The sequence below is a fragment of the Pusillimonas sp. MFBS29 genome, from assembly GCF_020687695.1.
Taxonomy (GTDB): domain Bacteria; phylum Pseudomonadota; class Gammaproteobacteria; order Burkholderiales; family Burkholderiaceae_B; genus Pusillimonas_C.
In genome coordinates, this window is the sequence record NZ_JAJEWL010000005.1 from 173015 (window position 1) to 229807 (window position 56793).

A 56793-nucleotide genomic window follows, 5' to 3' on the forward strand; every position below is an offset into this window, starting at 1 on the left:
ATGCCGGCAATGCCGACTCAAAGACAACCGGCCCGGGACGGCTTACCCAGGTTGGGACCCAGCATAAGCAAAATCCATATAATTCAAAAAAACAACATAAATTTATATATAACTATACGAAATTAGCAGGATTCAGCCAGCGCAGCGCCAGTTGCACCCAGTAGCTGGCGCCTATGGGAATGAGCTCGTCATTGAAATCGTAGCTGGCGTTATGCAAGGTACAAGGCCCTTCGCCATGTCCTGGCAGGCGGTGATCGCCCTGCCCGTTACCTATCCACAGATAGCAGCCGGGCCGCTCTTTCAGCATCAGCGCAAAATCCTCGCCCGTCATGGCAGGCTGGACCGCATCATTAACATTATCGGGGCCGACCAGATCCTTAAGGACTTGTACGCTGAAGGCAGTTTCTTTCGGGTGATTGACAGTGGGCGGATACTTTCGGTCAAAGACAAACTCCGCAGTACAGCCATAGCCTGTACTGACGCTATGCACCAGTTCGCGTATCCGTTGTTCGATGAGGTCCAGTGTTTCTTCGGTAAAGGTACGCACTGTACCGCGCAACTCGGCCGTATCTGGAATGACGTTATCGGCGGATCCTGCATGAATCTGCGTGATGCTCAGCACAGCCGGATCGTAGGGGTTGCGATTGCGGGTGACGATGCTTTGCAGTGCTTGCGTCAGGTTGGCGGCCGCCATAATGGGGTCAACCCCAAGGTGCGGCATGGCGGCATGAGCGCCTTTGCCGGTTATGCGTACCGTGAAATAGTTACTGGACGCCATGATGGGCCCGACGCAAACACCGAACTTGCCTGCAGGCAGGCCAGGCCAGTTATGCATGCCGAACACGGCATCCATGGGGAAGCGCGTAAACAAGCCATCTTCAATCATGCGGCGAGCGCCCACCTGCCCCTCTTCGGCCGGCTGAAAAATCATATAGGCCACACCATCAAAATCACGGTGATGAGCCAGATAGCGCGCCGCGGCCAGCAACATCGCCGTATGGCCGTCATGGCCGCAAGCATGCATCTTTCCGGGGTAAGTGCTGGTGTGCTCAAAGGTATTGAGCTCTTGCATCGGCAATGCATCCATATCGGCGCGCAAGCCTATCGACCGGCCATTGTCGGACTTGCCGCGTATGACCCCCACCACACCGGTTACGCCCAGCCCCCGGTGGACCTCAACCCCCCATGACTCAAGCTGCTGCGCCACGATATCCGATGTTCTGTTCTCTTGATAGGCCAGCTCGGGATGCGCGTGCAAATCACGCCTGATGGCGGCCATTTCATCCTGCCAGCCCAAAATCGGTTCAACCAGCTTCATATTTGCACCCCGCCATATTAAGACCAGCCCAGTGTACTGCGTGCGACAGGGTGCAGGTTGCGTGCTATTCGTCAACCAGGCCGCGATCCTGAAGCAGCTGCAGGCAATCGGGGCCTTCATCTTCGTCGCTGTCGAAAATATCAACGCCATCCAGCATATAGGCACGCAATAGCGCATCGATGGCGCGATCGTCATTCAAGCGCAGCAGCGTCTTGCCCAACATATAGTGAATGAACGGATTGCCTTGCCCATCGGGGCAATTCAGCGCCGTGTACAAGGCATCCTTGGCCATTTCGTAGCTGGCGGACTGGTAATAGGCATCGCCCAATGAGGCGTACAGCCAGGTCGCCGCTTCCCAGTCCAACTGAGGTTCGGGCAGCAAAACCAGGGCCTGGCGCCAATTTTCTATGGCGCCCTCGAAGTCCTCATCATCAATGCATTCATTGCCCGCTTCCGACAGATTTTCTATCTGCTCATAGATGTCGTCGGGAAGTTCTGTAGGTTCCATGTTTGTCCTATTTGTTCGGCTTTTGGTTTTTAACCCTGTCAAGGTAGAAGGCCAGGTATTTGGGTTCCTCGCCCTGAAAGGGGCGAGTCTTGTATGCCTTGAACAGTCGCTGAAACAACTCGAAAGCCTGGTCCAGCTCGCCGGCCTCGTAGTGAACGGTGGCCGCGATGAACTCAATATACGGATCAGGCTCGGGGCCGTAGGCCTGGCGAGCCAGCGGCAACCATTCGGCCGCCTTGCCGGGCTGGCCGATATCACGATAGAACTTGACCAGGTCGGCCGTCAGCGACTGCGCGTGATCATAAGACAGCTTGGGATCAGGTATGCAGTTCCAGCAAGCCAGCACATATTTTTCGGCCTGGTCAAAGTCGCCGGCTTCCTGGGCCTGCCGGCCCAGCGCCCCATACTCGTAAAGTTTTTCTTCAGCCCCGGAAGGCAACGGTAGAACGTCAGACATGCAATTTTCCTGGCCGCCTAGAAAAATGGCGGCAAATAGGTTTCCGTCAGTTTAGCGCCCGCCGAGCGGTTCAGGCTGAAGTGATCGAGTACGTAATTGTCTGACTTCAGCATCCAGTCCCTGACCGTGCGGGATTTGGGGCCGGTAAACCGCCCGGTACTGTTCCACCAGGACACGGCATCGGTTTTATGCGCCATATCGGCATCTTTCAAGGGATACCATTTATCGTTCGATGCCTTGAACTCAACATCGCCATTGGGCTTGTTCCGCAAAGTTTTGTCATCGCGCATACGCTGCTGGACTTCTTTTCCCGTGCGCGAGTTTTTCCCGGGCGTGCGGCCCATGTACTGATTACGCAGACTCTTGGGCTTGGCCGGCGCTGTCTTGGCTTGTTTTCCAGTTCTGGCGGCCTTGCCCGCATTGCCGGCGCCGCCAGAGCCGCCACGGCCTGAACCACCCGCACCGCCCTTGCCTTTCCCTGCGGCACCCCCGCCGCCACCCGCACCCAGCAAAAGCACCTTGATCTGGCTAGGCACCACGCGCATGCCCAAGGCATTACACCGGTTTTGTACTGCCAGGCTGGTCAGACGCGTGGCTGGAATGCACTTGAACAATACATTCGGCACACACGTAATGTGACGCGACGGCCCCATGACCGATGGAGAGATCAGCCCCAGCGCCAGGCCGGGGTTGTCGCCATTGGTCATCGGTATGGTGGTCAGCAGGTTGTGCGCCGGCATGCCCATCAACAGAATATTCCAGGCGTTCGGAATGCCCATGGGGCCCAGGGCAAGATTGGGATAGGGTATGGGCAACAATGCCGGCGGCGTCTTGCAGATATCCGGAAATGCCAGGTCCAGCCCCATCAACTGACAGTTTGCAAACATGCGTATGGATTCCTTTCAGTGTCCGGCGCGCGGTGCCGTCGGGCGCCCGGCGGACCACTGCTCCGCCTCGAATAAAAGCGGATCGTTCTCCAGCAGGCCTGTCCTGTCACCCCAGCGGGTATCCGCCGTCAGGGCACGATGGAACTGCGTGCGCATGAAGCGACTGCCCCGAAAATCAGCCCGCGAAACATCCGCATAGGAAAAATCAGTGTATTCAAGCTGCGCATTCATGAACGACGTCCCCGCACAGCGCGTGCGATGCATGATGGCCTGCGTCAGATCGGCGCCGCTCAGGTCTGCCCCGTCAAGGCAGGCATCGGCCCACAAGCTTTGCGTGAACTGGCCTGCCTGGCACTGGGCCTGCTGCAGGTCGGCATGCACGAACATGGCCCGCGACGCGCGCACATGGCTCAGCCTGGCGCCACGCATGAACGCGCCTTTGAAATTGGTTTGCTCCAGCAAGGCATCCTGGAAATCACAGCCCTCGAGCCGGCACTCGGTCAACTGGCAGCGCTGCAGCGTCTGGCCATGCAGATCCTGGCCAGACAAATCGATCTGCACGCACACCACGCCATCCCAGTACGCCTGGTCCAGCGCGATTTGGGTCATGTCACCGTACATATAAAGCGACTGCTCCTGCCGGGTCCCGCTCATGTCCGCCCTGCCCCACACGCAGTCTGTAAAGCTGGTCTGCTTCAACTGCGCACCGGCCAGGCAAATTCCCGACATGTCCGTGTTCACGAAATTGACCGACACCAGGCGCACCTGGCTCATGTCCACGTCTGTCGCCTGGCTTTCAGACCAGTTCATCTCTTGAACACTCGCCACCCGCATACTGGCGCCACTGGCATCGCAGCCGTGAAAGACGCATTGATCCAGTTGCGAGCCATCCCAGATCGTCCCCTGCAGCTGGCACCGTATAAATTGACTGTCCCGCAAATCCAGACCACCCAGGTTTACGCCGCGCAAATCACAGCGCATGAAAATCGCACCGGCGTAATCTCCTGGTGTCAGAACCAGCTGGCGCAAATCCAGGTCAGTCAGGGGTTCGCCACCCTTGATGCGCGCACGCAAAAGATCGGGTGTCATGCGCCACCCCCGGCTTGCTGCGCCTTGGGCAAGGTTTTGGCGAACTTGACGTAAGCACCTGCGGTCCGGGTACTGGATTCGATCAGCGACTGAGAAACATCGGCCCTGAACAGATTGGCGCCTCGTAAGTCGGCAAATCGAAAATCACTCTTTTGCATCAAGGCATCGATCAGGTCAGCTTCACGCAAGTCAGCCCCCGCCATATCGGTTTCCATGAATAATGTGCCGCGCGCGTCGGACCGCACAAAGCTTGCATCGCGCAGGCTGGCCTGGGAAAAATCACAGTTTTTGAGCCGCGCACCGTCAAAATCCGTCTTGTCCAGAACCAGACTGCGCAAGCTGCACTCATCCAGCAAGGCATCGCGGAACACCGCAGCCACCATGTCCATCTCGACTACGCAACAAGTTTTCAAACGGCTTTGCACATAACGCGGCGGGCTTGAAAAAACGCCCTGAACCCAGGCACACGCCGTCAGGCTCGCGCCGCTGTAATCCATTGCCTCCAGCCCGCACTCGACCCAGGCCACGCGGTTCAGCACCGCCCCGTCAAAGCTCAGGCGCTCAAACCGGGACTGCTGCCAGAAGGTCACGTTGTCAAAGTGTGCCTGTTCAAAAGCGCAGTCCTCCATCTCGATGGCGGACGGCACGCAATCCTTGAACACGGCCCGCGTAAAACGGGATTGAGAGACCTCGGTGCGGTCAAGTATGGTGGCGTTGAAGCTGGCATCGTCAAAGGCACTTGCATGAATCAGGGCTTCACCCAGATTGGCCTGATCCAGAACGGCACCGCAGCAGTCCGTTTCATGGAACTGCGCACGGGTCAGCACAGCACGCGTCAGATCAGCACCATTGAGCTTCACCCGGCTCAGATTCGCACGCTCCATCCAGGTGCCATGACATCTGGCCTGCGACAAGTCCAGGTCAGACAGATCGACTCCGGTCAGGTCCAGCCCCGACAGGTCGCGGCTGCCTTGCATCAGCGTCACGACCCTGCGTCGCATGCGCACACTGCGCCCACCCAGGGCAGGCTCGGCAGGCGATTGATGATGCGCCGCAGACAGATAAAGCTTGCCCAACTTCGCCTGCGCATTGTCCTGCATGGCTTGAAATTCCTCGATGCTCATGCCTGCAGTACCTTTTGCTTCCGCCTCGCGCGCCATATTGCGCAAGTTCATCATGCCTTCATCACGATTCAGGCGGGGCGGCCCTCCCGGTGTCGACGCAACGCCGCCACCCGCGGTATCCATGGCTTGCTTTGCCTGAGGCATACTCTGGAATGCCTCTTTGTGCCGCGCTTCGGACGCACGCTTTTTCCTGAGCATATCGACCTTCATGAGACGCGTCTTGCGCCGCATGCTGCGTGCATAGTCGGGCAGGTCGTCCAGGGACCCCAGCGGTTCGAACTGCTCATCATCCAGCTGATAATCAGCCGGATTCTGCCCTGCTTGCCGGACACGCTCCAGCATGTCTTGCTTGAGTGTCGCGGCGCGCTGGCGCTGGTTCACCATTTGAGGCCTGCCCATCACCCCGCTGCCGGCCTGCTGAAACTCACGGTTATCCAGCATCTGCTCCGGCAGCAGATCCTTGTCACGGAATGCGTGCAAGGCACCCGAATCGCGCGGCAGGCGCTGTTTCAGGACTTGCCGATAGTGTTCCTGGCTGCGGGCGTGCGCATCGAGCGACTCCAGCGCGGGCATGATGCTCGCAATTTCAGAGCCGTCTTCCGTCGTCAACGGCAGCGCACCATGAAAAATCAACAGCATCCGCTCGCGGTCGGGGAAGAACCAGGCCGTGGTATGGCGCATGCCGATTTCCTCGAGATCGTCTGCGCCGTGACGCTGAACAAAACACCGGGCGCGCACAGCCGGCAGCCGGCCTTGCAGGCAGGCATGCTCGGGATGCATATTCCAGATTTCATATTCGGCTGCGGCAGTCAGCTCGGTTTGTCTGGCAAACCACTGATCCTCAGAGGCCGCATTGAAAAAATGCGGATCCAGCGTATCGGGCAAACCCGGAAAGCCATCAGTCAGCCAACCCTCGTCGTAGCCTCCAGCCCGCTTGAAACGGCGAGGTCTGGCCGGAGAAACCGGCCCCAGCGACACAGGCACGCCAGCCTGCCCCTCGCGGCTCAGACGCTGACCGAGCGCCTCGACGTTGGGCACACGCCAGACGCCGTCGGCGTCGCGTGCCGCCCCCATGCCGCATTCATTCTCGGCAAACCCGGCGCCGCCATAGGTATGGCGCCAGTTAACCGGCACACCCTGCACAGCTGCGGCCTGGCTCATGCCGCCCTGGGCCCAATGCCTGTCGCCATGGACGATCAGGCTTTTCTCCAGATGATCGACCCGTGCGCTGACCGCCACACGCCCCGGTTCGCCCGTGTCATGCGACCAGGCCCTGCCCGACACCAGGAACTCTGCGCAAGGCTTGGGGATGCTCAGGTCCAGCACCTCGTCCTCGTCCAGTTCCTCGCCCGAAATCTTCCATAGATCGGCCTCTGCCACCAGGCCGGGCGCGGTATCGAGCGTGGTCATGGCCAATACCGCCACGCCCAGCTGATGTTGCCTGCGGTACTGATAGGGGCGGCTCAGGATGCCCAGTCTTAACGGCTTGATGATACGCATACTCTGCAATAGCTCCGTACATCCAGGTACGTCTAATTGACCTGGACCGGAGAACGGCTCCTGTCTATGGCCAGCGTGGCCGGGTCATCAGGGTCGTACAGCACGTGAACCGTCCTGCCGGTCGCAAAATTGGGCAGCACGGCATCCTCGACCCATACGACCAGCCGGGCAATACGCTCGCTGCCATCGGGTTCGCTGACCGCCAGGGTCAGATTCAGCCCGGTCCGGTGCATGGTTTGGCCTTCTTCCGTTCCCCGGCGATCCAGCGCAACCACTTTGGCCGTCGTCCGCACAGCAAGGCTGTCACGGCTGAGACGGTCGGCCAGCCTTTCTTCCTGGCGGGGAAGAAAACCCAGGGTCAACACCACAAACATCAGCACCGAAAACGCCAGAATTACCCAGAACCACGCCGGATGCGTTTGCTCCGTAATCAACACGCGCATCATGACCACGCAAAACACGACCGAGCATGCCGCCACACCCAGTACGATCATTAGACTGTTCGGCATGGTCGTTTCATTTTTCCTCATCGCAGTCCGTTCTTGTATCTGGCTTTTCATGCCCGCCTTACATAAAAATATTCATGACTTTGGTGTACAGATTCAAACCACCGGTGTTGATCCTGGCTGCAGCCGTGCCGGCTACCTTGACCAGTTTCTGGGTCAGTTCAATCTGGCCGTTGTCGTTCTTGAAGTCAAAGAAATCAAGCTTCACTACGGCGTATTGCAAGTTCAGAACGTAGGCCTGCCCCCTGAGGCCCCACAGGTCGGCCGCAGCACCTGTCACCGAGAACCTGGCCGGCGTACCCTTGGCGTAGCTGTTTTGCCAGAAGGCGGTAGGGCCGGTGTTGTTCAGTGTCCAGGAAGGTGTAGTCACCGTAACGCCTCCTTCGGCATTAACCGTAACGGGGCCCGTAATGGTTTTGCCCAAGGTGCCGTCCAGGGTGCTTGTCGTGTTGCCCGTTACCGTATGGGTAACGGCACCGGTTATGGTGTCGGTGACATCGCCGGTAATCGTGCGCGTTACCGTTCCGGTCGTGGTCTGTGTATGGTCGCCGGTAATGGTTTCATCCACCGTGCCGGTGGTGTTGTCCACAACCGGCCCTGTAATGGTGCGCGTGACATCGCCGGTGGTAGTCTGGGTAAGGTTGCCCGTAATGGTTTCATCGACATTGCCGGTGATCGTCTCGATCACATTTCCCGTCACGCTGCGGGTTTCGTCGCCGGTAATGGTTTCATTGACCGCCCCCGTCACCGTGCGGTCCGCCCCCGACAGGAAGGTCTCGGTTTCCTGCCCGTGTGTGGTGCTGGTGCGCGCACTCATGACCGTCAGGGTGTCGTTGCCCAGGATGACCGTATTGCGGTCACCGTCAACGGTATGCAGTTCATTGGCCTCGACTTCGGTCGTCAGGTCGCGCTCGGCATGCAGCCAGATGCGTTCGCCACCAGCCACATCCTCGAACATTAAGGCGTTGGCGGTGTTGCGGTCACCATCCTTGGAACGGCTCAGAAAACCGCTTTGGGTGGCGTTGCCGGGCAGATCCCAGGGCGGCATATTGCTGGCGTTATAGACACGGCCAATGATGATGGGGCGATCCGGATGTCCGCCAATGAAATCCACGATGACCTCATCATCGACACGCGGCAGTTGAATACCACCGAAGCCACCACCGGCCCACGGGCTGGATACCCGCACCCAGCACGAGCTGTTCTCGTTGGTTTGTCCGTAGCGGTCCCAGCGAAACTGCACCTTGACGCAGCCGTAGCGGTCGGTCCATATCTGTTCACCCGGCTTGCCCACCACTTTGGCCGTCTGTGGCCCATGTGTACGCGGCAGCGGTGTGACCCGGGGGGGGCGAAACGGCAGGCTGGAAGGGATGGCCGCGAAATCGACCTCGAACTGACTGGCCTCGGTTTCATTGCTGGCATAATCACCTTCCCGAATGTGATACACCACCTTCTGGATCAGATACTCACGATTTTCGGACAAACGTGGATGATTGACCAGACTCAGCAGACGTCCGGGTGCAAGCGCATGTGCGTTGCTATGCCCGGTCACTTGCGATTGCTGAGCCTGCAGGGCCTCAAGACGCACCTGCGAATAGTGCTCGCCCTGATCCGGCTCGGTATAGCCCCCCATCCACTCATAGACTTCCAGGTCTCCGTTGGCATAGCCGCCAGGGTTGCTGCGCAGCGCGTCCAGGCTGGCGGCGGGCTTCTTGAAATCGTAGTCCACCGTAGCAAATTTTCCGGGCGTGACCTGCTCGGCCGGCTCCCAGCGAGAAATATGCTCCTTGTCCGGCTGCACCACACGGTCTGGTCCGATATAAGGCAAGGACTCCAGCCCGGGAAATGCTTCATGCTGGGAAACGTCGTCAGTCAGCACCAGCACATGCTTGCCGTCTTCATGCCTGAACCAGTAGTAGATACCTTCATGCTCCATCAGACGGCTGATGAAGGCAAAATCCGTTTCCTGATACTGCACACAATATTCCCAGGTGCGATAGCTGCCGCTGAGCTTGAACTCGCAAGGAAATTCATAATCGGACAAGACCTCACGAATGACATCGGGCACCGATTTTTCCTGGAAGATCTTGCTGTCGGTAGTCTGCGTCAGGTACCACAACCACGGGCGTACCACTGCGCGATATATGTAGTAGCGCGATGTGGCGCTGGCACGGCCAATAAGCTTGCAGCGTATGACCTGCCCGTTCAAGTAGCGGGCACCGGACCAACCCAGGTCTATGCTCACCGTCAATGGCTGGCTCAGCAACTGCTTCAGATCCAGGGAATGAGACTCGGACAGCATCTCCACTTCAAATTCGAACAGTGTCGACAACTCCTCTTCGCCGTGGAGCGAGCGGAATATCAATGTATCGCCAGGTAACGATGTACTGACTTTAACGGTACGGTTCACGCAATGGCCTCCTGCATGCTTACTTTTTCTGCTCCTAGCCCATATGTATCTGGTCGGCGTCAACCTTGACCAGATCAGTGCCTGTAATCAGCGTATGCTGTGCATGCAAACGCACGGTATGCTCAGCTTGACAATCAATACGGCCGGCACGCACCTGTTCGGTATCCTGTGTAATCCGGAACACCTGTTGTGCCAGTTGGGAAATACGATCCATCACAACCTCACAGGCCTTGCCTATCAGGTTCACTGTGCTCACACTGACTCTGGCTCGAGCACCCAGATAATCAAGCTCGCCCACTGCGCACTCGGCCTGATTGGCCCGCAAGCCCAGCCTGACCGTGTCAAGCGACAGCGCCTCACCGCCCTGCAAGGCAACTGCTTGCCCTGCTTGCATGGAAATGCTTCCCTGTGGGCAGGCAATGACCATATCGCCCTGCGTTTCCAGACGGGCAGTATCCGGCCTGGCCTGACGTATGACAGCAATCAGGTAGGTCTGCTGCGGAACCGGGCCGCTGATCAAAACCTCATCACCCACTTCGGGAACGAGTAGGCAACTGGCGGCCCTTTGAACACGCCACTCCGCCGTCTCGCATTGCACCACGCAATATCCACCATCCTCCACCCGTATCACCGTACCCAATAGCTGTACCGGGTCGTACTGCAACACGGCACCTGGTTTGACAGCGGTTCTCATGGGTCTGGCTCTCCTGTAATTGTTCGCACGACAGTATGGAAAAACAAAAAATCAGTTTGATGACATGGATACTTCTTTACTCTTCTTACGTTTTGTCAGGCCGCCTGGTTCCGGCACATGCTCAGTCATTCGCCTCGAAGTCGTGCGCAATGCTTGCTGACTCGCCCGCCCGCACCGTCAGGGTCTGCTCATGCGGCGGCAACTCTCCGTTGATCACCCTGACCCGATATTCGCCTGGCTTGAGCGACAAGGAGCGCAGAGGAGGCGATACACCCTGGGATGCCCCATTGACGAACACTTCTCCCCACGGCCTGATGGACAAGCCTATCCTTACGTCTGCACCGGTTGCCCGCTCAGCCGGCGCTGGGGCGGTGGTTGACGTTGCCTGTTCCCTCTCGTCGGTGGCTGAATCAACATCAGCCGATTCGGCGTCGGCCGGCATTACTTCAGTTAACGCGGCGTCGTCCTGCACCGTTGTCTCTGGCGCAGGCTGTGGTTCCTGAGTTTCCGGGTCGGTCGCAGCCAATAACGCGCGAGCCTGCATATGTGCCTGCATGTCCAGCTCTTCTATCGGCATGGGCGCAAGCGGCGTTGCCGGCGCTGGTTCGGGTGCGGCAGCGGGTTCCGGTGCAGCAGCTGGTTCCGGTGCATCCACCGCTTGCGCCACCTGCGGCACGGCCACCTCCTGGCTGTCGGTGCCCTGTTCGCGCAACAGATAAGCCCCCGCTGCAATCAGCGCGATCACGACGAACGCCATCATCCAGATCGGGGCCTTGTTCCTGGTCTGCTCTTGCACTGGTTCCGGCATCGGCGCTGGTACAGCAGTTTGCGGCAGCGGCTCGGGAACCGGCGTCATGGCTACCTTCGGCTTGTCCTGCCCGCCTGCGACCGGCACCAGCGGCAGGCCCAGGGCCTGTGCAAACTCATCGACACTGGCAAACCGCTGTTGCCCCAGCAACGACATGCCCCGGTCTATTGCATCTAAAAACCGAGGTGCATAAGCCGGCAGATTCATGCCCTGCAGGGGCTCGCAGGTATCGGACACCATGCGTTGCACAGCATCGGGCGGTGACTGCTTAAGGATCAGGCTTCTGGCCAGGGCCGACACGCCGTAGATGTCCGTCCATGGGCCCAGTGGCCACGCCGGATCATCGACATACTGCTCGAACGCGGCAAATCCGGGATTGACCAGATCGTGCAAGCCTTCGGGCAAGGCGCGGCCATCCATCGAGACGGCAAGCCCGGCATCCAGATGCAGCCTGCCCTGTGGATCCAGCATCACATGGTCGGGCGACATGGCCCCGTATAGACGGCTGTTCGCATGCAAGGGCTGCAAGGCACGGCACAATTGACCCAGCCAGCTTTCAAGATCGGTTTGAGACAGGGTGTAGCCAGCCGACAACCAACCGCTGTCGCGCAAAGGAATTCCGCTGGTTTGAGCAATACCTGATGTCATCGATAACCTGCGTGAGAAACAAACAATTTGTTGAACAAGGTGGCGTTAAGCGAGCCGCCATGCACGTGGCTCTTGTAGGCGGCGCCCTCCACGGTATTGGTCCACCAATAACTCGTATGCGCACTTGGATTGAAGAATGCAGGCAGGTCGCGCCAGCCCAGGTCGTCGTTCACGCCAACGGCCACCGGTGTTCCATGACCGACATTGAGCACGCTCAGGATATCGGCGCCGGGATCTTCAGCCACCGGTGCTTGCGCCGCAACCATGGATTTGATCTCACTGCAAGCCAGGCGCAGCGACTGATCAAATTGCTCCGGGCTGCAGCCATGGCGCAAGGCGGCCAGCAGGCTGACTCCAAGCTGCCGGTAGAAGCCGTTAGCACCGGCCAGCACCGAGGGATTGAAATCACGCTCAGGAATGCTCAGCATAATGACCAGCGGGTAAGAGCGCCCCACCCGGTCACGGCTGGGGCCGATACAACCCAGCTGCACGACGCCCGAGCCGAAGCCGGCCGGCACCGCGAAGTTCCACAAAGGCGCCACCTGATACGCCGCTTCAACATTCTGCGCATCACGCTGATGCAGGCCGGCGACCCCCATCTGCAGCCACTTGTCCCACCACTGCACCAGCTCGCGGCTCAGGCGCCTGTGAAGAAAATCGCCATTGGCGGGCATTTTTCCATACCACCCCACAGCGCTCCAGCATGCCTCAATGTCACTATGCTTCATGTGTTATCCCTGCCCCGGGCAGCTGAACCCCTGCATTTCGCTCAAGCGAAACGGACTTTTCACGGTGTTGGCGCTGAATTCCAGCACGACCTGACGGCCACCGATGGAAAAAGTGGCAATGGTGATTTCCGGCGATGCCCCGCGCTTGAGACTGGCCTTGTCCAGCAAGCGGTTCAAGGCCCATGGCCCCGTAGCAGAGATTCCCGACACACCAGTCTGCGGCAGCAATTCAATGCTGACCTGATTACTGCCACGCGTGCCCGGCCAGTTCACCGCCGTGCCAACCTGGGGGCCATGTGCATAGCTCACTGTTTGCCCGTCCACATTCATGATGAACTGAGTGATATCAGCATCCATGTGCAGGGGCCGAATGGAAACCCGATAGGAGGGTTCGGTTCCCGTTGCCGTGAAATACACACTGCGTATGATGCCTGCACGCTGGAACGAGTCCAGATAACCCGCCTGCTCGCCCTGCCCGCCATCCATGCCGGGCTTGAAGCGCCAGCGCGGGCCCGACATATCGACATGGTTCACCAGCTTCTTCTGGAAGAAGTCATCCATCATGGCGCCGGGCGCGAACAGGCGCGCAAAGTCATTGGGAGCCACATCGCGCTTGGATTTGGGTGAAAAAGGATAGCGCCCGGCAATTGCCTGGCGGCAAAATACGCCCAGGTTGGCGGAAACGGAGCGCCCCAATTGCTGACGCTCGACATCGGACACTTCGTCCGAGGCATGCAGCGACAGCTGGGTCAACATGCCGCCCACCGGCTTGGGCAGCCTGCCCGCTTCGGCCTGCAACTGCGTTACCACACTGCTGGTTGGCAAGGGGCTGGAACTGCGCAAGGCTGCGTCCGAGGCGGTCAGGTAGACATACAGATCATTGATCAGCCCCGTCGTCGCGGTAATGGGTGCCTGTCCGCCCTGTGGTGCCGAGGCAAGGTTACGGTAAGCCACAAAATGCCTGTCCACCATCGCCTCCATACGCTCCGTACCGTTCGTCTCTCGGGCAGGATCACCCGGCGCCACCGAACCGAACATCCGTTCCAGCGAACTTTGCGTCGAGCTCACCCTGTCTTTGGCAAGATCCATCAGCGAACGGTCTCCCGCCTCACTGTCGCGCAACAAGGTCGTTTCCCTGGCCACGGATTGAATCAACTGAACCAATGGCGAGTTGCCGCTGGACAAGGTGCGGGCCATTTCTATGCTTTGCAGCAGGGTCTGGGCGGGCTTCAAGGACAGGTCCGCCAAATACATATCCCAGTTCCTGACATAGTCAGTCAAATACAGGCGCCTGATGTCGGCGACCAGTTGCTCATCGGGTATGGTGCGCTCACCTTTAGTGGCATCCACTTCCAGCACCCAAAGGTCGTCACGCTTCAGATTGGCCGCAATTTCGCCCACCTGCTTGTCAACCTTTTCCCAATAGCCCTCATAGCTGTAAAGCCCGGGAATACCTTCATTCAACGGCTTGCCGCTTTTGCGCGTAAACACAGACATGGCCGACGGCCCGCCCAGGTCCAGAAACGTCGTGTCCGTTATGTCATCGTTAAGCAACAAGCGCTGCATACGGCTATAGGCCCGCTCCGACAAAGCATGCTCATCAAGGGAGGAGCGAGTCTGTGCAATCAGCGCCTCATCCTTGGCAAATGGCGATGTGAGCACCCGGCTGTCAACCAGATTGCGCAAATGCCCGGACAACTGCTCGTACTGCCTTCTGGTATGTCCCTCGGCCAGCTGGGCGCGCATGTCGGACAAGAGCCAGGTGTGCATGAAATCCGGGTTATAGCGCTCGCTGTCATACAGCATCAGATAGGCGCGCAAAGCCTCGTAGGAGTACTCCAGGTCATTGGCGGGCGCCGACCGCAACGCCGCACCAACACGCTGAGCGACCTGAGGCACCAGCACCTGATCCTGGGCAACCCGATACGCTCCATCAGCGCCCGCCTGGATCTTGTGTCCTTGATAGAGTCCAAAGCCGTAACTGAACGGTGGATCATCCGTTGCAAAACCATCACCGGCCGGCAAAGCCTGCAAGGCATCCAGATAAGGAAGCACGCCCAGCACATCACCTGAGGCATCCAGCTTGATCTCGCGGCCCAAAGCCTCAAGCTCGGGAATGCGGGCTTGCACGGCTTGCAGGTAAAGACTGTTGTTCCGGTAGCTATTCGCCCAACCCGCCAGCAAAAGCAGCAGGCCGACACTGACGGCTGCATAGCCACCCCATTGCAAGCGGCGGTAGCGGCGCTCCCACTTCATGTTGCGCCCGGCCAGCCCCGACTCCGGGAAAATCACTTTCTGCAGCAGATTCTGCAAGAAGTAACTGCGTCCGTGCCCTCCCGGCACCTGGCCTTCCACCGTCATGCTGGAGCCGGGCGGGCCCTCGATCTTCAGATAACGCTTGAGCTGACCGGTGACATGATCGAAGGTGCGGCCGCCCTGTGTGCCGCTCGTGAAGTACACACCGCGCGGCAGCACAGACGACTCGAACCGGGAGGTGGCAAACACATTGCTGAGAAAGTGACCGAGTATCGACTGCAGTCCGGCAAACTGTTGGGGCAACAAGTAAGCCAGCGCTCGTCTGGACTCATCCGGTTCCGCACTCATAACGTCAGGCAAACCGGCATACAGCCGCTGCTTCAGCAGCTCGTACTCTGCATTGAATGAAGCGTGCAAGTCAAAACCGTCGGCCTGCAGCTCGGTATGGGGAAAAGTGAAACCCCACACCTGCTTGAGGGCTTCGCGGCTGTACGTGGAAAAATATTCGTTGAAGCCTGACATCAGGTCGGACTTGGTCACCAGGACATACACCGGGAACTGTATGCCCAGCTCCGCGCGCAGCTCCTGCAGGCGCCGGCGCAGAACCGCCGCATGCTGCGCGCGCTCGGCCTCGGACGACGACAACAGGTCTTCGATGCTGACGGTCAGCATTACGCCGTTGACTGGCTGACGGCCCCGGTAGCGTGTCAGAAGGTTCAGAAACCCCTTCCACTCTTCTTCGTCGCCGGTCGAATCGCTTTCCTGCGTGGTGTAGCGACCAGCGGTATCAAGCAAGACAGCATCGTCGGTAAACCACCAGTCGCAGTTACGTGTGCCTCCCACACCCCGCAACGCCACCTTGCCGAACCGTTCGGCCAGCGGAAAGTTCAAACCGGAGTTGACCAGAGCGGTGGTCTTGCCCGAACCCGGTGCGCCAATAAATACGTACCAGGGAAGCTGGTACAAATGCTGGCGTGAAAAGCGTGCCAGGGAAAAGCGACTGGACTTTCCATCGAAGCGCATTTTGCGCAGCAGTTCAATCGCCTCGTCAAAACGGTCCGACAGTTCCTTGATCTCGGGATTCGGATCAGGCTCCTCGGGCTTCTGTTTTTTTGCCGGCCGCCGCAGTTGCCCCAACAGCTGTGCATTGAGCCGCCCTTCGCGCCATTTGCGCCACAGCACACGCAGCAGCCATACCGCAAAAATGGCAACAATCACATAAACACGAACGCTTGCCGATTCCAGCGGCCTGACCGCACCCAGAGCCAGCAGCGGGCCCGCCACCCAGATCAACAGAGCCAGTGCAAGCAAACCGAAGAAGCTCCACAGCCCCCGACTGAGTAGAAAACTGAATAGGGTGCTCATGGCTGCGTACCTCCTTGCACCGGAGAAACCAGCAAGGTAATTTCAACGCGACGGTTCTTCGCCCTGCCGGCAGCGCTGTCGTTGGATGCAACGGGATCGGCCGCACCGCGCCCTTCCGCCCGCACGCGATCCGGTTGCGTCAGACGGCTCTGCAGCAAGTTCTTGACCGCATCGGCGCGCGCCTGCGAAAGCTCCCAGTTCGATGGAAACCGCACAGTACGTATTGGAACGTTATCGCTGTAGCCGCTTACCAGTATGCTGCCTTGTGCTTGATTCAAGGCATCGGCAACCCGTGAAAGCACGGGGATATATTCGGATCTGATTTCGTCCGCACCCGACGTGAACAGGCCATCGCCATGAAGAATAATGACACTGCGATCGGCCTCGTTGCGCACAGCCAGCAGGTTCTCGCGTATCTCGGGCGCCAGGAATCCCGTCAGGGCCTGGCCGAATGGAACCGGCGGTGTCTGCTGGGCCCGGGGAGCCGGCGTCGGCAGAACGGGCGGCTTGAGCCCGGAAACTGCCGCGTAGACAGTATCGGATTTGCTGCCCAGACTCCAGCTCATGCCGAAGTAGGCAAACAATCCGACCAGCGCCGCAAGCGATGCAAAAACCCATAACGGCACCGGCAGACGCCTGACTTGGGTCAGCAGGGGCGCATCCTTCCAATGCGGCGACAGCGCGCCGGCATACTCGCCCCGCACGTCACGCAGTATCAGAAGCAGGCGCTGCCGCACGGTATCGAGCTGACTGCGGCCATTGTCGGCCACCCTGTACCGGCCTTCGAACCCCAGCAGCAGGCAGTAGTACAGCAATTCCAGCAAGTCTATGTGCTGCCTGGGATTCTGCGACAACTTGGCCAGCAGCTGAAAGAACTTCTCGCCGCCCCAGGTTTCGTTATGGAAGGTGACCAGCAGGCTATGGGCAGACCAGACACCACCGCCACCCCAGGGCGTAAGCGCCGCCGCCTCGTCCAGCGCCGTGCACAGGCAATAGCGCGCCCCCAATATGGTTTCGTTCTGTATGCCTGCCTGCTGCGCCCGCATCTCGAACTGGCGCACCTCATCCAGCAAGTGCTCGCGCAGGAGCTGCGGCGACGGGTGCGTTTCGGTGACCCGGATCTGCGGTATCAGCACCAGCAACGAATTTGCGGCAGCAACCAGGGCGTTTGCCGAGCCCGAAAACGAAGATATGCCGTCCTGCATCATTCGCGTATGGCCCAGAATTCAAGTTGCAGGCCTGGAAAATCACCTGCCAGATGCAAGGCCAGCCCCCCCGTGCGCTCGAACTGCTTCCACATTTCGCCGCTCTTTTCCAGCTCGAAGTAGATATAGCCTGCGTGATAGGGCAAAGGCTTGGGCACATTGGCCAGGGGCCGCAGCGTAATGCCAGGCAACTGCAAATGCACCAGATCGCGGATGCGTTCTATGGGGCCAAGCTTGGCCTGGGCGGGCAGTCGCGCACGGGTCAGTTCGGAGGGCATCTGTGCATGTACGGCCAGCACCAGTCCGGCCGTACGCACCATTTCCGGGTCGCTCAAATGCGCCACTCGCACCCCCTGGCCTTTGTCCTCCAGCGGTATCTGTATGGCCTTGTCCTCCAGCATGGCCGACAAGAAACGGCGCAGCAGCTGCATCAAAGGCTCGAAGCTCAGGGCCAGGTCGTCGTGCCGGTAAACGGGAAATGACACCAGGCGTCGCCCCTCGTCGGAAAACGTCGACAGTTCGCCGGCCAGCATCAGCAAGTCATGAAACAGACGCTCGGGGTGCAGGGTTTCAAGCTGCTGTGCGTGCCACAGGGCACCTCGATAGCGGTTGATGGTTTTCAGCAGCAGAAATTCCGATACCTCGGACACACCACCGCGCCCTGGTTCGACCAGACGCTGCACCAGCAGCTCGCTGCGCGCCTCCAGCAAACCGTAGAGCTCATGAATATACGTGCGCAGCACCATATTCATCCCGCAGGCCAGCGTCGGCGGGATGTAGCTTGAATCGAGCAACAGCCGGTTATCGTTGAGCCGCTCCAGCACAACGGCGACACCCAGCGTCAGCCACTCGCCGTCCGCTTCATCTTCGAGCATCAGGCGCAAGCGCAGTTGCCCAAGCTGCAGTACAGCCGGCCCCAGCGCAACCGCAGTGGAATCGGCAACCTCATGCTCCACTGCCTGATAGCGCGCCAGCCGGTCGTCATCCCCGTCAAACGACACATCCTGCCCACCGCGTCGTTTACGGGGCATGGCCAGCACAATTTTCTTGCGATGCGCGCCGGCCGGAATATCCAGGGCTGGCGGCGCATCCTCTTGTGCCGAGAAATCAAAAGGCGTTCCATCGGGGAAAACACCCGTCGCCTGCTTTAATGCCAGTTTGCCCAGCGACAGGGCGTCATGGTCCAGCACCAGGCTTTTGTAGCCCCAATACAAGCCGGCGGCACATTCCGTGTGAATATGGCTGCGATGCTCCAGATGCCGTTCCAACTGCTGAAAATGATGAGGGCGCAAGAACATGCCCTCGGACCAAACCACCTTCTTTCTTTCCATTATCTGTCTTTAATCATCGATAGGATTTCGGCTTGCCAACGCCACAGGATCAGTCTTGTTCAATCAGCGTCATGCCGCGCTTGCCGACGTCTATCCGTATGCGTTTTTCACCTGGCGAGAACTGCCAGAACTTGTAGATATTGGTGCGCCTGGCTTCCGGCAGTTCGACCAACAGGCGCCACTGGCTTGAGTCCAGTTCCCTGTAGCCGGCCACAATACCCAGCGCCTTCGCATTGACATCGCCCGAGCGGGTAATCTCCTTGGACTCACCCGGCCTGAGCATGACGCGGCTCACACCCAGGAGTTCGTCACCCAGCGCCGCATGGGCATCGCCCTGCAGGTCGAAGTAGCCGGTAGACTGAAACTTGCTGATGGACTGGAGCTCGAATACCGTCAGTTGTATCGGTGCAGCTTCACCGTTGGCGCCAGGGTTCACATCGGGCATGGCGTGCAACTCAACCACGTAGGGCACGGCCAGGCGGCTTGCCGTCGCCGCGCACCCTGCCAGGATTGCACAGCCCATCATCAGAAATAAAAACGCTGTAATAGATCTTTGGCGGCCGGCCTGTCTGCTCATGCAATGGTTTCCTGTCTTGTACTTGCATTGATCAAGACCGCTATCAAACACAAGTCAGAAGACATTTAAATTAAACCTACAGAGTCTTACTTCATTTACATAGTGAAAACAGAAAATTCGGCAAATGCCAGGCACGTAAGAAAAGCGACACATTGGCCCATTAGCATGTCTCGAACTATGCAATCAAGAATACCGAATCCCATGAAACGCAACCTGCTTACACCCCTGTGCACACTGCTGGCCGCCATGATGCTGAGTGCCTGCGCGCACTCCCCCGACCCGACTGCAGCAACATCAGAGCAGCGACAAGCCCTGGCCGACCTGGAGCTGGACTACAGCGCCGGCAACTATGCGAAAGTGGCTCAAACCGTCGGCTTGTCAGTCGAGCTGCAAAGCGCACCGCCGACTGTGCGAATGCAAGCGTTGAAGCTGCAGGCATTCAGCTATTGTCTGCAGGAGAAAGCCGCTCAGTGCGAGCGCAGCTTTGAAAGGCTGCTCAAACAACATCCCGACTTTGAACTGACGGAATCCGAGCGCAATCACCCCATGTGGGGACCGGCATACACACGGGCCAGGGACCATGCAGCACAGAGCAACACTGTCGCGTCGTCACAATAAACACACTGGCTTGCCAAAGCGAAAGAAATACCATGAGAATAATTGCCACCCATATACCAACTGCCCGCACAAGCTCCTTCGAGTTCAAGGAACCGGGCGGCACAATAGGACGGTGCCCCGGCAACCACCTGCTGCTTGATGAAGATACGCGCGTTGGCCGTGTACAGGCGGTAATGCGTGCAAAAGGCAACGAGTGGAGCATCATGAATGTATCGAGCCGCTCCGACATGGCCCTGAATGGCCAGGCACTGCTCATGCTAAAGGAATTGCCGATCACCGCGGGCGATACCCTGACCGTTGGCGACTACCTGCTCAAAGCGGCCGATGCGATTGTGGCAGAGTCCTCTTTGCCAGTAGCCGCAACGCCAGATCCGGTCATGGAGCAAGAAGCGCCGGCTGCGGCTGAAGAAAACCGGGAGGTTGAAGAGGCCCAGGACATCTTCAAGGAACTGCTGGACGGGCCAGGGGTATTGCCCGTGGGTCAGCCCGTTGAAGCGGGTGACCTTCACCCCTTCGAGCTCGCGTCGCAGGCGCCGCGCAATCATCCTGACCCAATCCAGACACTGCACAAGGCCGATCACTATACGCCGGCCTATTCGGGCGAGACACTGAACACAGAACCCGAACAGCATGACAGTCATATTTTCAGCGACCCTGTGCCCAGCACACTGCGCGCCAACGACGCATTGGCATCACAGCGCAAGAACCTGATCGGCGACGCGCTGGCACATGGTCACGCCAGCGCACCCCGTCACGAGAAGCTGTAAACAAACTCGCCGTTCTCGGCAGACAGCACCACGGCAGTAATCGTTCCGTCTGCTGCTGCGGCTGTAAGCAGCTCGCGGCTGATGGTGGGCAGGATGGTGTTACTGAGTATGGTGTCTATCATGCGCCCACCCGATTCAACCTCGGTACAACGGGCCACAATCAGCTCATGGACTTCAGGCTGCACCGTCATATCTACTTGATGGTTCTCCATCAGGCGCAGCCGTATGCGCTCAAGCTGCAGTGAAACTATCCGCGCCAGCATACTGTCTGGTAACGGGTAGTACGGCACCACGATCAACCTGCCCAGCAAGGCAGCGGGAAACATCTGCAACAAGGGCTGGCGCAAAGCCTGTGCGACCTGCTCCGGTTCCGGTAACTGCCCGGGATCGCGACACATGGACGCTATTCGTTCCGATCCTGTATTGGAGGTAAGGATAATGACCGTATTCCTGAAATCAATGTAGCGGCCCTCGCCGTCTTCCATCCAGCCTTTGTCAAAGACCTGGAAAAAGATCTCGTGCACATCAGGGTGTGCCTTTTCAACTTCGTCCAGCAGGATCACGCTATACGGACGGCGGCGTACCGCCTCGGTCAGCACGCCGCCTTCGCCATATCCGACATAGCCGGGAGGCGCTCCCTTTAGTGTCGAAACCGTATGGGACTCCTGGAACTCGCTCATGTTGATGGAAATAACATTCTGCTCGCCGCCATACAGCGTATCAGCCAGCGCCAGGGCTGTTTCTGTTTTACCCACCCCGCTGGGCCCGCACAACAGGAAAACACCCACCGGCTTGTTCGGATCAGTCAGCCTGGCACGCGATGTTTCTATGCGGCGGGCGATTGTATCCAGCCCATGGCGCTGACCCACCACTCTTTGCTCCAGCGTATCGGCCAGCTGCAGCACAGATGTTGCCTCGTCACGCAGCATGCGGCCCACGGGTATGCCCGTCCATTCAGCCACCACGGCGGCCACGGCCGCCGCATCCACCGACGGAAAAATCATGGGCGTCTCGCCTTGATGCTCGGCCAGTTGCCGGCGCAGCGGATCCAGCTCGGCGCGCAGCCGCGCCTGCTCCTCGGGCTCGACTCCGGCCTCGTTCAAGGCCGTCTGCAAATCATGCAGCTGCGTCACCAACGCCTGTTCGGCCAGCCAGCGGCCATCCAGCTCCAGCAGCCTTTCCTGGCTGTCAGCCAGGCTGGCCTGCACCTGCTGATTGCGGGCCTGATGCTCAATGCCCAGCTGTTGCTCGCGTTCCAGCATGCCCAGCTCGATCTTGAGCGCTTGTATCTCGCGCCGGCAATCCTCCAGGTCGGCCGGCACGGCATGCTGGCTGACCGCCACGCGCGCGCAGGCGGTGTCCAGCAGTGCAACAGCCTTGTCCGGCAACTGACGTGCCGGGATATAGCGATAAGACAAACGCACGGCCGCGTCGATGGCCTCATCCAGCAACAAGACTTTGTGATGCTCACCCAGAACTTGCGCCAGGCCGCGCAACATCACAACCGCCTGCGCTTCCGAAGGTTCGGCAATCTGCACGGGCTGAAAGCGACGTGTCAGGGCAGGATCTTTTTCAATGTACTTCTTGTATTCCGACCAGGTCGTGGCGCCTATGGTCCTGAGCTGCCCGCGCGCCAGGACCGGCTTGAGCAGATTGGCCGCGTCTCCTGTGCCTGCCGCACCGCCCGCACCCACCAGTGTATGGATTTCATCAATGAACAGCACTATGGGTTTCTCGCTGGACTCGACGGCATCAATGACGGAGCGCAAGCGTGCCTCGAACTCACCCTTCATGCCCGCACCCGCCTGCAGCAGCCCCAGATCCAGCATGTACAAGGAGACATCGCGCAGGGAAGGAGGCACATCGCCTTGCGCCAGCCGCAGTGCAAGTCCTTCTGCTACTGCGGTCTTGCCCACACCGGCTTCACCTGTCAGCAAGGGGTTATTCTGGCGGCGCCGCATCAGAATATCGATAATCTGCCGGATCTCTTCGTTTCGACCCGATACCGGATCAATCTGGCCCGCCCTGGCACGAGCAGTCAGATCCACCGCATACTGTGCCAGAGCCAGGGCACCCAGCGTGGTGGGCCCTGCTTCGGGCTGCGCCGGCGTCGAGCTTCTCTTGTCCTGCTCCGCCGAACCGGCGGTGATCTCGTCGAACTTCATCAGCAGCAAGTCAGGCACAATCTTCTTGAATTCGGGCGACAGGCCAAACAGCACATGCCGCAAACTCGACGTTTTCAGCAGGCCGATCAACAGGTGTCCGCTGCGTATGCGCGTCGCGCCGCACTTGAGCGACGCATATAGCCACGCCCTTTCCACCGCCTCGTCGATATGACCCGACAGGTCCGAGACCGAACCGCCCCCCTGCGGCAACTGATCAAGCGCCCTCAGAATATCGCCGTCAAGGACTGACTCGTTCAGCTCGAAGTAACCCATAATCGCATGCAAATCAGTGTTCCTGGCGTGCGCCAGCTGATGCAGCCAATGCGCCAGCTCCACATGCGAATGACGCCGCAACTTGCAGAATATTGCAGCGCCATCCAGCGTTTGATACATGACGTCACCCAGCTTTCCGAATAGCTCTACACGACTGATATCTGACATGGTTTCCACTTTATCCATAAAAAAATTCAGGCTTGCACATCATTGCCTTGTGCCTATTGCAGCAGTCTTCATGCGCTGTTCAAGGTTCAATACGACATCACGCGCATCGCCCCGGGCCGGATCGCGAACCCCCAGCCAGCTGGACAAGCCCAGCGGCACAGACTGCCCCAGTACGACTCCATGCACATCACGCTGATCCAGCACCAGCTGCACATCCCATTCGTACTCCAGCCCCACATACTGACGCACCCAGTCCAGCAACTGGCGCGCATGTCCTCCGCCTGGCAGATACTGCCGGTACGACTGCATGCGCAAAGGCCCGAGCTCAATGCGAAACTTGTGCTGGGCGTCGCGCACGGCCGAACCCAGCAAGGTGTTGCGTCCCAGCGCCGCGCTTCCGCCCCCCAGTGCGAGTTGCTGGTCGGGCTCCAGATGTATCCACTGAGGAATGAATTCATGTATGCGCACGGGCACGGCGAAATAGCTGTGCAGGATCTGCTTCAGCCCTTCGGGATTGCGCGTCTGGCGCAGCAAGTGTCCTGCCATGTAGTACTTCGCATGATCAGGAATGGTGTCCCGGCCTTGCTGACCCGGCGTGCCCATATGCAGCAAACTGGCCAGATAACGGCTGAAGTGCTGGTGCTCATGATCCAGGCTTACGGTACTTTGGGCGTCAGCCCAGGCGCGATAAAAAAGCAGTATCAGCCGATGATGGAAGATATCGGCAAAGGCCGTCAACGTATCATCGCCGTGATGATGCAGCCGCTCGTGCGCGTACTCCGTAAGATGCAAGGGCATGGGCCCGTTCGGCCCGAACAGGCCGAAGCTGTATATCGACAGCTCGGCTATGCCGTCAGGGCGATCGCACGCCGCCCCCGACAAGGTAGAAGGGGCAAACGCCAAGCTGGGTGTCTGGCCCACGCGCAGCGGCTCATCGCGAGGGGTGCTCGCCCGCCCCAGGCGCTTGCGCGCTCCACCCCTGGCATCTATCCATCTGAGCACATGAAACAGGTCATGTTTGTATGGCTGCGCCATCAGGTGCTGCCAGAAATCGGCTGGCAAACCGCTGCGCTTGTCTGCCTTGCCCGCTACGCCTGTTACGGCCTCTTCGCCATTTGGCATCATGCGCATGAGACCGTCCTACACTGCCGGACGGCCGCCCATGCGGACCGGCCAGCGCGCAACCTCACCACGCTGCAGCGTGGACAAAACCGTTTCCGTCATCATATTGATAGCGACATGGCGGGCAAAGAACTGCTCAAGCACGGCGGCAAACATGAACGGACTGATCCCTGAAAAGGCGGCCTCGTCAAGACTGACATCAATTTTCACACCCCGCCCCATCAGCAAAGGACCGGGCACCGGCAAATGGCGGTACATGGACTCGATACGGACATGGCGCAGGCCGGAGATCTGGCGGCTGACAGCGGTATCGCTCATGTCGCCGTACAGACTGAGCAGTTCCCGCAAGGCATGCGCACCCTGCTGCTCATCGACATCCACCAGACTCAAATAATTCAGCCCCATATGGCTGATCAAACGCCAGGTTGACGCACTGTCGGTCAGCGCAGGCCTTGGCCTGGATGGGCCTTTCAGAATGCGCACGGATGAAACCGGAGCCGAGATCTTGAGCGTAAAGTCGCTGGCGCCGCCGCGTGGCAACAACAAGGGCAGATCACGATTGGTGCATAGCGTTTCCACACTCAGATGGCGCAGCTTGTCGGAATGAGGTGCCTCGTTGCGGTCTACCAGCGACAGGAATACCTCGCTGCCGGTGTAAGCCGTGCGGGTGCCCTCGCGCCGACCCGCATCGGACAGCAATCGCGCCTCGCGCCGGACTGAGAAGTAAGCGCCATAATCGCCCGCGTCTTTTTCCACCGAGCTGTAGAAAGGACGAAATTCATGCTGCTGGTCTGACGAGACATGCCCTATCACCCTGTTCACACTGTATACCTCGTAGTCCAGGGGGCAGGAACGCTCTACCACAACATGATGCTCGTCCGCACGTGCCGTAACAGCCAGCCGATCGGCCCGCTTGGGCACCAGGTTTATCGCCGGCGTGCAGTGCAAGGCCAGGTGATTGGCGGTGATCAGATTCTCCAGTTCAGGTACGCTGCTATCCAGCAATATCGTCAGGTCAAACGTCTTGCAGGCCAGGCTTGCGCCCATGCGCTTTAATGCCGGCTTCAGGCCATTGATGCTGAAGAAGCGATAACGGTCGGGAAAAGCAAAGTACTCCTGAAGCAGACGATAGCCCTGGAACAACCGTGGATCCGCAGGCAGCAGCGCCTGATCCGTGTCAAAGCCCTCGTGCCGGATTGCCGTGCGCGGCAGGCGCTCCATGCAGCTCACGGGCCGACTGGTGTCGTGGCACAGTACTGCCACCGTGTGGCCCACCACAAGCTCCAGCAGGCGGCTCATCTGAACATCCTGGCCGTTAAGATAGAACATCAACCGATCCAGATCCAGCTCATGCAGCAAGGCCCCACCGCACAGCGCAATCCTCAGGCGCAGCGCGGCGCGAACTGGTGATCCGCGTCCGGCCAGGCCCAGGCGACTCAAGGGCAGATCAGCGGGCGGGCCGGTCAACTGGGCGCTTTCAACCCGCATGGGCCACAAGGTGACCTCGTGCGCAGTAGAGAACTCGCAACGGGTTTGCTCTCCGGGCGCCAGGCCCGCGCGCAATATGGTGCCGCGCGGCATGCTGAAACCCTTGGCCAGGGTACCCTCGTTCATGCTGGGGGAAAACTGTACTACGGTAATGGAAGGCACGGGCGCCAGATAATTGGGATAGACAATATCCATCAGGCGCTGCGAGAAGCGGGGAAACTCCGCATCCATCTTCATTTGTATGCGCGCGGTCAGGAAACTGAAACCTTCCAGCAAACGCTCGACATAAGGGTCGTTCACCTCGGTGCCGTTCAGGGCCAGACGTCCGGCCACCTTGGGGTAGCGCTCGGCGAACTCGGCTCCCAGCTCGCGCAGGTACTCCAGCTCGCGGTTGTAATAGTCCAGCAAGCGTGGCTGCATCAGTGCCCACCCATGTCGCTCAGATCGATATGCCCGCTTTCCAGGTCAATGACCGTGCGGAACAGGAATTCCTGGTGATACGGCACGCACCACAACAGGCCTTTGATCTTGAAACTCAATATATTGTGATGCTCTAGCACATCGGTGTCCGTCACACAACGAACCGCTATCGTGTCGGGCAGTATGCGAGGCTCGAAGTGAACAATAGCCTCGGTAATGGCGCGTTCCAGGTCCACCCAGTCGACCTCCGACATGCGCTTGCCGGCCAGGGCGCGAACGCCAAAGTTCAGGGCGGATGTCCTGACATGGGCGCAGTTGCTCAAGTCGCTGGAAGACTCCAGGCTTACCGTATTGAGCAGCCAGTTCAGATCACGCAGCACGGCAAGGCGCAATTGTGCGTGCGTCAACATGCCATGCTGGGATTCAGCGCGTTGCCGTGGAGCATCGTCGGTCAGACGATCCAGCAAGGCGGGCTGCAAGCGGTCGCGTGCTATACGCGGATCATCGCCCGGGCCCAGAGCTTTTCTACCGCCGGCCTGCGCTCGCTGCGATCTGATTGTCATATACATTCATTCCGGAACAAGGCCTGACGGCCAACCGTATACGGCCTGCCGTCAGGCTGACCACATCATCAGGCTTCTTTGTTCTGCTTGATGTCCCAAGCCACCAGGCTTTCGGCACCCTTGCCACCCGATTCAGTCTGCTCCCAGTACTGCTGCTTGACTCGAGCAGCCTGGAAGGCATAGTTGACCACCACCGCTTCGGAATCGCTGTCAGCAGCAACCTGCACCGATGTGACCAGCACCTCTTCCAGCGTGATCTTGGAGTATTCGATCTGTCCGCCACCAGCTTTGCACATGGACAGCTCGATCTTGCTCAGGTGCTTCCCGTTGGCGCAATGCTTCATGACGGCCGGCGCAGCCTTGTCTATACGCGCAACCACATGCAGGTCGTTGAAATTCGCCTTGCCCATGCCGCCGCCACCGCCGCTGGTGATGGAGCCTGGCTGGGTTGCGCCCCAGGAAAACGATTGGATATCGGTCCAATCCTTATGATTTGCATCTTTCGATTCGCCGCTGGCGCCATCGATCTTCATGAACATATCTACTGCCATAACACACCCCTGGTTAGAAAATGAAGAGAGAAAAGCAAGTGCAGGCAACTGCCGGACACACTCGACTCACTGGTGCTGACTGCAATCCGCTTAACCGTCGTTCTGCTTCAACGAAGGCAATTTGGACACCAGCCGTAAAGAGACCGTCAGCCCTTCGAGCTGATAATGCGGTCGCAGAAAGAACTTGGCAGCGTAGTAGCCCGGGTTGTCCTCAAGCTCCTGCACCTGAACTTCAGCCGCTGCCAGCGGCTTGCGTGCTTTCGTTTCCTGTGATGAGTTAACCGGATCACCATCCACGTAATTCATGATCCAGTCATTGAGCCAACGTTCCATATCGTCGCGCTCACGAAATGAACCTATCTTGTCGCGCACTATGCACTTCAGGTAATGCGCGAAACGGCAGCAGGCAAACAGATAAGGCAGGCGGGCCGACAAGCGCGCATTGGCCGACGCATCGGCGTCGTAGTACTCTGCCGGCTTCTGCAACGACTGTGCACCGATAAAGGCGGCAAAGTCAGAATTCTTGCGGTGCACCAGCGGCATGAATCCACTTTTGGCCAGCTCGGCCTCGCGACGGTCACTGATGGCGATCTCGGTCGGACACTTCATGTCTACGCCACCGTCATCGGTCGGAAAGGTGTGGCACAGCATATTCTCTACCGCACCACCCGACTCCACGCCACGAATGGACGTGCACCAGCCGTAATCCTTGAAGGAACGGTTGATGTTTGCTGCCATCGCATACGCCGAATTGGACCAGGTGTAGCGATCGTGGCTGGCGCCCTCGGTTTCCTCTTCGAAATCAAATTCATCCACCGGATTGGTGCGTGCGCCATAGGGCAGCCGCGACAGAAAACGGGGCATGGCCAGACCCACATAACGCGCATCTTCCGACTCGCGCAGGCTGCGCCAGGCCGCATACTCGGTGTTTGTGAATATATTGGTCAGGTCCCTGGGGTTGGCCAGCTCCTGCCAGGAATCCATTTGCATGACATCGGGCGACGCCCCCGCAATAAATGGACAATGTGCCGCCGCAGATATCTTGGCAATTTCACCCAGCAACTCAATATCCTGAGGGCTGTGGTCAAAGTAGTAATCGCCCACAAGGCAGCCCAGCGGCTCACCACCGAATTGGCCATACTCTTCTTCGTAAACGCGCTTGAAGATAGGGCTTTGATCCCAGCCCACGCCCTTATGGCGCTTGAGCGTGCGGCCCAGCTCCTTCTTGGTGATGCACATGGCCCGGATCTTCAGCATCTCGTCGGTTTCACTGTTGTTGACCAGATAGTGCAAGCCACGCCAGGCGCCTTCCAGCTGCTGGAACTGCTCATGATGCAGGATGAGGTTGATTTGCTCGGACAGCTTGCGATCTATCTCGGCAATAATTCCTTGAATGGACTGGTAGGCATCCGTAGACATCGTCACCGAATGGTCCAGGGCCTGCTGGGCCAGCGTCCTGACAGCATGCTCCACGGCCTCTCTGGCCTGATCCGTCTTGGGCTTGAACTCCTTCTGCAGCAAGGCTGACAAGCCATCGGCTTGTTCAGCATAGGAGTCTTCCGGCAATTCCTGCAGCGCGGTATTCTGGGTTTGTGCGTTCATAAAGCGAACTCCGTATCAGGCCTGTTCAGGGTTAAGGTCAGCATCGGCGCCATCCGGCTCCGGCGACTGCGGTTTGGGTGCGCCAGCCAGCGCACCCATCAGCGCCGGGTTCTCCAGCACTTTCCCGATCAACTCTTCGGCGCCCGTCTTGCCGTCCATATAAGTCAGCAGATTGGCCAATTCCGTGCGCGCATCCAACAGGGTTTTCAAGGCATCTACTTTGTTGGCAACCGTGGCCGGAGAAAAATCATCAATGCTGTTGAACTCAATATCGACAGCCAACTGGCCCTCTTCCGTGAGCGTATTGGGCACATGAAAAGCCACCCTCGGCTTGATCGCCTTCATACGGTCATCAAAATTATCGATATCAACATCCATGAACTTGCGCTCGGCTACTTCGGGCTGAGCCTGCGTCGACTTGCCTGCCAGATCCGCCATCACGCCCATGACAAAAGGCAGATTCACGGTGCGCTCCGCACCATAAATCTCCACGTCATACTCGATCTGTACGCGTGGCGCCCTGTTACGCGCTACAAATTTCTGTCCACTTTTACTGGTCGCCATGCATCACTCCTCGTGCAAGGTTATTAATTGATCTGAAATCCAGGGCAACAGAGCCCCTTCATTCGGCTTCACCCTTGGGAACCCATGCCTGAAACTGATCCAGGCCCTGCGGCGCAAGATTCTTCAGCATTTCGTAGAAATCCAAGGGTATGGTCTGCTGGGCCCGGCGTATCAAATAAGGCGCCGGATGGCTGGGTTCGTGACGCTCGAAATAAAGCGAGGCCTTTTCCAGCGCCAGCAGCGCATCTTCGCGAGTCTGAATGACCGCCTCGCGCCATACGCCTTCCGACACCGTCCGGGCATCCGCGTGTGCAGTCATCTCCGCCGGCAGGGTACCGGCCTGCTGCGCAAGATCACCCTCAACTGAGGTCGACCCTGGCTCTTGCCCGGCCTCCTGCACAGCCGCGTCGGTCACGCTGGCAACCATACCCAGCGTACGACGCATGCTCATGAAATCAGGCACCCACTCGGACCCAATACGCGCTGCCACAATGTCCTCGATGGCCTGCAGGCCGGCCAGCGCCTGAGTAACCGCCAGCAATTCGGGCGCTTCGAGCAGACGGGCATGACGCAAGGCTTCCACCAGGCGTGGACGTCCGCCCGGATAGCCATCGAACTGCGTCTTGCTCCCGTCAAGCAAGGCTTCGGCCTCGCGCAGCGACACCTGCCCATGCACCCCTTGCAGCAAGAACGCCGAGCGCACGCTGCGGGCGACGCCTTGCGTATCGCCCAGAGCCACGAGCGCATTCACACGCGGCATGGGGTCATGCTCATCGTCAAGTATCAACAAAGGATATATATTGTCCCAGTGACCATCGAGGACGGTTGCCAGCAACTGTATGCCGTCTGAAAAGCCACACAAGCCTCTCAGTTCCGTCCAGGCCTGTGTCAGCAGCACAAGCACCCGTATGTCGCAAGTACGTTCACTGAGGGCGGCGGCCTCGCGCTCTATCAAGGCCCAGTCGGGTGCCTGCCCCGGAATAATGGTGGACCCGAACTGCTGCTCGGGCTTGCCCGCAACGGCCTGCTGCAGTGCGAGGAACTCGGGACTATATTCCAGATCGGCCCCGGTATAGGACGGGGACGCAAAGGTATCAAACAGGTCAGCAAGCTCGGCCATTGAATCTCATCTGTAGCGGTTTGCCGGGAAGCTGTCATGGACAGCCCCCTGGTCAGAAGTGATGAAATTCTAGGCAGACGGTACTTAGCCAATGTGACACGTTCTATTTTTTACAGTATTTAATATCTTGTACGTGTCACGCTACATATTGATACGCCGTGCTAGCTGGACTTGTTCGATGCTGCCGCGTTGCTTTCTTCCAGGCGCTGTACTTTAGTGCCTTCGAGCGAAACACCCGCCATCAGGCCGGCATTCGTCATGACAAAGCCCACCACAGGTTCATTCAGGGTGTTCAGGTCAACCGAGCCATTGGCGCTGACATTGGCCACCGCAACCGTAGCGTCGATGCCGGCAGTCCAGCCATTGCTGGCCAGGAACTTGTCGAGCGCGTCTTTCGTCTTGAAGACGAAAATAATGGCCTTGGACTGTGCACCCAGCTGTAAGCCGACCGAACCACTGGAGGTCGTGTAATAGCCCTGGTTCTTGCCCTTGACCCGCAATACCCCGTTGCCATGTTCCGCGCCAATAAGCACGCTGGCACCCAGTACTTTCGGGAACACCAGCACGCCGGCCGATTGCGCAACCAGGTCACGCGATCCCGGAGCAACCTGGTAGAGCCGTTTTATGGCAGCATCGGAACCGGTATTGATGTCTTCTATGACCTCTGCACGGGTTTTCTGGTCACGCGGCAAAGTGGTGGTGCACGCGGTCAGTGCCAGACCAGCGGTAGCCAATACTGCGGCTGTCAGCACTTTGCGTGAAGTGATGGTAAATTTTTTGTTCATCAGTAGCTCCAGAGTGTTGGTGTTCGAAAGTACAGCACCTTTCTGCATTTGCCAGCAAGCAGGATGCCCGCGCCTACAGCTTACCGCCCGCCGTAATCAAAATGCAATCTTCGCCCCGAGGGACACATGACCATACGCTATTCCAAGATCCTGCTTGTTGCGTCCATTGCATTATTTGCAACCCTTACCGCATTCGGCAACATTACCGACTACGGCAGTAACTTCGCCTTCGTGCAGCATGTACTGCTCATGGACACTATCTTTCCGGAAGCCACCATCCGTTATCGTGCGATTCAATCGCCAGCCCTACATCACGCTGCCTATTTATTGATCACCGCACTGGAAGCCCTGACCGCCATCCTGTGCTGGGTCGGAGCCTGGCGTTTACTAAGGCTGGCCAAGGCCTCCCATCAAGACTTCAACCGTGGAAAAAATATGTCCATCGCCGGACTGACACTGGGCTTTCTGGTTTGGCAAACAGGCTTCATGTCGGTGGGCGGAGAATGGTTCGGCATGTGGATGTCTGAGCAGTGGAATGGCGTGCCATCGGCATTTCGTTTTTTTGTCACCATTATTCTCGTGCTGATTTATCTGGTGCAGCCTGATACCGACCATGCTGCAGGAGTACAGTAACGTTTTTCCAATTCGTGATCAGGGTTAAGCGCCATGAAGACCATTCAATACTATTTCTCACCGATGTCGCCCTGGACCTATCTTGGCCATGAAAGACTGATGGACATCGCCCGGCACCATGGCGCAGCCATCGAACCCAAGCCGACCAACCTGGGCAAGATATTTCCGGCGTCCGGGGGCCTGCCCTTGAAAAAACGCGCGCCCCAACGCCAGGCTTACCGCCTGCGCGAACTGGAACGCTGGTCGCGGTACCTGACACTGCCGTTGAATTTGCATCCCAAGTTCTTTCCTGTCGACGACACAGACGCTGCCTTGATGATCACAGCCACCCTTGCCAAGGGCGATGTTCAGGCAGCACTGGTCCTGTCCGGCAAGCTGCTGCGTGCCGTTTGGGTCGAAGAAAAAGATATTGCAGACGCCGGCACCCTGATGCAGGTGGCCAACGAAGCCGGCCTGGATGGCGCCGCATTGTATTCGGCGCGCGATGCAGGCATGGCTCTATACGAGCAATACACTCAAGAGGCGGCCCGGCTTCAGGTATTCGGTGCGCCCTGGTATGTGTACAAGGGCGAACCGTTCTGGGGTCAGGACAGGCTGGACTTTCTTGATCGGGCGCTGGCTGACTGATTTATAGAAAGAGTACTTGCTGCTCAGGCAACAGCACTGGCCTCATCCAGCAGCGCAATATCAGCCGCAGTCAGCGTAAGCCGGGTAGCCTTGATCAGGCTATCCATCTGTTCAAGACGAGAGGCGCTGGCGATCGGTGCCGTAACACCTTCACGCGTCATCAGCCAGGCCAGGGCCACCTCGGCAGGCTTTCCATTATGACCCTGTGCCACCGTATCCAGCGCATCAAGAATGCGCAAGCCGCGTGCATCCAGATACTTTTCAATACCGCCCCCGCGCGCACTCTTGCCCAGGTCGTCTTTGCTGCGATACTTGCCGCTGAGAAAGCCCGAGGCCAGGCTGTAGTAAGTGATGACCCCCAGTTGCTCGGACATGACCAGATCACGCAACTCACCTTCGTAGCCGGCACGATCATAAAGATTGTATTCAGGCTGCAATACGTCGTAGCGCGGCAGGCCGGATCCACTCGACGCAACCATGGCTTCACGCAATTGCGCAACGCTGTAATTGGATGCGCCTATGGCCCGCACCTTGCCTTGCTGGATCAGCGTTTCATAGGCGCGCAAGGTTTCCTCGATGGGCGTTTGCTCGTCGGGAAAATGACTAAAGTACAGATCAATACGGTCGGTTTGCAAACGGCGCAGGGAATCCTCGGCGGCTTCGATAATCCGCCTGGCCGACAGGCCGGTGCGATCCGGCCCGAGCGGAGCCCCCACCTTGGTAATAAGCACTACTTTCTCGCGCCGCGAGGCATCGGCCTTGAGCCACTGGCCAATGATGGTTTCTGATTCCCCGCCCTGATTCCCGGGAACCCAGGTCGAATACATATCTGCAGTATCGATAGCGTTCAGCCCTGCACCCACAAAGCAATCCAGCAAGGAAAACGAGGTTTGCCTGTCTGCGGTCCAGCCAAATACATTGCCGCCAAAAACCAAAGGCGCGATTTCAAGGCCGGTTTTACCCAGTTTTCGCTTTCCGGTTGTGGGGGAATGATGCGATGTGGTCATTGCGAGCCCTTCCTTAACTTATGAAACGTACACGAACTATTCATCAGATATAACATATGACGCTGCAAGAATTATTTTGCACGTTCACCAAAGGCGTTTTTCATGAAAATAGATGACGACACCCTGCGGCGCATTACTGAATTGACACTCACGCACTACAACCAATCCGCCGACAGCTTCCGGGCGGGAACAAGCGATCACGATGTCAGCCAGAATATTGCCGCCCTGCTGCGCCATATAGAAGGAACGCCGCCGTTCACCTTACTGGACCTGGGATGCGGCCCTGGACGCGACCTGAAAACCTTCAGCGCACTGGGGCACCACGCCATAGGCCTGGACGGATCAGAACGTTTTGTCGAAATGGCCCGCAGTGACACCGGTTGCGAGGTCTGGCATCAGAATTTCCTCGACCTGCAATTGCCCGCAGGCTACTTCGACGGCATTTTTGCCAACGCTGTTCTGTTCCATGTTCCGCTACAGGCGGTGCCTCAGGTCCTGAGACGACTACACGCAACACTCAAGCCGCGAGGCGTGCTGTTTTCCTCGAACCCTCGCGGGCAGAACCAGGAAGGCTGGAATGGAAACCGCTACGGCTCTTACCATGACCTGACGCAATGGCAATCACTGATGCAGGCTGCCGGCTTCCACGAACTGGAACACTATTACCGACCAGACGGCCTGCCACGCGAACAACAGCCCTGGCTGGCCAGCGTGTGGCGAGCGGCATAGCCGAACAGCCATGCCATGCCATCCCATGCAGAAATGCTGACACAGCCACATGGCCCTTCATTGCCGCAAAAATAATTAATATGTTACTAAATCGAGCGGTGGATTTTCTCGAACAATAAGGAGAGGCATGGAGGATAGGCATGGGCTATCTCAAGTTTTTGCGAGAAGGCGTCGACGTCGGCAGGAACTCTGTAATGAGGCTGGCACTGGCTGGCGGGCTCCTGTCGTTTACAGTTCCGATTGGATTGTCACTGTACTGGGCATGGCAGCAGAACCTGGATGACCAGGAGAAAAAAGCCGCTGCTATCGCCCACGAAGTGTTGCGCCGCAGTAACGACGCGATCGACCCGGTTGTACAGTCGATCTACCCCGCCCTTTTTAACGCCCAAACCGCCGAACCTTGTTCATCTGAAACAATCGCGGCAATGCGACGGCTGGATCTGGCGTCTGATCAGGTACAGACTGTTGCGTATGTCCAGGACAACACCTTGCTGTGTTCGGCCTATGGGCACCACAACATTCCTCTGGGCCCACCTTCCTTCATCACTCCCCGGGGCACCAGCATATGGGCCTCACACGAACTGCCAACCATCCCTGGAGCGAAGTTCTTGTTTATGACCCAGAAAGATACAGGCTACACCGCAGTGATCCTGTCCAAAACCTTTCTGAATATATTCACCGATGACCCTGAAGTATCTGTCGGCCTTTATTCCCTGTCGTCCAAAAGTCTTATTGCCGGAAGAGGAAAGTATGATCCTCACTGGCTCGACACCACCAGGGGAAAAAACAAAAACTCAGTTCACCGACGGGGACAGTCTGGTTGCCATACAGCGTTCCGACGCCTTTGAGTTTGCCGCATTTGCCACCTTGCCAATGGTAAATATCCAACGAGGCCTCTACGACAAGGCCTTGGTGCTTGTTCCCCTTGGTGTACTTGCCGCAGGAGTACTCGCGTTTGCTGTATTCATTTTGACGCGTCAGCAGCTGACTTTGATCTCGACCCTCAAGGTCGCGTTGAAGCGCCGGGAATTTTCTATGGTTTATCAGCCTATTGTGGATTTGCAATCAGGTCGATGGCTCGGTGCAGAAGCGCTTGTTCGATGGCATCGCCCAGCCGGTGAAACAGTGCCTCCGGATATATTCATCAAAGCAGCCGAAGACGCGGGATTTATTCAAGACATCACAGCGCAAGTCATGGAAATGGTAGGTCGGGATGCCACACAATTCTTCAAACGCCACCGGGACTTTCACATTGCCATAAATCTTTCCTCTGCCGATCTGGAGTCTCCGACAACGATATCAGCACTTGCCAGGCTTGCAGCACAAACGGGCGCAGGTAACGGCAATCTTCTTGTTGAGGCAACGGAGCGCGGATTCCTGGAAGCTGAAGTTGTACGTGACACGCTTCAACAGATCCGCTCAATGGGCATACAGGTAGCAATCGATGACTTCGGCACCGGATACTCAAGCTTGTCGTATCTGGAAGATTTTGAACTGGACTCTCTGAAGATCGACAAATCCTTTGTGGACACGCTGGGCAAGGACTCTGCAACAAGCCAGGTGGTGCCACACATCATAGAGATAGCCAAATCCCTGAAGCTGATAATGATTGCAGAGGGCGTGGAAACGGAAGACCAAGCACAGTATCTTCGGGATCGCGGTGTGCAACTTGCGCAAGGCTGGCTGTTTGCGAGGCCGATGTCTTTTGCCGCGTTGAACAAGCGCCTTGGGGCATAGCCGTCAATTAAGCATAGCCAACAAAAAACCCGCAATGCGTTTAAACATGCGGGTTTCTGCAGTACTGTTGGCCAGTTTAAAAAGATAACTGGCGGGACGGAGGGAGTCACATTTAATACCGAAACCCGCATGAATAAAGGATTTCAATCAATCATAGAAATCAGATACCCCCAAAAATACCCCCACTTATGGAGCACTGGAGGGTTTTGCCCGATAACCCCACGATGGTACACGGCAGACGGTAAAAAGCCCGGCGAACCGGGCTGTGTTGGTAGCATGGGGGGTCAGTGGGCGCCTACCAGTTTGTCTATGCGTGGCACGCCGCCAACTTTTGGCACCTTCCCGCACCATTCACTGAATCCCTGCCGCGGGTACACTGCTTCACCATCACGGTATTCATACGGTGGGCCGTACTGCAATACGCCACATACCTGCTCAGTCAGGCGGCGCCAGTCTTCCAACCTCGCGGGGGTTACGCCAAGCAGCATCACGACAGCATCGGCGGTGTAGTAGACATTGCTCGATTGAGGCTCAGGCATGAGGGCTCCAATTAGGAAACGGAACAAGGGCCTCTATGATGCCGTCGGGTGATGGTGCCGTGAAGGGGTGAACGTTACGCAGTCAACCACTTCCGTGGTGGCCTGATGAAATGGTATTCGACCCCCCCCGGGGGAGTCCCCCCCGTGTCCACAGGTGGGCACCGCCCCCCTCCCCCCTGTCACGGGTAGCTGAAATATAGGCCCTGAAACTTCAGAATCGCGTTTTCTGGCTGTGTAACGCAGCGTATCCAAGATCATATTGTTTTGGTACGCCATCTTGATGGTGGGTTTTAAGCTATACGTCGGCCCGTCGCATGAGTTCCCACATACTCACGCCCAAACACTTACAGATACGCGCAAGGGTTATGGCCGAAAGATTGTGTTGGCCACGCTCCACGCCGCCCATGTAGCTACGATCTACCCCGGCCTCGTATGCGAGTGTCTCCTGAGACAAACCAAGCTCGGCTCTCAGCTCGCGTATAGCCTGCCCAATACTTATTAGGACTGGGTCTCCTGCATAGCGTGGGGATGGTCTTGCCATGCCCGCAATGCTGATTTATTGCCGTACACAGCACCACGGGATATGATACCCATTGGGCGATACATACCGTTTCTTTTACAAGCATCATGAAGGAGGTTTCATGCGTGCAGTGATTGCTGGAATCATTGGGTTGACGCTCAGCGGCTGTGCTACGACGTGGCATAGCGACAGGTTCCCAACTGAAGAATCAAAGCAGGCTCAACTCAGCAAAGACACCACTTACTGTAGGGCAGTCTCTTACGGAGCCGCCCCCATGCCATCTATGCCTGTGGCTCCACAAAGTTATAACGTCCAAGGCAACATCACTGGTTACGGTAGCGCCCGCGGTGCTGAATATAGCTACATGGGGACCGCAACTCCTACACCAAGCTTTTCTTCGGGTCTTTCTCAAGGCATGGCGCTGGGAGCGGCGATTAGGGCGAAAAGAGAACGAGAAGAAATATTCAAGACGTGCATGATAGGCCACGGCTGGTCTGATAAACCGCTGCCTGCGCAAGAAAGTACGTCATCCCAACCCACAATGCACGCTATGAGCGCTGTTGCGCCAATAGCGACACCCCCTGCGGATATTCTGCCTCATACAGACTCCCATTCTTCATCCCCCACGCCTCCCGCTGGGCCACTTATGGTCTCATGCGGGTTCTTTTTCGACAATAAAACTCCCGGAAGATATTCAGGAGGGGATAGTACTCACAACTACATTATCGACACTGCATCAAAAACCGTTAAAAAAGCATCCGGGAAAGAGCTTCTAGTTAGATCATGGGACGAAGATAAAATAATCGTCGAGGATAAGGGCCCCACATTCGGAACCAATCCACCACTTATTTTGAATTTCATTTCTGCTTTTGACAGAATAAAAGGCGAATTCTGGTTTACAGGGGTATGGAAAACAGAGCAGGGAAAAATCATATCAGGAGAAGCATTAGCCGCTATCGCAAGGAATAGCCCACACATTCCAAAAACAGGACCCTTCTCAGTTAGCGAGTGGGGAACTTCAAAAGGTGATTGTAGGGTTGTGCAGAAAAAGTTCTGATCCAAATATAAAAACCACCTGCCGCATGCCTGCGCCTATCCTGTGAGCAGGTCCACCCCTGCAATAAACGCCGTCACCGCGCGCTTCAGCTCAAGAGCCTCCCGAGTCGCCGTGCCATGGGTGGTGGCGTTCTGGCCCACTACGGCCTTCCCTTTCTCCGTTACCGGCCCACTGCTGGCTTCCCACGGGCGCCACTGTGATATAGCATCCCGTTGTGCCTCGCGCTTCCCTGGCCCCCACCGCTTACTCATAGCCGTATAGTTTGATTTGTTGGTTTCGTGGCTTACACATCTTCCACGTCCACCACAGGGGGCGGGCGCTTACTTCGAATTTCAGCGAGGGTGGCAACCGCCCGCGTGGCGCACCGCTGGCACTGGAGCGCCAATTTCATGAGCATATCCGTCTGGTGTCCGTCGCCCGCAGCCACGGCACGGCGAGCCAATCCCACGAATAGCAAATCCAAATCGGCCACTTGGCCCTGTAGCCTCTGCTCCGGAGTCTGTCTGGCTTCCGCGTTGCGGGCCAGTGTTATGTCAGATGCAGTGGAGGGCGCCACCCGCCCGGTTGCCGTTACCCCCTGTGCCCACTGGTCTGCTTGCTGCAATATGGCGGACACCGCCGATGGCGAATTACTGGATGGTGTATTGGATGTAGTCATTTTTGCACCTCTAGTTCTGTCTGCGGTGGAGGGTGCCACTGCACCCCCTATATGCTTTGCGCTATACCCGGTTTTTCGGTCACTCAGTCACCTCTCAATATCCATGCGGGTTTCAGGCGTTTTTGCTTTAGCCAACCTCTAGTCACCTCGGTCACCCGGTCACCTTTTTTGACCATTGCCAGGCGGGTGCCGTTATCGGATGGGAACAGCAAAAAGGTGACTGAAGACGTCAAAAGTGACCGGGGTGACTCAAGGGTGGCCGAACGAAAATGCCCCAAAACCCGCATGGATAAAGGAAGGTGACTAGGTGACCGAAGAAATGGGGGTTGTGGGAAGAACATATAGGTAGCGCTCGAAAGCGTCCCGGAAGTCCTCCCGCCGGTACCCCTTCGGTGCAAGTCCCCCCGCGAGCTTCACCGTGGTACTTTCGATGCCGAATTGCTTCACCAGTTGGCCCAGCCGCCGAACGGATATTGGCTGGCCCCGCGACCACGTAGCCCATGGCGCTTCCTCATCGCTTACCAAGGCAGTACGCAGCTCCTGCATGGAAATGCGCGCTACGCCTTTTTGCTCGAACACGGCTTTGATGTCAGTCAGCAATTCCACGGTCACACTCTGGCTGCTTTCGCGGTTTGCATTGCATGTATGAACCGCCGCCGCCCGGGCAGCAGCGCCCCAGCGGCCACCGGCCCGGTCGGCCACGGCCAACAGGGGCTCCCAGTTGTCTTGATCGCGGTCCCCCAGTTCATCCGGCAGGGTGGGCCTTGCGGTACGTATGGCGTTGGCATTGTCGGCTGCCCACCGGGCGAGCTTTCGCTGTAAGGTGTCGAACAATCCGGGTTCTGCATGGCGCAGCCGCTGCACCTGCTCCTCGGGCTTCCTTCGCCGGAGCTGCGCCACGATGGCGCGGGAAGTCACGGTTTCGGCAAGCTGATCCGCATTGATCCCGGCTATGGCCTTGAACCCAAACACTGAGAAGCGTCGGGGCTCGAAGTCATCGCCGACCGGCACAGACCGCCAGACGAAAGCCGAATCCCGCGTGTGTCCAGCGTTGAACAGTCCCCGCAGGTCTTCGGCCTCCTTGGTCAATACGGTTTCGATCTCATCCACCAGCAGCGTGGGGCTGTATTTCTCGATCATGCGAAACAGGACTGATGGCGAAATCCCGGCTGCCTGGGCAGGCCGTGGCACGAGCTTGCCGACCACGGTAAGCAGTTGCGTTTTACCGCATGCCTTTTCGGGGGCGTTGATTAGCAGCAGCGGGCAGGCGTGGACCGAATCGACAAGCCACGTGGTGGCGCACCATAGCGTCGTAGCCACCACCGCCGCAGAATCACACACGATGAACCGCTTGATTGTGCGGGCCACGTCCGCCAGCAGGGCTTCACCGCTCACGGGATGGGGCCATGGCTCCACATCGTCGAACGCGGCATAGTGGCGGCCTTCCTCCTTGCCAGCGTCGCGCACGGCTTGCACTGCCTCATCCAGCGTCGGCGCCCGCACTCCCAGCCGTTCGGCTTCTTCCTTCCGAACACGCTCGTACTCAAACAGGGGTAGAGCCGCCAGCCGTGCAAGGGTTTGTGCGTCGTCATCGGTGGCAACGATGGAAGCGGCGGGCAACGGACCGCCCACGGTGGGGATTACCGCCCCCGCATCGCGCGCCATTTTGAGAAGGGACCGGGCTGTTACTCCATCACCGCCAGCGAATGAGTGCCAGCGGCGGGCCAGCACATCACTGCCCGGGTACTTGCTGCTGGACGCCGACCATTCATCCCAGTATGAGAACCCGGCCCCGTCCGTTTCATGATGCAGGGCCATGCCCACCCGCAGCCATTCGTCGTGCGGCAAGTCGGAATCAAGCACCGCTAGGGCAGCGATGATCTGCTCTAATGTGAGCCCCAGCCGGGCCGAAGGATCGCCAAGGTCTGAATTGTCCACGACACCAGGCAATGGCTGCAACGGGTACGGGGTGGCCCCACCGCCCTGTAGGGCTTCGACCAGCCACGCCGGGGCTTCGACGATGATGTCGGAGTGTTCGACCACACCGCCTTCAGTATCCCAGCGGATTACATACCCCCCCTCGCCGCGAACGTCTAAGCCCAGCCCCAGCTTCCCCGCCGATGATTTGATGGTCATGCCGTCAGTCGTCGCAAAGAACACATGGCGCCCGCCGGAACGCGTATGGTGGGTGCGCGTCGGTGGCAACCCCTGCCCCCGTTCCCGTAACGTGGCGAAACCATCGGCGCCGTCTGCATGGCCCACGTCTATGTCGAGTACGAAAATGGCCCCGCCCGTGGGCATACCTGCGAGCGCATCGGGGTACCTGTTTGACCACGCTGCAATCTGGTCCGGGTCCGTGGAAGCAGCCAGGAAGCCCCGGGGTACAAGTGGCGCTTTGGTGCTACGGTTGCAGGGGAACACGGGGATGCCTTGCTGGGCGAGGGGCAGCGCCTTGTCCGCGAAAGTGGTGCTCATTACGCAACCTCCCTGCACAACACTGTAGTTTTCGGATAAGGGGCTACTTGCCACTCCTCCTTCCTTTCAGCTTGGCGGCACGGAATCTGGCGGATGCCTGGATCGTCGGGGCAGGTGCGGCCGATGTAGAAATGCACGCCGCCACAATACGGGCAGTTGGTAGTTTTCACCGCGCCGGGAAAGTATCCGTCAGCAGGACTTACGGGTGTAAGCCAGCTATCCCACGGGGCGAGTTTGGCGTGGGCGCGTCGAGCTTTTTTTGAAATACCCATGTTACCCGTGGTACCCTCGTTATCGTGATGTGCGTTACCTATGCTGTCACTGGCGCCCCGTTGCAGCGGGGCGTTTTTCTTTGGGGTTCCCATGTTCATATATCCCCCTGGTTTTCCTGCCAGCCTTGCGGATCGGCCATCCATTCGCGGACAGACGATAAGCGCCAGCGGGTGCAGCGGGCAGACAGCTTTATAGGTTTCGGGAATTTCCCCACCGCCGCCAGCTTCCAGGGCCAGGAACGGGACGCACCGATCAGGTGGGCGGTTTCTTTATCAGTGATTAGCCGGTCATCGGCTGTGGCATGTTGCGCCATGGTGGCTCCTTATAGAAACGGAAACATTCATGGCCGAACTATGCCCCGAGGGCCGCTGGTGTTGAGCGCGTCAGCTAGCTGGCTGCATGGAATTTTCGCGTTTCCATTTGGTACACCACCTTCTGATGGTGCTTTCCACGGCCCCTGCATCGTGGTGCATATAGGCCATACGCTTCGCGAAATGGTTTGCAGAGTGGAAATGGGATTGCCCTGATTTCCAGCGGTCGTACTCCACTTTAATCGCCGCTCTCAACGGTTCATACCGCTGTTTACTCGCCCGTGCCGCGCGACTGGCTGTCTCGCTACGCGCCTTTTGGGCGATGGCATCACGGCTAATACTCTGTTCAGCCAAGATGGTGGCAGCCATGCGCCGCGCTGTTTCTGCATCAAGCTGACTATCTTCCAGCAAGTCCCGAAGCCGCCGACTGTGCACCCAGTCATGCGCCGCCATGCGCAGTATGGCTTCGCGTGAAAGCCCGCTAAGCGCCCTTTTTGCATCCTCTATTTCCCGGTCGATAGAGGGAAGCGCCAGCCCTCGGCGCCCCGTATCAGGTTTCTTTGCCATCGCCGCGCCCCCCTACGATGCCCGACGCAGGGCCATCACGTTTTCAGCGCGCAAAGCGTCCAGGTGGTCACCCCATGCCTGCATCATCTTCGTTCGCTGGGGTAAGTAGCTGGCGTGGTTGTAGGCCGCGCTCACCTCGTCGCGCTCTTGGTGGGCAAGCTGTAGTTCTATGTGTTCATGTGGCCATCCCTGCTCATGCAGAATGGTGGACGCAACGCCCCGGAAACCGTGCCCGGTCATTCTGCCCCGGTACCCCATGCGATATAGGGCATACAGAACGGTGTTATTGCTCATGTGAGTCGGCTTGCCGGTATCAGCCGGAAACACGAAGGACCGATCATAGGAAATGGCCTGTAGCTGCCCCAGCACCGCCACCGCCTGCTTGCTCAGCGGCACAATATGGGGAGTACGCATCTTCATGCGTTCGGCGGGTATATCCCAGCGCGCCGCGTCTAGGTCGAACTCTTCCCACTTCGCCCCGATCAGTTCGCCGGTGCGCACGAACGTAAGCGCCATGAGTTGCAGGGCCAGCCGGGTATGCTCCCCGCCCACGTACCCATCAATGTCCCGCAGCAGTTGCGGTAGCTCCTTGGCCGACACGCGCGAATAGTTGCGTTTCTTCCGGGCGGGCAAAATGTCAGACGGCTGTACGTCTGCTACCGGGTTGCGTTCTGCAAGGTCGTGGGCCACAGCGTACCGCATGATCTGGCTGCATTTCTGTAGCTGGCGCTTGGCAATGTCCAACGCCCCACGCGCCTCTATCGCTTTCACGCAATCACGCACCTTCGCCGCCGTCAGGGCATTTGCTGGTATCGCGCCGATTGCAGGTAACACATCCACTTCCAGACGGTGCCACACGTCAGCCGCGTGCTTCTCGGTCTTCCCAGGCTTCCAGTGTTCGAACCATTTTCCGGCCACCGCCCGAAACGTCATGGTGTCGGCCACCTGTTCGGCCTTGCGTGATGCCATAGGGTCAGTGCCCGCCGCCAGCACTTCCCGGGCATGCTGGTGCAGCTTCCGCGCCTGGGCCAATGACACATCAGGGTAGGCCCCGAAACTCATCAGCTTTTCCTTCCCCCCATAGCGGTACTTCCAGCGCCACAAACGCGCCCCCTTGGGAGTCACGAACAGGAACATACCGCCGCCGTCCGTCAGCTTGTACGGCTTGTCTTGGGGCTTCGCTTGGCGGACAGCGGTATCGGTCAGGGCCATGGTGGGGGTATCCAAAACGGGGGGATTTGTTGGTACCCCCTAATCTACCCCCACTTGGGGGTAGTTGGCCATACCCTGCCGTATACGCAAGGGGACGTAAAAAAACCCGCAATGCTAGTAAACATGCGGGTTTCTATACGGTAGTCAGCAGTTGTATACAGCTGACTGGCGGAGACGGAGGGATTCGAACCCTCGATACGGGTATAAGCCGTATGCTCCCTTAGCAGGGGAGTACCTTCAACCTCTCGGCCACGTCTCCGAAACAGGCCGCTATTCTAGCACGATACGAAGCTGTTCTGCTGACAAGCCCGAAAATCGGGTAAAAACACCTTCATATGTGAAGCGCAGCGGCCGTCAAACCATTGTCAGGCCTGGGTTTTGTCCTGATCCAGCTCGAAAGCCTTGTGCAGGGCGCGTACTGCCAGCTCCATGTATTTGTCGTTGATGATGACCGAGGTTTTGATCTCGCTGGTGCTGATCATCTGGATATTGATGCCCTCTTCCGACAATGTGCGGAACATCAGGCTGGCCACACCCACATGACTGCGCATGCCGATACCCACGATGGATACCTTGCAGACCTTGTCGTCAGATACGATTTCACCTGCACCAACTGCCGGCCCGATCTGGTTCTTCAGCAGGTCAAGCGTACGGGCGAAGTCGTTGCGGTTCACAGTGAATGAGAAATCTGTAGTGCCGTCGACGGACTGGTTCTGCAGAATCATGTCAACGTCGATGTTGGCGGCAGCGACAGGCCCAAGGATCGAATAGGCGACACCGGGGGTGTCAGGGACAGCCAGCAAGGTGACTTTAGCTTCATCACGGCTGAAGGCAATACCCGAAACGACGGCAGCTTCCATTTTTTGATCTTCCTCGAAAGTAATAAGTGTGCCCGAAGTCATTTCTTCTTCGAGCGGTATCAGGGGGTCGGTCAGAGAAGACAGGACTCGCACAGGAACTTGGTACTTGCCGGCGAATTCGACCGACCGAATCTGCAGCACCTTGGAGCCCAGGGATGCCATTTCAAGCATTTCTTCGAAAGAAACCACGCTCATGCGCCGCGCTTCGGGCACGACGCGCGGATCGGTGGTGTACACCCCGTCGACGTCGGTAAAAATCAGGCATTCGTCGGCCTTCAGTGCCGCTGCCACCGCAACAGCCGAGGTATCGGAACCACCACGACCCAGGGTCGTGATATTGCCTTCGTCGTCGACACCCTGAAACCCGGTCACAATCACGACCCTGCCCGAATCCAGTTCGGTCTGTATGCGGGCATCGTCAATGGAGCGTATGCGAGCCCTGGTGTACGAAGCGTCTGTACGCACGGGCACTTGCCATCCGGTGAAGCTGCGTGCGGCAACCCCCTGGGACAACAACGCCATGGCCAGCAAGGCGCTGCTGGCCTGCTCGCCGGTGGATGCCAGCATATCGAGTTCGCGGGTATCCGGCTGCGGCGAAATCTCTTTGGCCAGGCCCAGCAGGCGGTTGGTTTCGCCGGACATGGCCGACGGCACTACCACCACCTGGTGGCCGGCGGCATGCCATTTGGCCACACGCCGCGCCACGTTCTGAATGCGCTCGACCGAGCCCATGGACGTGCCACCGTATTTTTGAACAATCAGGGACATCTTTTTCTCTGAGTTAAAGGGGTCAACAGACAAAGCGGATTATTTTAACGTTTTTCCACAATGGGGACATTCCCTGTGGAAAAGCATACAGGCTACGCACCGAAATTGTTGCGAGAAATCAGTTTGACGTGTCGATAAAGACGCGGCCGCGGACGCAGCGTATCCAGACCTGCCCGTGCTTGACCCGCATGTGCCGGTCATGACCCAAGGCGTGCAGCTCGCGCATCTGGCGCATGATGTCATGCAAACGGGCCTCTGTAGGCATTCGCAGGCCCAGATGCGCCAGCCAGTAGCGCAGGACCAGCGCCTGACGTGCGTGCGACAACCCGCGCCAGGCGGCCAGCGAAAAACTCTGTTTATCTTCTGAAGGCTCCAGGCCCGCAAAATCCTGCTCCGCCACTTCCTGCAGCACGTCGGCAGCCTGGGCACTCTGACGCGCATGACGTGCCAGGATCCCCTGCCAGCCTGGCCAGCGCTCGTTCAGCGCCGGTACCAGTCGCACACGCAGGGCAGCCCGGGTGTATTGGTCATCAATGTTGCTGGGATCCTTGACCGGCACCCAGCCGGTCAAGTCCGCAAAATCTTCGGCCTGCTGCAAGATCACGGCGCGATCAATATCCAGCCATGGCCGGATGTAGGTCAGTTCCTGGTGCTGCCTGACCGGCGCCATGGCTGCAAGGCCTGTCGGACCGGCTCCGCGCAGCAGCCGCAACATGACAGTCTCAGCCTGATCATTGCGATGATGGGCCAGCAATATGTGATGCAGCTTCATGGTCTGCGCAAGTTCGCGCAAGGCCGCGTAACGCATGTCGCGTGCGGCCGACTCCATGCCGTCTCCTCCGGTCACATCTACCTGAACGTAGCGTGTGTGGCATGGTACTTGCAGCATTTGTGCCATATCATGTGCATGCATCTGCCACCCATCGGCCGGCGCCTGCAAGCCGTGATGTACGTGAAAGCAATGAATCTCCATGCCTTTCCGGCGGGCATACAAGGCTGCGTGCACCGCAAGCATGGCAGAATCTGCCCCGCCGCTGAGTGCGACCGCGATACGGCGGGGAGGCTGTGGCAAGGCCGCCATTGCGGCGGCGAACGCCTTGCGCAGTGGCGCCAGGCCGAAATCCTGCCAGAACGTCTGGGGAAGCATGTATCTTCAGCGCACCGGCAGGGGCGGCGCCCTAGCGGGCTTCCTGGAAACGGCCGTACGACATCAGTCGCTGCAGGCGATGCTCGATGAGTTGCTCGGGTGACATGCCCGATACCTGGCGCAGGGAGTCAGACAAGGCGCGGCTAAGCTGACGCGCCATGACATCCGGGTCGCGATGCGCGCCGCCGACCGGTTCGTTGACGATGCGATCGATCAGGCCAAGTTCTTTCAGGCGAGGGGCCGTAATGGCGAGCGCATCGGCGGCCACGGATGCCTTGTCGGCACTGCGCCAAAGAATGGAAGCGCAGCCTTCGGGGGAAATCACTGCGTAGGTGGAGTACTGCAGCATCATGACGACATCGCCCACGGCGATGGCCAGTGCACCACCCGACCCGCCTTCACCAATGATGGTTGCAATGACGGGCACCTTGAGTTCGGCCATGGCATACAGATTGTGGCCAATGGCCTCGGACTGACCGCGCTCTTCCGCGCCGATACCCGGATAGGCTCCGGGGGTATCGACAAACGTAAAGACCGGAATCTGGAATTTTTCGGCCAGGCGCATCAGGCGCAATGCCTTGCGATAGCCCTCTGGACGAGGCATACCGAAATTGCGCATGGCACGTTCTTTGGTGTCGCGCCCTTTTTGATGCCCGATCACCATGCACGGCGTGCCGTTGAAGCGCGCCAGACCACCAACTATGGACTTGTCATCGGCGTACATGCGGTCGCCGTGCAGTTCGTGGAAGTCGGTGAAAATCTCGCGCACGTAATCCAGCGTATAGGGACGCTGTGGGTGGCGTGCCACCAAAGCGGTCTGCCACGGCGTGAGCTTGGCATAAATGCTTTTGGCCAGGGCCTGGTTTTTTTGTTGCAGCCGATTGACTTCTTCAGAGATATCGACCGCGGAATCTGTCTGCACATAGCGCAATTCCTCGATCTTGTTCTCGAGTTCGGCAAGTGGTTGTTCAAATTCCAGGAAAGTATTACGCATAAGAGCTAGGTTTCCAGATTAGGGCATTCACTGTTTTAGTACTGCACGGAAGCCGGGTCAAGACTACGCCACAGATACCAGGTAGCAACCGTTCGCCACGGCATCCAGGCCTGGGCGACTTCCCGTGCCTCGAAGCGCGATACAGGTTCGCCACTGAAGTAGTGTAACGAAATCGCCTTGAGCAGACTTGCGTCGTCCAGCGGAAGGACGTCGGGCCGCTGCAGATTGAAGATAAGAAACATCTCGGCCGTCCAGCGTCCTATGCCCCGAATGGCACATAGGTCGGCAATGACAGCCTCGTCGGTCATGGTGCGCCAGGCCGTTGGCCTGATCTTTTTTTCCGCGAAATGCACGGCCAGATCAAGTATGTATTCGGCTTTGCGCTTGGACAGGCCAGACTGCTGGATATCGGTTTCGGCCAGCTTGATGATGCACTGGGGTGTGGGGGTGCGCCCACAGGCTTCGGTAAAACGTTGCCACATGGCATCAGCCGCCTTTACCGAAATCTGATGGCCGACGACGGCACGCGCAAGCGTAACAAAAGGCGTTGCCGAAGGCGCCAGCCATTCGGTCTTATGTTGAGGAATCAGCTTCTTCAGGATACGGTCGCGCGCCATAAGCTCGGCCGAGGCCTGATCCCAGTACTCCGGTTTTGCTATGGATGCGCTTGAACTGCTATTGGTCATGCCCCTTCCTTGATCAGACTCTGCGCCATTGCGTTACGCCACCCGCCTTGTCCTCGAGCTCGATACCACCTTCCTGCAAAGTCTTGCGGATCTGGTCGGCCTGGGAAAAGTTGCGTGCCTGCTTGGCGAGCGCCCGCTCATTGATCAGGGCTTCAATCTGCTCGGTCGTAAAGGCTGTCTGTGTGCCTGCGCCGGGTTGATACCGGGTTGGCGACTGCAAATAAGTAGCGGGATCGGACTGCAGCAGCCCAAGCACGCCGCCCAGGGCACGCATAAGGCCCGAAGTTTGTGCCGATCCGCTGCGGTTTGCGGCTGACGACAATTCAAACAAGGCCGCGACAGCCCCTGAAGTATTGAAATCATCGTTCATGGCCGCGCGAAATGCCTGGGCCGACGGATGATCCCAGTCGATCTCGACCGCCTCGGGCGGCACGTTATGCAAGGTCTGATACAGACGATCAAGCGCATTCTGGGCATCGAACAGGTTGTCGGGCGCGTAGTTCTGCTGGCTACGGTAATGATTGCGTACGATGAAAAAGCGCAGCATCTCGGCTTCGCGCGGATTCGCGTCGTAGCTGGCCTGATCATCAGGCAAACCGGCATCTGCGGAAATGGTGGCTCGTATGGTACGGAAATTGCCCAGCGACTTTGACATTTTGTCTGAATCGACCATCAGGGGCCCGCAGTGCATCCAGATCGACGCCAGGCTGCCGCCGAACGCGCCTTCCGTCTGGGCGATCTCGTTCTCGTGATGCGGGAACTTCAGGTCAGGACCACCGCCGTGAATGTCCAGGGGCAGGCCCAGCAAAGCGCGGCTCATGGCCGAGCACTCTATGTGCCAGCCCGGCCGGCCAACGCCATAGCTTGACGGCCATTTGGATTCTTCCGGTTCTTCGCTTTTGGCTGCTTTCCACAATACGAAGTCCAGCGGGTCGCGCTTGCCCGATGCAACCGCAACACGCTCGCCCGCCCTGAGGTCATCGAGCGACTTGCCCGACAGCTTCCCGTACCCGGGAAACTCTCGCACGGCATAGTTGACGTCGCCATCATCGGAGCGATAGGCCAGGCCGTTTTCTTCGAGCTTGCCGATAATGCCGAGCATGTCGCCTACATGCTCGGTGGCACGCGGCTCGGCATCGGGCGGGACGACCGACAGCGCCCGCTCGTCAGCATGCATGGCGTCGATGAAAAACGAAGTGACCTCGGACATACGTTGGCCGTTTTGCACAGCGCGCCGTATGATTTTGTCATCGATATCGGTGATATTTCGTACATACTTCACCTTGTAGCCGCTGGCCCTGAGCCAGCGCTGCACGACGTCGAAGCTGACCAGCATGCGAGCGTGACCCAGGTGGCAGAAGTCATAGACCGTCATGCCGCATACGTACATGCGAACCACGCCGGGTTCCACGGTTTTCAACGGCTCTTTGGCACGGGAAAGGGTGTTATAAATGTGCAGCATGTAGGATCAATATCTGTCAGTCTATGTCGAAAGCGGGCTCTTGCTACAAGAGCTCCCGCGCAGCCAATTCGGCGCGAATCGACAAGCAAGGCTAAAATGGCGGTCGATAAGTATAGCAAGCCGCCGGCAACACATCGTTTACGTATAGGTGCAAAATCTGTGTTTCGAATTAATGGTCCCGCTTTAGCGATAGCCCTTTTTGCCGGCGTAATGTCGATGCAAGCGGCGGGCGCACAAACACCCGCACCCGAGCTTGTACCGCAAGTTGATCTTAACGCCTCGGTCGATACAGGTCTAGCGCAGTCAGAATCCAACGCGATCGTTCAGGGCGTGAAGGTCAACACCAGCCCCGGCGCACAAACGGGCCACGACAAACTCTTCAACGCCCCCAAACCCCAGGAAGGCGGCTGGAAGGGCCTGGCCAGGCTGCTGGAATCTCTTACACCCAACATAGACACCCAGGAACCCCTCAGCGCATCGCAGATCACGGATCGCATTTCCGGCATGCTGGACCAGGGCCAGAACCAGGAAGCACTGGCCATCATCGAGAAGCGTCAGGCCCAGCTCGACGAAAAAGGAAGCATAGGCACCGACGTTCAGTTGCTGTTCCTGCACGGCCGGGCACTGGCTGCCCTGGGCCGCAGCACCGAAGCCATCGACACCTACCGCCACATGACCACGTTATATCCGGAACTGCCCGAGCCCTGGAACAACCTGGCCGCCGAGTATGTAAAACGGGGCCAGCTCGACATGGCCTATGACGCCTTGCGCATGGCGCTGGTTGCCAATCCGAATTACGCTACCGCCAGGGCAAATCTGGGCGAAGTCCAGCTTATGCTGGCACAGCGTTCGTTCCGCGAGGCCGCCGCACTGGGTGCAAGCCAGGCCGGGGCCAAAGCCGCACAGGCTGGTCAGATCCTGTCGCCCTGAACACGCGTCCACGAAACCCTTATCCCGATAATTTCCTATGACATCTACTTATTTTTCTTCAAGCACGCTGAGCTCGACGCTGCGTGTTTTCAGCCTTGCCTGCGCTACCTCGCTGGCCCTATGCCTGGGCAGCACCGCGCAAGCGGCTTCCTCCAACTCTACTGAAGGTAAATCCATGAGCACTAACCCCCGCGTCAGTCTGCAAACCAGCCAAGGTCCCATCCTGATCGAGCTGAATGCCGAGAAAGCCCCCAAAACCGTCGAAAACTTCCTGACCTACGTTAAGGAAGGTTTTTTTGATGGCACGATCTTCCATCGCGTCATCAACAACTTCATGGTTCAGGGCGGCGGCTTCGACGCAGACATGAAGCAAAAGCAAACCCATGCCCCCATCGAAAACGAAGCCGACAACGGCCTGAAGAATGATCGCTATACGCTGGCCATGGCCCGTACCTCCGACCCGCACTCGGCCACAGCGCAGTTCTTCATCAACGTCGCTGACAATGACTTCCTGAACTTCACCTCCCCCACACCGAACGGCTGGGGTTATGCAGTATTCGGTAAAGTCGTCGAAGGCACCGAAGTCGTCGACAAGATCAAGGTAGTGAAAACCGGCAACAAGGGCTTCCACCAAGACGTCCCCGTCGAGACCGTCGTTATCGAGCAAGCCACGATCGTTGAATAAACTATCGCTTACAGGGACGGTCTGGGTCGCTTCAGACATTCATCTGGGGCCCCACACCCCGGCCACCGCCCTGGCATTTCATGCATTTCTGGATCAGGCGTGCGCGCAAGCGGACGCCTTGATTTTGTGCGGTGATATCTTCGACGCCTGGATAGGCGATGATTTCGCCCTGACATCGCCACCACCGTGGCTCGCCACAACGCTGGCAAAGTTCAGTCAGGTATCCGGAAAAATACCGTTATGGCTGGGACGCGGCAACCGCGACTTCCTGCTTGGGGAGCCACTGGCCAGACACGTTGGCGCCCGGCTTCTGCCCGATCAGGTCTGCCTCGATACCGAAGCGGGGACCATATTGCTGTCGCACGGCGACGAGTATTGCACCGCCGATCGCAGCTACCAGCGGTTTCGCCGTGTAGTACGGTGTGGCGCCGTGCAATGGCTGTTCCTGAATTTAAGCCTGCCGGTACGTCGCCGCATTGCCGATCTGGCGCGTCAACGCAGCATGGCATCGAATCGCCACAAGACCATGAGCATCATGGATGTCACGCCATCGGCCATAGACCAGGCGTTTTCAGCGTGCGACGCCAGCATCATGGTGCATGGCCATACCCACCGACCCCAGGTTCATCATCTGGAAGTCGATGGCAAACCACGCACGCGCTGGGTACTTCCAGACTGGGATTATGACCACGATGGCATGACACGTGGCGGCTGGCTGACGATAGCCGCCGGCGGCCTGCAGCTGGTTCAGGCCCACGACCAGGCTGCAGCCAACGGCGCTAGCGCGCCATCAGCCAGATAAACACCACGATGCCAAGCCCGATGCGATACCACGCAAAGGGACGATAGGTGCGCCGCGACACAAACCGCAGTACGGCGCGCACGACGATCAGCGCACTGACAAACGCTGCGACGAACCCGACGGCAATCGCAGTCATCTGCGTGTCGTTCAGGGATGAGCTGTTACGGTAAAGGTCGTAGACGGTGGCCGCCAGCATGGTAGGCATGGCCAGAAAAAACGAAAACTCGGTTGCCGTCTTGCGCTGGATACCGGCAATCATGCCGCTGATGATGGTTGCTCCCGAACGCGAGGTGCCGGGCACCATGGCCAGACATTGTGCAAAACCCACTACCAGAGCCTGCTTCCAGGTGATTTCTTCCAGGCTGTGTGCAGTTGCCAGTTGCGACGCACGGCTGTCGTCCTGCACAGACCGGGCATCGGCCGGCTCACCGTCGATTTTCTTGGCATACTGCGGCTTGCGCTCGACCCAAAGCATAATCATGCCGCCAACAATCAATGTAAACACGAAGACGCCGGGGCTGTGAAAGAGCATCTTGATGTACTTGATCGCCAAGGCACCGATGACTGCAGCGGGCAGGAATGCAATAAGCAGGTTTCGCGTGAACATGACCTCGCTGCGCACGCCCGTAAAGGTTCCGTGAATAAGCTGCCAGAGCCGGGCACGAAATATCCACATGACAGCCAGTATGGAGCCAAACTGTATTACGACTTCAAACACTTTGTCGCTACCGGAAGAGAATCCGATCCAGTCGCCGATGATCAGCAGGTGCGCCGTGCTTGATACCGGAATAAATTCCGTGAAACCTTCGATCAGCCCTAAAAACAGGGCCTTCAACATAAACCAGCTACTTTCAGTCATAGTTACTCATTGTGATTTTTAATTCACTTGTCCGCCCGCGCGCGCAAGAGGCCGGCAGGCACGCTGCCGATCATGAACACGCGCTACGGTAAACCAGAACATCGTGTGAGCTTGTTTCAGTTCGCAACGGCCATCATGCCCGAAGAACACTTTATTCGTGCAGGTAGCCCAGCATCTGCGGGAACAATTTGGGGGTGGCTGCCAGAAGATCACCGCTTTTCATCCACCCTTGCTCGCCTTCAAAGTCGGCCACCAGACCACCCGACTCGAGGATGAGCAGGCTGCCGGCAGCCAGATCCCATGGTTTCAGTTTGACACCGCAGAACCCGTCCAGGCGCCCGGCGGCAACATAGGCCAGGTCGAGTACGGTTGAGCCCAGGCGGCGCGCTGCCGCACATTCAGACAGAAGCTTGTGGAATTTGACGTCGGTTGTAGGAGCAGACGCAGAGCCAGGCACATGGGCGCCCAGCAAGGCATCGTGATAGCGCAGCTGGCCGGACACACGTATGCGCCTGTCGTTCAGAAAGGCGCCACCGCCACGACTCGCGGTAAACAGCTCGTTGCGGTTGGGGTCGTATATGACTGCCTGCGTGACCTGGCCGTGTTGGACCAGTGCAATGGAGATCGCATACACCGGCAGGCCATGAATGAAATTCGTGGTGCCATCGAGCGGATCGATAATCCATTGAAACGCAGCAGGCTCGTCTGCGCCCTGCTCGGCTGCCAGGTGTGTGCCGGTTTCTTCGCCAAGAAAGCCATGGTCAGGATAGGCTGTACGCAGGACGTCGATAATGGCCTCTTCTGCAGCGCGGTCCACTTCCGTGACATAATCCTTAGGCCCCTTGCGTGCAACTTGCAGGCGTTCCAGATCGAGACTGGCCCGGTTGATGATGGTGCCAGCACGGCGTGCCGCCTTGATGGCGGTATTGAGCATCGGGTGCATAAAATTCCGTATTTAACAAAAATTGTTGAAGCCTGGCCTTGCTGGACACAGAGTACGCAGCATGGGCAAAATGCCCGACAATCAACGCAATAAAACATCTATTTTAAATGACTCAGTCGTTTTTACCTGAAACGCACACAACTTCGCCTGAAACACGGGTTTCAGCCGCCTCTGCCGAGGCCGATACGTTCACCCGGGTGCGCTTCATTATGGTGCGCCCCAGCCATCCCGGCAACGTCGGTGCGGCGGCTCGCGCCATCAAAACCATGGGCTTTCATGACCTGTGCCTGGTCGCTCCCCGCTTCCCCGACGTACTCGAGCAACCCGACGCGCAATCACTGGCGAGCGGCGCCACAGACGTTCTGGCTTCGGTACGTATTGTGCCGACCCTGGAACAGGCGCTGGCCCCGGTCACGCTGGCGTTTGCCCTGACCGCCAGGGCGCGTGTACTGGGGCCACCGGCATGCGACATCCGGGACGCCGCGCAGATAAGCTGCCAGCATCTGCAAGGCACGGGCGAAAACCGTGTCGCCATTGTGCTGGGTACCGAGCGATCGGGGCTCACCAACGAAGACATCGCGCTATGCCAGCGGGTCTGTCATATTCCGGCGAACCCCGAATACAGCTCGTTGAATGTTTCCCAAGCCCTGCAGCTGGCCGCCTGGGAGCTGCGCTACAGCCTGGCCAGCGCAGCCTCTTTGCCGCTGCTGCCCAGCACCGAGGGGCAGCCGGACGAAGGCAGCCAGCCTGCAAGCAACGACAGGATACAGGCTCTCATGACCCACTGGGAGCAAGCCATTACCGAGGTAAAGTTCCTGGATCCCGAGCACCCGAAAAAGCTGATGCCCCGCATGCGGCACATGTTCGGTCGTAATGGCCTGACCCAGGACGAAGTCGATATGCTGCGTGGCCTGTGCACGGCCATGATCAAAACGGCCAGAAAATAATGATGGCGGCCATTTGGCCGCCATTCTTGCTGCTGGTGCAAACAGGGATCTGCACCGGCCTTGTCAGGCAGCGACGATATCCATGCCTGTCAAGCGAGTGAGCTCGGCAATGCCAACGCCCGATAGATCATCGACCAGCAACACTTTGCCGTCTTTCAGGTCGAAGACCGCCAGATCGGTATAAATGCGGCTGACGCAACCGACGCCGGTCAGGGGATAACTGCACTTTTCCACCAGCTTGCTCTGGCCATCACGCGTAAGCAACTCCATGAGCACATAAACCGATTTCGCACCTATGGCCAGATCCATGGCGCCGCCCACAGCCGGAATGGCATCGGCATCACCCGTGTGCCAATTGGCCAGATCGCCATAACGCGAGACCTGGAACGCGCCCAGCACGCAAATATCAAGGTGTCCGCCGCGCATCATTCCGAACGAATCTGCGTGATGGAAGAAGGCACCACCGTCGAGCAATGTGACAGGCTGCTTGCCCGCGTTGATCAGATCGGGGTCTTCCGCACCGGCTTCCGGTGCAGGCCCCATGCCGATCACACCATTCTCACTGTGCAGCATGATCTCGCGGTCAGCTGGCAAATAGTTGGCGACCTTGGTCGGCAGCCCTATGCCCAGATTCACTACGCTGCCTTCAGGGATGTCTTGCGCAACGCGTGCGGCCATCTGTTCTCGGTTCAGTCGGTTCATGCTGCGGCTCCTGTAGCGATCACGCGTTGAATGAATAGCCCCGGTGTGACGATAGCCTCGGGGTCCAGGTCGCCCAGATCCACGATGCTGTCGACTTGCGCAACGGCGACCCGGGCGGCCGTTGCCATGATAGGCCCGAAGTTACGGGCTGTTTTACGATAGACCAGATTGCCCCAGCGGTCGGCGTGCAAGGCCTTGATCAACGCATAATCAGCATGCAAGGGGTATTCGAGTATGTAATTACGCCCATTGATGGTGCGCTGCTCTTTGCCTTCGGCCAGCGGCGTACCCGCCCCCGTCGGTGTATAGAACCCGCCAATCCCCGCGCCGGCAGCGCGTATGCGCTCGGCCAGGTTTCCTTGCGGCACCAGTTCCAATTCGATTTTCCCGGCGCGATACAAACCGTCGAACACATGCGAGTCGGCCTGGCGCGGGAACGAGCAGATAATCTTGCGGACCCGCCCTGCAGCCAGCAGGGCTGCCAGCCCGGTATCGCCGTTGCCGGCATTGTTATTGATGATGACGAGGTCTTTGGCGCCCTGATCAAGCAAAGCGTCTATGAGCTCTTTGGGCTGACCCGCCAGACCAAAGCCGCCGACCATGATGGTAGCCCCATCGGGAACGTCGGCCAGCGTGGCACGCATGGTGTCGAAAATCTTAGAAATCATATTGAATCCATTGCCTGCATTACACAGGCCGTTAAATACAAGGGCCGGCCCCAAGGCCGACCCTTGCGTCCCGTTTGACAGATCTCGGTACACCAGCCCGCCACCAGACGGGAACCTGGGACTGCTATCCGTACAAATCAGTCGACGGTTGCTCCTGAAGCCTTGACCACCTTGGCCCAGCCTTCAACTTCCGACTTGATGAAATTGCCGAATTCAGCCGGAGTGGTCTTGGCTGGCACTGCACCAAGGTCTTCCAGGCTTTTCTGGACTTCGGGCTTGGCCAACGCTGCCAACATGACTTCGTTCAGCTTGTTGATGATCTCGGGCGGTGTGCCCTTGGGTGCAATCACACCAAACCAGGAAGACACATCGAACGAG

General features: G+C 58.3%; 55 protein-coding genes and 1 tRNA gene (1 of these 56 running past the window's edge). 12 read left to right on the forward strand and 44 right to left on the reverse strand.

From position 1 onward, the window contains the following. Positions 1-112 precede the first annotated feature (112 nt). The 15 genes from LKR43_RS09250 to tssJ all read right to left on the reverse strand — a co-directional run bounded on the left by LKR43_RS09250 (position 113) and on the right by tssJ (position 19411). Positions 113-1318, reverse strand: coding sequence for a M20 aminoacylase family protein (locus tag LKR43_RS09250; RefSeq protein WP_227683768.1), 1206 nt, complete (start codon positions 1316-1318; stop codon positions 113-115). Between the two features lie 64 nt (positions 1319-1382). After that, positions 1383-1826, reverse strand: a complete 444-nt coding sequence (locus LKR43_RS09255) for a hypothetical protein (RefSeq protein WP_227683769.1) — start codon at positions 1824-1826, stop codon at positions 1383-1385. Between the two features lie 7 nt (positions 1827-1833). Then, positions 1834-2283, reverse strand: coding sequence for a hypothetical protein (locus tag LKR43_RS09260; RefSeq protein WP_227683770.1), 450 nt, complete (start codon positions 2281-2283; stop codon positions 1834-1836). Positions 2284-2300: 17 nt separating this feature from the next. Then, on the reverse strand, positions 2301-3170 hold the full coding sequence (locus LKR43_RS09265; RefSeq protein ID WP_227683771.1) for a PAAR-like domain-containing protein: 870 nt from the start codon (positions 3168-3170) through the stop codon (positions 2301-2303). A 15-nt stretch (positions 3171-3185) separates the two neighbouring features. Further along, positions 3186-4259, reverse strand: a complete 1074-nt coding sequence (locus LKR43_RS09270; protein WP_227683772.1) for a pentapeptide repeat-containing protein — start codon at positions 4257-4259, stop codon at positions 3186-3188. Continuing rightward, positions 4256-6883 carry a DUF2169 domain-containing protein gene (locus LKR43_RS09275; protein WP_227683773.1) on the reverse strand — a complete coding sequence of 876 codons (2628 nt, stop codon included), beginning with the start codon at positions 6881-6883 and terminating at the stop codon, positions 4256-4258. The genes LKR43_RS09270 and LKR43_RS09275 overlap by 4 nt, the downstream gene beginning before the upstream one ends. A gap of 32 nt (positions 6884-6915) precedes the next feature. Continuing rightward, on the reverse strand, positions 6916-7392 hold the full coding sequence (locus tag LKR43_RS09280) for a hypothetical protein (RefSeq protein ID WP_227683774.1): 477 nt from the start codon (positions 7390-7392) through the stop codon (positions 6916-6918). A gap of 58 nt (positions 7393-7450) precedes the next feature. Then, positions 7451-9799: a type VI secretion system tip protein VgrG gene (locus tag LKR43_RS09285; protein ID WP_227683775.1), complete on the reverse strand. Its 2349-nt coding sequence runs from the start codon at positions 9797-9799 to the stop codon at positions 7451-7453. A gap of 34 nt (positions 9800-9833) precedes the next feature. Then, on the reverse strand, positions 9834-10493 hold the full coding sequence (locus tag LKR43_RS09290) for a DUF3540 domain-containing protein (RefSeq protein WP_227683776.1): 660 nt from the start codon (positions 10491-10493) through the stop codon (positions 9834-9836). Between the two features lie 121 nt (positions 10494-10614). Beyond that, positions 10615-11949 carry a hypothetical protein gene (locus tag LKR43_RS09295; protein WP_227683777.1) on the reverse strand — a complete coding sequence of 445 codons (1335 nt, stop codon included), beginning with the start codon at positions 11947-11949 and terminating at the stop codon, positions 10615-10617. Next, positions 11946-12677, reverse strand: a complete 732-nt coding sequence (tagF, locus tag LKR43_RS09300) for a type VI secretion system-associated protein TagF (RefSeq protein ID WP_227683778.1) — start codon at positions 12675-12677, stop codon at positions 11946-11948. The genes LKR43_RS09295 and tagF overlap by 4 nt, the downstream gene beginning before the upstream one ends. Positions 12678-12680: 3 nt before the next feature. Beyond that, positions 12681-16298, reverse strand: a complete 3618-nt coding sequence (gene tssM / locus LKR43_RS09305) for a type VI secretion system membrane subunit TssM (protein WP_227683779.1) — start codon at positions 16296-16298, stop codon at positions 12681-12683. Beyond that, the gene (locus LKR43_RS09310; protein WP_227683780.1) at positions 16295-17506 is read right to left on the reverse strand and encodes a DotU family type VI secretion system protein; all 1212 of its coding nucleotides are present in this window, start codon (positions 17504-17506) and stop codon (positions 16295-16297) included. Before LKR43_RS09310 ends, tssM begins: the two co-directional genes overlap by 4 nt. Further along, a complete protein-coding gene (gene tssK, locus LKR43_RS09315) occupies positions 17503-18834 on the reverse strand; it encodes a type VI secretion system baseplate subunit TssK (protein ID WP_227683781.1) in 1332 nt (443 codons plus the stop codon). Before tssK ends, LKR43_RS09310 begins: the two co-directional genes overlap by 4 nt. 49 nt (positions 18835-18883) lie before the next feature. Then, positions 18884-19411: a type VI secretion system lipoprotein TssJ gene (gene tssJ, locus LKR43_RS09320; protein ID WP_227683782.1), complete on the reverse strand. Its 528-nt coding sequence runs from the start codon at positions 19409-19411 to the stop codon at positions 18884-18886. Positions 19412-19612: 201 nt separating this feature from the next. Between tssJ and LKR43_RS09325 the strand changes: the two genes are divergently transcribed. Together LKR43_RS09325 and LKR43_RS09330 are read left to right on the forward strand one after the other, a co-directional pair. After that, positions 19613-20029, forward strand: coding sequence for a TssQ family T6SS-associated lipoprotein (locus LKR43_RS09325; RefSeq protein WP_227683783.1), 417 nt, complete (start codon positions 19613-19615; stop codon positions 20027-20029). A gap of 32 nt (positions 20030-20061) precedes the next feature. Continuing rightward, on the forward strand, positions 20062-20796 hold the full coding sequence (locus LKR43_RS09330) for an FHA domain-containing protein (protein WP_227683784.1): 735 nt from the start codon (positions 20062-20064) through the stop codon (positions 20794-20796). Here LKR43_RS09330 and tssH read toward each other — a convergent pair. The 9 genes from tssH to LKR43_RS09375 all read right to left on the reverse strand — a co-directional run bounded on the left by tssH (position 20781) and on the right by LKR43_RS09375 (position 31617). After that, the gene (gene tssH / locus LKR43_RS09335; protein ID WP_227683881.1) at positions 20781-23402 is read right to left on the reverse strand and encodes a type VI secretion system ATPase TssH; all 2622 of its coding nucleotides are present in this window, start codon (positions 23400-23402) and stop codon (positions 20781-20783) included. The two genes, LKR43_RS09330 and tssH, sit on opposite strands and share 16 nt — an antisense overlap. A 39-nt stretch (positions 23403-23441) precedes the next feature. Further along, positions 23442-24524 carry a type VI secretion system baseplate subunit TssG gene (tssG, locus tag LKR43_RS09340; protein ID WP_227683882.1) on the reverse strand — a complete coding sequence of 361 codons (1083 nt, stop codon included), beginning with the start codon at positions 24522-24524 and terminating at the stop codon, positions 23442-23444. 18 nt (positions 24525-24542) lie between these two features. Further along, the gene (gene tssF, locus LKR43_RS09345) at positions 24543-26432 is read right to left on the reverse strand and encodes a type VI secretion system baseplate subunit TssF (protein ID WP_227683785.1); all 1890 of its coding nucleotides are present in this window, start codon (positions 26430-26432) and stop codon (positions 24543-24545) included. Beyond that, positions 26432-26995 (reverse strand): type VI secretion system baseplate subunit TssE, encoded by a 564-nt coding sequence (tssE, locus tag LKR43_RS09350; protein ID WP_227683786.1) that lies wholly within the window; start codon positions 26993-26995, stop codon positions 26432-26434. Before tssE ends, tssF begins: the two co-directional genes overlap by 1 nt. A gap of 68 nt (positions 26996-27063) precedes the next feature. Beyond that, on the reverse strand, positions 27064-27546 hold the full coding sequence (locus tag LKR43_RS09355) for a type VI secretion system tube protein Hcp (protein WP_227683787.1): 483 nt from the start codon (positions 27544-27546) through the stop codon (positions 27064-27066). 90 nt (positions 27547-27636) lie between these two features. Then, on the reverse strand, positions 27637-29148 hold the full coding sequence (tssC, locus tag LKR43_RS09360; protein ID WP_227683788.1) for a type VI secretion system contractile sheath large subunit: 1512 nt from the start codon (positions 29146-29148) through the stop codon (positions 27637-27639). 15 nt (positions 29149-29163) lie between these two features. After that, positions 29164-29712 (reverse strand): type VI secretion system contractile sheath small subunit, encoded by a 549-nt coding sequence (gene tssB, locus LKR43_RS09365; protein ID WP_227683789.1) that lies wholly within the window; start codon positions 29710-29712, stop codon positions 29164-29166. 58 nt (positions 29713-29770) lie between these two features. Next, a complete protein-coding gene (gene tssA / locus LKR43_RS09370; RefSeq protein ID WP_227683790.1) occupies positions 29771-30832 on the reverse strand; it encodes a type VI secretion system protein TssA in 1062 nt (353 codons plus the stop codon). 161 nt (positions 30833-30993) lie between these two features. Next, a complete protein-coding gene (locus LKR43_RS09375) occupies positions 30994-31617 on the reverse strand; it encodes a YSC84-related protein (protein WP_227683791.1) in 624 nt (207 codons plus the stop codon). A 126-nt stretch (positions 31618-31743) separates the two neighbouring features. On the opposite strand from LKR43_RS09375, the gene LKR43_RS09380 reads away from it, so the two are divergent. Then, positions 31744-32250: a DUF2165 family protein gene (locus LKR43_RS09380; protein ID WP_227683792.1), complete on the forward strand. Its 507-nt coding sequence runs from the start codon at positions 31744-31746 to the stop codon at positions 32248-32250. Positions 32251-32283: 33 nt separating this feature from the next. Then, a complete protein-coding gene (locus LKR43_RS09385) occupies positions 32284-32877 on the forward strand; it encodes a 2-hydroxychromene-2-carboxylate isomerase (RefSeq protein ID WP_227683793.1) in 594 nt (197 codons plus the stop codon). A 23-nt stretch (positions 32878-32900) separates the two neighbouring features. Here the strand turns inward: LKR43_RS09385 and LKR43_RS09390 are convergent, their stop codons facing one another. Next, positions 32901-33884 (reverse strand): aldo/keto reductase, encoded by a 984-nt coding sequence (locus LKR43_RS09390; protein WP_227683794.1) that lies wholly within the window; start codon positions 33882-33884, stop codon positions 32901-32903. A 102-nt stretch (positions 33885-33986) separates the two neighbouring features. Between LKR43_RS09390 and LKR43_RS09395 the strand changes: the two genes are divergently transcribed. The 3 genes from LKR43_RS09395 (at position 33987) to LKR43_RS09405 (ending at position 36350) form a co-directional block, all read left to right on the forward strand. Then, positions 33987-34613 (forward strand): bifunctional 2-polyprenyl-6-hydroxyphenol methylase/3-demethylubiquinol 3-O-methyltransferase UbiG, encoded by a 627-nt coding sequence (locus LKR43_RS09395; protein WP_227683795.1) that lies wholly within the window; start codon positions 33987-33989, stop codon positions 34611-34613. 140 nt (positions 34614-34753) lie between these two features. Then, positions 34754-35461 carry a CSS-motif domain-containing protein gene (locus LKR43_RS09400; RefSeq protein ID WP_227683796.1) on the forward strand — a complete coding sequence of 236 codons (708 nt, stop codon included), beginning with the start codon at positions 34754-34756 and terminating at the stop codon, positions 35459-35461. Next, positions 35364-36350, forward strand: a complete 987-nt coding sequence (locus LKR43_RS09405) for an EAL domain-containing protein (protein WP_227683797.1) — start codon at positions 35364-35366, stop codon at positions 36348-36350. The genes LKR43_RS09400 and LKR43_RS09405 overlap by 98 nt, the downstream gene beginning before the upstream one ends. A gap of 284 nt (positions 36351-36634) precedes the next feature. Here LKR43_RS09405 and LKR43_RS09410 read toward each other — a convergent pair whose 3' ends face one another. Further along, a complete protein-coding gene (locus LKR43_RS09410; RefSeq protein ID WP_227683798.1) occupies positions 36635-36889 on the reverse strand; it encodes a hypothetical protein in 255 nt (84 codons plus the stop codon). A gap of 295 nt (positions 36890-37184) precedes the next feature. Beyond that, complete coding sequence (locus tag LKR43_RS09415; protein ID WP_227683799.1) at positions 37185-37430, reverse strand: helix-turn-helix domain-containing protein; 246 nt, start codon at positions 37428-37430, stop codon at positions 37185-37187. Between the two features lie 100 nt (positions 37431-37530). Between LKR43_RS09415 and LKR43_RS09420 the strand changes: the two genes are divergently transcribed. Further along, the gene (locus tag LKR43_RS09420; protein WP_227683800.1) at positions 37531-38466 is read left to right on the forward strand and encodes a hypothetical protein; all 936 of its coding nucleotides are present in this window, start codon (positions 37531-37533) and stop codon (positions 38464-38466) included. Between the two features lie 283 nt (positions 38467-38749). Here the strand turns inward: LKR43_RS09420 and LKR43_RS09425 are convergent, their stop codons facing one another. The 11 genes from LKR43_RS09425 to cysS all read right to left on the reverse strand — a co-directional run bounded on the left by LKR43_RS09425 (position 38750) and on the right by cysS (position 49879). Further along, on the reverse strand, positions 38750-39124 hold the full coding sequence (locus tag LKR43_RS09425; protein ID WP_227683801.1) for a hypothetical protein: 375 nt from the start codon (positions 39122-39124) through the stop codon (positions 38750-38752). 303 nt (positions 39125-39427) lie between these two features. Continuing rightward, positions 39428-41599, reverse strand: a complete 2172-nt coding sequence (locus tag LKR43_RS09430) for a DUF3631 domain-containing protein (protein WP_227683802.1) — start codon at positions 41597-41599, stop codon at positions 39428-39430. A gap of 367 nt (positions 41600-41966) precedes the next feature. Next, a complete protein-coding gene (locus LKR43_RS09435; protein WP_227683803.1) occupies positions 41967-42185 on the reverse strand; it encodes an AlpA family transcriptional regulator in 219 nt (72 codons plus the stop codon). Between the two features lie 70 nt (positions 42186-42255). Further along, positions 42256-42750 (reverse strand): hypothetical protein, encoded by a 495-nt coding sequence (locus LKR43_RS09440; protein ID WP_227683804.1) that lies wholly within the window; start codon positions 42748-42750, stop codon positions 42256-42258. A gap of 12 nt (positions 42751-42762) precedes the next feature. Then, on the reverse strand, positions 42763-43977 hold the full coding sequence (locus tag LKR43_RS09445; RefSeq protein ID WP_370632086.1) for a tyrosine-type recombinase/integrase: 1215 nt from the start codon (positions 43975-43977) through the stop codon (positions 42763-42765). Between the two features lie 151 nt (positions 43978-44128). Further along, positions 44129-44221 (reverse strand) — tRNA-Ser (locus LKR43_RS09450). Positions 44222-44327: 106 nt separating this feature from the next. Then, a complete protein-coding gene (locus tag LKR43_RS09455) occupies positions 44328-45590 on the reverse strand; it encodes an aspartate kinase (RefSeq protein WP_227683805.1) in 1263 nt (420 codons plus the stop codon). 118 nt (positions 45591-45708) lie between these two features. After that, positions 45709-46737 carry a tRNA lysidine(34) synthetase TilS gene (gene tilS / locus LKR43_RS09460; protein WP_227683806.1) on the reverse strand — a complete coding sequence of 343 codons (1029 nt, stop codon included), beginning with the start codon at positions 46735-46737 and terminating at the stop codon, positions 45709-45711. A 31-nt stretch (positions 46738-46768) separates the two neighbouring features. Then, complete coding sequence (locus LKR43_RS09465) at positions 46769-47731, reverse strand: acetyl-CoA carboxylase carboxyltransferase subunit alpha (RefSeq protein WP_227683807.1); 963 nt, start codon at positions 47729-47731, stop codon at positions 46769-46771. Positions 47732-47766: 35 nt separating this feature from the next. Then, a complete protein-coding gene (locus LKR43_RS09470) occupies positions 47767-48417 on the reverse strand; it encodes a DNA-3-methyladenine glycosylase (protein ID WP_227683808.1) in 651 nt (216 codons plus the stop codon). 13 nt (positions 48418-48430) lie between these two features. Further along, positions 48431-49879 carry a cysteine--tRNA ligase gene (gene cysS, locus LKR43_RS09475; RefSeq protein ID WP_227683809.1) on the reverse strand — a complete coding sequence of 483 codons (1449 nt, stop codon included), beginning with the start codon at positions 49877-49879 and terminating at the stop codon, positions 48431-48433. A 210-nt stretch (positions 49880-50089) separates the two neighbouring features. Here cysS and LKR43_RS09480 point away from each other — a divergent pair, with 210 nt between their 5' ends. Then, entirely contained in the window at positions 50090-50809 is a 720-nt protein-coding gene (locus LKR43_RS09480) for a tetratricopeptide repeat protein (protein WP_227683810.1), read from the forward strand. A gap of 48 nt (positions 50810-50857) precedes the next feature. On the opposite strand, the gene LKR43_RS16215 is transcribed toward LKR43_RS09480, so the two are convergent. Next, complete coding sequence (locus LKR43_RS16215; RefSeq protein WP_255676018.1) at positions 50858-50986, reverse strand: hypothetical protein; 129 nt, start codon at positions 50984-50986, stop codon at positions 50858-50860. Between LKR43_RS16215 and LKR43_RS09485 the strand changes: the two genes are divergently transcribed. Beyond that, positions 50985-51494 carry a peptidylprolyl isomerase gene (locus tag LKR43_RS09485; protein WP_227683811.1) on the forward strand — a complete coding sequence of 170 codons (510 nt, stop codon included), beginning with the start codon at positions 50985-50987 and terminating at the stop codon, positions 51492-51494. The genes LKR43_RS16215 and LKR43_RS09485 overlap by 2 nt on opposite strands. Continuing rightward, positions 51487-52296 (forward strand): UDP-2,3-diacylglucosamine diphosphatase, encoded by an 810-nt coding sequence (locus LKR43_RS09490; protein WP_227683812.1) that lies wholly within the window; start codon positions 51487-51489, stop codon positions 52294-52296. The genes LKR43_RS09485 and LKR43_RS09490 overlap by 8 nt, the downstream gene beginning before the upstream one ends. On the opposite strand, the gene LKR43_RS09495 is transcribed toward LKR43_RS09490, so the two are convergent. After that, positions 52274-53155, reverse strand: a complete 882-nt coding sequence (locus LKR43_RS09495) for an undecaprenyl-diphosphate phosphatase (RefSeq protein ID WP_227683813.1) — start codon at positions 53153-53155, stop codon at positions 52274-52276. The genes LKR43_RS09490 and LKR43_RS09495 overlap by 23 nt on opposite strands. A 151-nt stretch (positions 53156-53306) precedes the next feature. Beyond that, positions 53307-54098, reverse strand: a complete 792-nt coding sequence (locus LKR43_RS09500; RefSeq protein ID WP_227683814.1) for an inositol monophosphatase family protein — start codon at positions 54096-54098, stop codon at positions 53307-53309. Between the two features lie 107 nt (positions 54099-54205). On the opposite strand from LKR43_RS09500, the gene LKR43_RS09505 reads away from it, so the two are divergent. Continuing rightward, a complete protein-coding gene (locus tag LKR43_RS09505) occupies positions 54206-55045 on the forward strand; it encodes an RNA methyltransferase (protein ID WP_227683815.1) in 840 nt (279 codons plus the stop codon). Positions 55046-55108: 63 nt separating this feature from the next. Here LKR43_RS09505 and LKR43_RS09510 read toward each other — a convergent pair whose 3' ends face one another. The 3 genes from LKR43_RS09510 to LKR43_RS09520 form a co-directional block, all read right to left on the reverse strand. Continuing rightward, on the reverse strand, positions 55109-55747 hold the full coding sequence (locus LKR43_RS09510; RefSeq protein WP_227683816.1) for a 3-oxoacid CoA-transferase subunit B: 639 nt from the start codon (positions 55745-55747) through the stop codon (positions 55109-55111). Then, complete coding sequence (locus LKR43_RS09515) at positions 55744-56415, reverse strand: 3-oxoacid CoA-transferase subunit A (RefSeq protein WP_227683817.1); 672 nt, start codon at positions 56413-56415, stop codon at positions 55744-55746. Before LKR43_RS09515 ends, LKR43_RS09510 begins: the two co-directional genes overlap by 4 nt. A gap of 137 nt (positions 56416-56552) precedes the next feature. Next, positions 56553-56793 carry the 3' end of a tripartite tricarboxylate transporter substrate binding protein gene (locus tag LKR43_RS09520; RefSeq protein WP_227683884.1) on the reverse strand. Its footprint extends 698 nt past the window's final position, so only the last 241 of its 939 coding nucleotides appear in the window; its start codon lies beyond the right edge, outside the window; it ends in the stop codon at positions 56553-56555.

What these genes read in the sequence shown, in the direction of transcription:
- LKR43_RS09325 (WP_227683783.1), top strand. Translation starts at nt 19,613, where the DNA reads ATGAAACGCAACCTGCTTACACCCCTGTGCACACTGCTGGCCGCCATG.
- LKR43_RS09310 (WP_227683780.1), bottom strand. Translation starts at nt 17,506, where the DNA reads ATGATGCAGGACGGCATATCTTCGTTTTCGGGCTCGGCAAACGCCCTG.
- LKR43_RS09495 (WP_227683813.1), bottom strand. Translation starts at nt 53,155, where the DNA reads ATGACTGAAAGTAGCTGGTTTATGTTGAAGGCCCTGTTTTTAGGGCTG.
- LKR43_RS09270 (WP_227683772.1), bottom strand. Translation starts at nt 4,259, where the DNA reads ATGACACCCGATCTTTTGCGTGCGCGCATCAAGGGTGGCGAACCCCTG.
- tssH (WP_227683881.1), bottom strand. Translation starts at nt 23,402, where the DNA reads ATGTCAGATATCAGTCGTGTAGAGCTATTCGGAAAGCTGGGTGACGTC.
- tssG (WP_227683882.1), bottom strand. Translation starts at nt 24,524, where the DNA reads ATGCCAAATGGCGAAGAGGCCGTAACAGGCGTAGCGGGCAAGGCAGAC.
- LKR43_RS09435 (WP_227683803.1), bottom strand. Translation starts at nt 42,185, where the DNA reads ATGGCGCAACATGCCACAGCCGATGACCGGCTAATCACTGATAAAGAA.
- LKR43_RS09505 (WP_227683815.1), top strand. Translation starts at nt 54,206, where the DNA reads ATGACTCAGTCGTTTTTACCTGAAACGCACACAACTTCGCCTGAAACA.
- LKR43_RS09255 (WP_227683769.1), bottom strand. Translation starts at nt 1,826, where the DNA reads ATGGAACCTACAGAACTTCCCGACGACATCTATGAGCAGATAGAAAAT.
- tssC (WP_227683788.1), bottom strand. Translation starts at nt 29,148, where the DNA reads ATGAACGCACAAACCCAGAATACCGCGCTGCAGGAATTGCCGGAAGAC.
- LKR43_RS09415 (WP_227683799.1), bottom strand. Translation starts at nt 37,430, where the DNA reads ATGGCAAGACCATCCCCACGCTATGCAGGAGACCCAGTCCTAATAAGT.
- LKR43_RS09500 (WP_227683814.1), bottom strand. Translation starts at nt 54,098, where the DNA reads ATGCACCCGATGCTCAATACCGCCATCAAGGCGGCACGCCGTGCTGGC.
- LKR43_RS09485 (WP_227683811.1), top strand. Translation starts at nt 50,985, where the DNA reads ATGAGCACTAACCCCCGCGTCAGTCTGCAAACCAGCCAAGGTCCCATC.
- LKR43_RS09425 (WP_227683801.1), bottom strand. Translation starts at nt 39,124, where the DNA reads ATGACTACATCCAATACACCATCCAGTAATTCGCCATCGGCGGTGTCC.
- LKR43_RS09400 (WP_227683796.1), top strand. Translation starts at nt 34,754, where the DNA reads ATGGGCTATCTCAAGTTTTTGCGAGAAGGCGTCGACGTCGGCAGGAAC.
- tssE (WP_227683786.1), bottom strand. Translation starts at nt 26,995, where the DNA reads ATGACAATCAGATCGCAGCGAGCGCAGGCCGGCGGTAGAAAAGCTCTG.
- LKR43_RS09380 (WP_227683792.1), top strand. Translation starts at nt 31,744, where the DNA reads ATGACCATACGCTATTCCAAGATCCTGCTTGTTGCGTCCATTGCATTA.
- LKR43_RS09375 (WP_227683791.1), bottom strand. Translation starts at nt 31,617, where the DNA reads ATGAACAAAAAATTTACCATCACTTCACGCAAAGTGCTGACAGCCGCA.
- LKR43_RS09275 (WP_227683773.1), bottom strand. Translation starts at nt 6,883, where the DNA reads ATGCGTATCATCAAGCCGTTAAGACTGGGCATCCTGAGCCGCCCCTAT.
- LKR43_RS09430 (WP_227683802.1), bottom strand. Translation starts at nt 41,599, where the DNA reads ATGAGCACCACTTTCGCGGACAAGGCGCTGCCCCTCGCCCAGCAAGGC.
- LKR43_RS09470 (WP_227683808.1), bottom strand. Translation starts at nt 48,417, where the DNA reads ATGACCAATAGCAGTTCAAGCGCATCCATAGCAAAACCGGAGTACTGG.
- tagF (WP_227683778.1), bottom strand. Translation starts at nt 12,677, where the DNA reads ATGAAGCATAGTGACATTGAGGCATGCTGGAGCGCTGTGGGGTGGTAT.
- LKR43_RS09395 (WP_227683795.1), top strand. Translation starts at nt 33,987, where the DNA reads ATGAAAATAGATGACGACACCCTGCGGCGCATTACTGAATTGACACTC.
- LKR43_RS09280 (WP_227683774.1), bottom strand. Translation starts at nt 7,392, where the DNA reads ATGCCGAACAGTCTAATGATCGTACTGGGTGTGGCGGCATGCTCGGTC.
- LKR43_RS09355 (WP_227683787.1), bottom strand. Translation starts at nt 27,546, where the DNA reads ATGGCAGTAGATATGTTCATGAAGATCGATGGCGCCAGCGGCGAATCG.
- cysS (WP_227683809.1), bottom strand. Translation starts at nt 49,879, where the DNA reads ATGCTGCACATTTATAACACCCTTTCCCGTGCCAAAGAGCCGTTGAAA.
- LKR43_RS09515 (WP_227683817.1), bottom strand. Translation starts at nt 56,415, where the DNA reads ATGATTTCTAAGATTTTCGACACCATGCGTGCCACGCTGGCCGACGTT.
- LKR43_RS09510 (WP_227683816.1), bottom strand. Translation starts at nt 55,747, where the DNA reads ATGAACCGACTGAACCGAGAACAGATGGCCGCACGCGTTGCGCAAGAC.
- LKR43_RS09330 (WP_227683784.1), top strand. Translation starts at nt 20,062, where the DNA reads ATGAGAATAATTGCCACCCATATACCAACTGCCCGCACAAGCTCCTTC.
- LKR43_RS09480 (WP_227683810.1), top strand. Translation starts at nt 50,090, where the DNA reads ATGTCGATGCAAGCGGCGGGCGCACAAACACCCGCACCCGAGCTTGTA.
- LKR43_RS09455 (WP_227683805.1), bottom strand. Translation starts at nt 45,590, where the DNA reads ATGTCCCTGATTGTTCAAAAATACGGTGGCACGTCCATGGGCTCGGTC.
- LKR43_RS09410 (WP_227683798.1), bottom strand. Translation starts at nt 36,889, where the DNA reads ATGCCTGAGCCTCAATCGAGCAATGTCTACTACACCGCCGATGCTGTC.
- LKR43_RS16215 (WP_255676018.1), bottom strand. Translation starts at nt 50,986, where the DNA reads ATGGATTTACCTTCAGTAGAGTTGGAGGAAGCCGCTTGCGCGGTGCTG.
- LKR43_RS09260 (WP_227683770.1), bottom strand. Translation starts at nt 2,283, where the DNA reads ATGTCTGACGTTCTACCGTTGCCTTCCGGGGCTGAAGAAAAACTTTAC.
- LKR43_RS09420 (WP_227683800.1), top strand. Translation starts at nt 37,531, where the DNA reads ATGCGTGCAGTGATTGCTGGAATCATTGGGTTGACGCTCAGCGGCTGT.
- tssJ (WP_227683782.1), bottom strand. Translation starts at nt 19,411, where the DNA reads ATGAGCAGACAGGCCGGCCGCCAAAGATCTATTACAGCGTTTTTATTT.
- LKR43_RS09290 (WP_227683776.1), bottom strand. Translation starts at nt 10,493, where the DNA reads ATGAGAACCGCTGTCAAACCAGGTGCCGTGTTGCAGTACGACCCGGTA.
- tssA (WP_227683790.1), bottom strand. Translation starts at nt 30,832, where the DNA reads ATGGCCGAGCTTGCTGACCTGTTTGATACCTTTGCGTCCCCGTCCTAT.
- tssM (WP_227683779.1), bottom strand. Translation starts at nt 16,298, where the DNA reads ATGAGCACCCTATTCAGTTTTCTACTCAGTCGGGGGCTGTGGAGCTTC.
- LKR43_RS09265 (WP_227683771.1), bottom strand. Translation starts at nt 3,170, where the DNA reads ATGTTTGCAAACTGTCAGTTGATGGGGCTGGACCTGGCATTTCCGGAT.
- LKR43_RS09390 (WP_227683794.1), bottom strand. Translation starts at nt 33,884, where the DNA reads ATGACCACATCGCATCATTCCCCCACAACCGGAAAGCGAAAACTGGGT.
- LKR43_RS09250 (WP_227683768.1), bottom strand. Translation starts at nt 1,318, where the DNA reads ATGAAGCTGGTTGAACCGATTTTGGGCTGGCAGGATGAAATGGCCGCC.
- tilS (WP_227683806.1), bottom strand. Translation starts at nt 46,737, where the DNA reads ATGCTTCCCCAGACGTTCTGGCAGGATTTCGGCCTGGCGCCACTGCGC.
- LKR43_RS09405 (WP_227683797.1), top strand. Translation starts at nt 35,364, where the DNA reads ATGATCCTCACTGGCTCGACACCACCAGGGGAAAAAACAAAAACTCAG.
- LKR43_RS09465 (WP_227683807.1), bottom strand. Translation starts at nt 47,731, where the DNA reads ATGCGTAATACTTTCCTGGAATTTGAACAACCACTTGCCGAACTCGAG.
- LKR43_RS09440 (WP_227683804.1), bottom strand. Translation starts at nt 42,750, where the DNA reads ATGGCAAAGAAACCTGATACGGGGCGCCGAGGGCTGGCGCTTCCCTCT.
- tssK (WP_227683781.1), bottom strand. Translation starts at nt 18,834, where the DNA reads ATGGAAAGAAAGAAGGTGGTTTGGTCCGAGGGCATGTTCTTGCGCCCT.
- tssF (WP_227683785.1), bottom strand. Translation starts at nt 26,432, where the DNA reads ATGCAGCCACGCTTGCTGGACTATTACAACCGCGAGCTGGAGTACCTG.
- tssB (WP_227683789.1), bottom strand. Translation starts at nt 29,712, where the DNA reads ATGGCGACCAGTAAAAGTGGACAGAAATTTGTAGCGCGTAACAGGGCG.
- LKR43_RS09385 (WP_227683793.1), top strand. Translation starts at nt 32,284, where the DNA reads ATGAAGACCATTCAATACTATTTCTCACCGATGTCGCCCTGGACCTAT.
- LKR43_RS09295 (WP_227683777.1), bottom strand. Translation starts at nt 11,949, where the DNA reads ATGACATCAGGTATTGCTCAAACCAGCGGAATTCCTTTGCGCGACAGC.